43 protein-coding genes, 1 tRNA gene and 8 pseudogenes (1 of these 52 running past the window's edge) are annotated in these 57671 nt (G+C 59.9%); 23 read left to right on the top strand and 29 right to left on the bottom strand.

The window, feature by feature from the left end; translation table 11 throughout:
• Positions 1-97 (top strand): annotated as a pseudogene (locus tag IVB42_RS19145) (IS110 family transposase) (it extends 940 nt beyond the left edge of the window).
• A 378-nt stretch (positions 98-475) separates the two neighbouring features.
• Here the strand turns inward: IVB42_RS19145 and IVB42_RS19140 are convergent.
• Entirely contained in the window at positions 476-2035 is a 1560-nt protein-coding gene (locus tag IVB42_RS19140) for a winged helix-turn-helix domain-containing tetratricopeptide repeat protein (RefSeq protein ID WP_247470959.1), read from the bottom strand.
• A gap of 162 nt (positions 2036-2197) precedes the next feature.
• On the opposite strand from IVB42_RS19140, the gene IVB42_RS19135 reads away from it, so the two are divergent.
• The 3 genes from IVB42_RS19135 (at position 2198) to IVB42_RS19125 (ending at position 5732) form a co-directional block, all read left to right on the top strand.
• Positions 2198-3112 (top strand): hypothetical protein, encoded by a 915-nt coding sequence (locus IVB42_RS19135; RefSeq protein ID WP_247470956.1) that lies wholly within the window; start codon positions 2198-2200, stop codon positions 3110-3112.
• Between the two features lie 96 nt (positions 3113-3208).
• Complete coding sequence (locus IVB42_RS19130) at positions 3209-3556, top strand: hypothetical protein (protein ID WP_247470951.1); 348 nt, start codon at positions 3209-3211, stop codon at positions 3554-3556.
• Between the two features lie 238 nt (positions 3557-3794).
• Positions 3795-5732, top strand: coding sequence for a hypothetical protein (locus IVB42_RS19125; RefSeq protein ID WP_247470949.1), 1938 nt, complete (start codon positions 3795-3797; stop codon positions 5730-5732).
• A gap of 27 nt (positions 5733-5759) precedes the next feature.
• Here the strand turns inward: IVB42_RS19125 and IVB42_RS19120 are convergent.
• A pseudogene (locus tag IVB42_RS19120) lies at positions 5760-6124 on the bottom strand (IS21 family transposase); the annotation flags it as partial.
• 1484 nt (positions 6125-7608) lie between these two features.
• Positions 7609-7812 carry a cold-shock protein gene (locus tag IVB42_RS19115; protein ID WP_247453493.1) on the bottom strand — a complete coding sequence of 68 codons (204 nt, stop codon included), beginning with the start codon at positions 7810-7812 and terminating at the stop codon, positions 7609-7611.
• Positions 7813-8639: 827 nt separating this feature from the next.
• On the opposite strand from IVB42_RS19115, the gene IVB42_RS19110 reads away from it, so the two are divergent.
• Together IVB42_RS19110 and IVB42_RS19105 are read left to right on the top strand one after the other, a co-directional pair.
• Positions 8640-8942 (top strand): hypothetical protein, encoded by a 303-nt coding sequence (locus IVB42_RS19110; protein ID WP_247470945.1) that lies wholly within the window; start codon positions 8640-8642, stop codon positions 8940-8942.
• A gap of 348 nt (positions 8943-9290) precedes the next feature.
• Positions 9291-9466, top strand: a pseudogene (locus tag IVB42_RS19105) (IS481 family transposase); the annotation flags it as partial.
• On the opposite strand, the gene IVB42_RS19100 reads toward IVB42_RS19105, so the two are convergent.
• The 3 genes from IVB42_RS19100 to IVB42_RS19090 are packed head-to-tail and all read right to left on the bottom strand — an operon-like array spanning position 9435 to position 13100.
• Positions 9435-10763, bottom strand: coding sequence for an SCO family protein (locus IVB42_RS19100; RefSeq protein WP_247470943.1), 1329 nt, complete (start codon positions 10761-10763; stop codon positions 9435-9437). The pseudogene IVB42_RS19105 and the gene IVB42_RS19100 sit on opposite strands and share 32 nt — an antisense overlap.
• 13 nt (positions 10764-10776) lie before the next feature.
• Positions 10777-11628: a hypothetical protein gene (locus IVB42_RS19095; protein WP_247470939.1), complete on the bottom strand. Its 852-nt coding sequence runs from the start codon at positions 11626-11628 to the stop codon at positions 10777-10779.
• A gap of 35 nt (positions 11629-11663) precedes the next feature.
• Positions 11664-13100, bottom strand: a complete 1437-nt coding sequence (locus tag IVB42_RS19090) for a tyrosinase family protein (protein ID WP_247470936.1) — start codon at positions 13098-13100, stop codon at positions 11664-11666.
• Between the two features lie 797 nt (positions 13101-13897).
• Here IVB42_RS19090 and IVB42_RS19085 point away from each other — a divergent pair.
• Together IVB42_RS19085 and IVB42_RS19080 are read left to right on the top strand one after the other, a co-directional pair.
• Positions 13898-13984 (top strand): annotated as a pseudogene (locus IVB42_RS19085) (hypothetical protein); the annotation flags it as partial.
• A 38-nt stretch (positions 13985-14022) separates the two neighbouring features.
• A pseudogene (locus tag IVB42_RS19080) lies at positions 14023-14137 on the top strand (transposase domain-containing protein); the annotation flags it as partial.
• A 382-nt stretch (positions 14138-14519) separates the two neighbouring features.
• Here IVB42_RS19080 and IVB42_RS19075 read toward each other — a convergent pair.
• Positions 14520-14592 (bottom strand) — tRNA-Ser (locus IVB42_RS19075).
• 29 nt (positions 14593-14621) lie between these two features.
• On the opposite strand from IVB42_RS19075, the gene IVB42_RS19070 reads away from it, so the two are divergent.
• Positions 14622-15401 (top strand): FRG domain-containing protein, encoded by a 780-nt coding sequence (locus IVB42_RS19070; RefSeq protein ID WP_247470933.1) that lies wholly within the window; start codon positions 14622-14624, stop codon positions 15399-15401.
• 189 nt (positions 15402-15590) lie between these two features.
• Here IVB42_RS19070 and IVB42_RS19065 read toward each other — a convergent pair whose 3' ends face one another.
• The 5 genes from IVB42_RS19065 to IVB42_RS19045 all read right to left on the bottom strand — a co-directional run bounded on the left by IVB42_RS19065 (position 15591) and on the right by IVB42_RS19045 (position 21773).
• Positions 15591-16505 (bottom strand): ferritin-like protein, encoded by a 915-nt coding sequence (locus IVB42_RS19065; protein WP_247470930.1) that lies wholly within the window; start codon positions 16503-16505, stop codon positions 15591-15593.
• Between the two features lie 89 nt (positions 16506-16594).
• Positions 16595-16981 (bottom strand): hypothetical protein, encoded by a 387-nt coding sequence (locus IVB42_RS19060; RefSeq protein ID WP_247470926.1) that lies wholly within the window; start codon positions 16979-16981, stop codon positions 16595-16597.
• Between the two features lie 21 nt (positions 16982-17002).
• Positions 17003-18823 (bottom strand): vanadium-dependent haloperoxidase, encoded by a 1821-nt coding sequence (locus IVB42_RS19055; RefSeq protein WP_247470923.1) that lies wholly within the window; start codon positions 18821-18823, stop codon positions 17003-17005.
• Between the two features lie 1278 nt (positions 18824-20101).
• A complete protein-coding gene (locus IVB42_RS19050) occupies positions 20102-20776 on the bottom strand; it encodes an EboA domain-containing protein (protein WP_247470920.1) in 675 nt (224 codons plus the stop codon).
• Positions 20777-20780: 4 nt separating this feature from the next.
• Positions 20781-21773, bottom strand: a complete 993-nt coding sequence (locus tag IVB42_RS19045; RefSeq protein ID WP_247470918.1) for a UbiA family prenyltransferase — start codon at positions 21771-21773, stop codon at positions 20781-20783.
• Here IVB42_RS19045 and IVB42_RS19040 point away from each other — a divergent pair.
• The 3 genes from IVB42_RS19040 (at position 21754) to IVB42_RS19030 (ending at position 27810) form a co-directional block, all read left to right on the top strand.
• Positions 21754-23139, top strand: a complete 1386-nt coding sequence (locus tag IVB42_RS19040) for a nucleotide pyrophosphatase/phosphodiesterase family protein (protein ID WP_247470915.1) — start codon at positions 21754-21756, stop codon at positions 23137-23139. The two genes, IVB42_RS19045 and IVB42_RS19040, sit on opposite strands and share 20 nt — an antisense overlap.
• Positions 23140-23277: 138 nt before the next feature.
• The gene (locus IVB42_RS19035) at positions 23278-24393 is read left to right on the top strand and encodes a TatD family hydrolase (RefSeq protein WP_247470912.1); all 1116 of its coding nucleotides are present in this window, start codon (positions 23278-23280) and stop codon (positions 24391-24393) included.
• A 36-nt stretch (positions 24394-24429) separates the two neighbouring features.
• Entirely contained in the window at positions 24430-27810 is a 3381-nt protein-coding gene (locus IVB42_RS19030) for a ferritin-like protein (RefSeq protein WP_247470910.1), read from the top strand.
• A gap of 467 nt (positions 27811-28277) precedes the next feature.
• Here IVB42_RS19030 and IVB42_RS19025 read toward each other — a convergent pair whose 3' ends face one another.
• From IVB42_RS19025 to IVB42_RS18995, 7 genes are all read right to left on the bottom strand, one after another.
• The gene (locus tag IVB42_RS19025) at positions 28278-29855 is read right to left on the bottom strand and encodes a LodA/GoxA family CTQ-dependent oxidase (RefSeq protein WP_247470908.1); all 1578 of its coding nucleotides are present in this window, start codon (positions 29853-29855) and stop codon (positions 28278-28280) included.
• Between the two features lie 70 nt (positions 29856-29925).
• Complete coding sequence (locus IVB42_RS19020) at positions 29926-30351, bottom strand: hypothetical protein (protein WP_247470906.1); 426 nt, start codon at positions 30349-30351, stop codon at positions 29926-29928.
• Positions 30352-30448: 97 nt separating this feature from the next.
• Positions 30449-31579: a hypothetical protein gene (locus IVB42_RS19015; protein WP_247470902.1), complete on the bottom strand. Its 1131-nt coding sequence runs from the start codon at positions 31577-31579 to the stop codon at positions 30449-30451.
• Positions 31580-32044: 465 nt separating this feature from the next.
• Positions 32045-33049, bottom strand: coding sequence for a ferritin-like protein (locus IVB42_RS19010; protein ID WP_247470899.1), 1005 nt, complete (start codon positions 33047-33049; stop codon positions 32045-32047).
• 1 nt (position 33050) lies between these two features.
• Positions 33051-34730: a YCF48-related protein gene (locus tag IVB42_RS19005; RefSeq protein ID WP_247470896.1), complete on the bottom strand. Its 1680-nt coding sequence runs from the start codon at positions 34728-34730 to the stop codon at positions 33051-33053.
• Between the two features lie 112 nt (positions 34731-34842).
• Positions 34843-36819: a vanadium-dependent haloperoxidase gene (locus IVB42_RS19000; protein ID WP_247470893.1), complete on the bottom strand. Its 1977-nt coding sequence runs from the start codon at positions 36817-36819 to the stop codon at positions 34843-34845.
• Between the two features lie 48 nt (positions 36820-36867).
• Positions 36868-37053 (bottom strand): hypothetical protein, encoded by a 186-nt coding sequence (locus IVB42_RS18995; protein WP_247470890.1) that lies wholly within the window; start codon positions 37051-37053, stop codon positions 36868-36870.
• A gap of 18 nt (positions 37054-37071) precedes the next feature.
• Between IVB42_RS18995 and IVB42_RS18990 the strand changes: the two genes are divergently transcribed.
• Together IVB42_RS18990 and IVB42_RS18985 are read left to right on the top strand one after the other, a co-directional pair.
• Positions 37072-37287, top strand: a complete 216-nt coding sequence (locus IVB42_RS18990) for a hypothetical protein (RefSeq protein WP_247470887.1) — start codon at positions 37072-37074, stop codon at positions 37285-37287.
• Between the two features lie 33 nt (positions 37288-37320).
• Positions 37321-37812, top strand: a complete 492-nt coding sequence (locus IVB42_RS18985; RefSeq protein WP_247470884.1) for a hypothetical protein — start codon at positions 37321-37323, stop codon at positions 37810-37812.
• A 61-nt stretch (positions 37813-37873) separates the two neighbouring features.
• Here IVB42_RS18985 and IVB42_RS18980 read toward each other — a convergent pair whose 3' ends face one another.
• The 3 genes and pseudogenes from IVB42_RS18980 to IVB42_RS18970 all read right to left on the bottom strand — a co-directional run.
• Positions 37874-39031, bottom strand: coding sequence for a hypothetical protein (locus IVB42_RS18980; RefSeq protein WP_247470881.1), 1158 nt, complete (start codon positions 39029-39031; stop codon positions 37874-37876).
• A gap of 199 nt (positions 39032-39230) precedes the next feature.
• Positions 39231-39353 (bottom strand): annotated as a pseudogene (locus IVB42_RS18975) (ribonuclease BN); the annotation flags it as partial.
• Between the two features lie 853 nt (positions 39354-40206).
• Positions 40207-41385: pseudogene (locus IVB42_RS18970) on the bottom strand (AI-2E family transporter); the annotation flags it as partial.
• Positions 41386-41696: 311 nt separating this feature from the next.
• On the opposite strand from IVB42_RS18970, the gene IVB42_RS18965 reads away from it, so the two are divergent.
• The 3 genes from IVB42_RS18965 to IVB42_RS18955 all read left to right on the top strand — a co-directional run bounded on the left by IVB42_RS18965 (position 41697) and on the right by IVB42_RS18955 (position 43439).
• Positions 41697-41990 (top strand): hypothetical protein, encoded by a 294-nt coding sequence (locus IVB42_RS18965; RefSeq protein ID WP_247470878.1) that lies wholly within the window; start codon positions 41697-41699, stop codon positions 41988-41990.
• 46 nt (positions 41991-42036) lie between these two features.
• Positions 42037-42375 carry a hypothetical protein gene (locus IVB42_RS18960; protein ID WP_247470875.1) on the top strand — a complete coding sequence of 113 codons (339 nt, stop codon included), beginning with the start codon at positions 42037-42039 and terminating at the stop codon, positions 42373-42375.
• Positions 42376-43229: 854 nt separating this feature from the next.
• On the top strand, positions 43230-43439 hold the full coding sequence (locus IVB42_RS18955; RefSeq protein WP_247470871.1) for a hypothetical protein: 210 nt from the start codon (positions 43230-43232) through the stop codon (positions 43437-43439).
• A gap of 493 nt (positions 43440-43932) precedes the next feature.
• Here the strand turns inward: IVB42_RS18955 and IVB42_RS18950 are convergent, their stop codons facing one another.
• A complete protein-coding gene (locus tag IVB42_RS18950) occupies positions 43933-44844 on the bottom strand; it encodes a LysR family transcriptional regulator (RefSeq protein ID WP_018459865.1) in 912 nt (303 codons plus the stop codon).
• Positions 44845-44957: 113 nt separating this feature from the next.
• On the opposite strand from IVB42_RS18950, the gene IVB42_RS18945 reads away from it, so the two are divergent.
• The 3 genes from IVB42_RS18945 (at position 44958) to IVB42_RS18935 (ending at position 48788) form a co-directional block, all read left to right on the top strand.
• Entirely contained in the window at positions 44958-46598 is a 1641-nt protein-coding gene (locus IVB42_RS18945; RefSeq protein ID WP_247372308.1) for an FAD-dependent oxidoreductase, read from the top strand.
• Between the two features lie 100 nt (positions 46599-46698).
• Entirely contained in the window at positions 46699-47679 is a 981-nt protein-coding gene (locus IVB42_RS18940; protein WP_247295759.1) for a tripartite tricarboxylate transporter substrate binding protein, read from the top strand.
• Positions 47680-47927: 248 nt separating this feature from the next.
• Positions 47928-48788, top strand: coding sequence for a DMT family transporter (locus tag IVB42_RS18935; protein WP_026233895.1), 861 nt, complete (start codon positions 47928-47930; stop codon positions 48786-48788).
• A gap of 18 nt (positions 48789-48806) precedes the next feature.
• Here IVB42_RS18935 and IVB42_RS18930 read toward each other — a convergent pair whose 3' ends face one another.
• Entirely contained in the window at positions 48807-49742 is a 936-nt protein-coding gene (locus tag IVB42_RS18930; RefSeq protein WP_018459869.1) for a LysR family transcriptional regulator, read from the bottom strand.
• A gap of 92 nt (positions 49743-49834) precedes the next feature.
• Here IVB42_RS18930 and IVB42_RS18925 point away from each other — a divergent pair, with 92 nt between their 5' ends.
• Positions 49835-50689 carry an NAD(P)H-dependent oxidoreductase gene (locus IVB42_RS18925; protein WP_039801040.1) on the top strand — a complete coding sequence of 285 codons (855 nt, stop codon included), beginning with the start codon at positions 49835-49837 and terminating at the stop codon, positions 50687-50689.
• A gap of 20 nt (positions 50690-50709) precedes the next feature.
• Here IVB42_RS18925 and IVB42_RS18920 read toward each other — a convergent pair whose 3' ends face one another.
• Both IVB42_RS18920 and IVB42_RS18915 read right to left on the bottom strand, forming a co-directional pair.
• Positions 50710-51918, bottom strand: coding sequence for an EAL domain-containing response regulator (locus tag IVB42_RS18920; protein ID WP_026233896.1), 1209 nt, complete (start codon positions 51916-51918; stop codon positions 50710-50712).
• 545 nt (positions 51919-52463) lie between these two features.
• Entirely contained in the window at positions 52464-53627 is a 1164-nt protein-coding gene (locus IVB42_RS18915; RefSeq protein ID WP_018459873.1) for a hypothetical protein, read from the bottom strand.
• 340 nt (positions 53628-53967) lie between these two features.
• Here IVB42_RS18915 and IVB42_RS18910 point away from each other — a divergent pair, with 340 nt between their 5' ends.
• Positions 53968-54591 (top strand): helix-turn-helix transcriptional regulator, encoded by a 624-nt coding sequence (locus IVB42_RS18910; protein WP_018459874.1) that lies wholly within the window; start codon positions 53968-53970, stop codon positions 54589-54591.
• A gap of 84 nt (positions 54592-54675) precedes the next feature.
• On the opposite strand, the gene IVB42_RS18905 is transcribed toward IVB42_RS18910, so the two are convergent.
• From IVB42_RS18905 to IVB42_RS18895, 3 genes are all read right to left on the bottom strand, one after another.
• Positions 54676-54924, bottom strand: coding sequence for a hypothetical protein (locus IVB42_RS18905; RefSeq protein WP_018459875.1), 249 nt, complete (start codon positions 54922-54924; stop codon positions 54676-54678).
• 122 nt (positions 54925-55046) lie between these two features.
• Entirely contained in the window at positions 55047-55424 is a 378-nt protein-coding gene (locus IVB42_RS18900; RefSeq protein ID WP_018459876.1) for an Hpt domain-containing protein, read from the bottom strand.
• A 153-nt stretch (positions 55425-55577) separates the two neighbouring features.
• A complete protein-coding gene (locus IVB42_RS18895; protein WP_018459877.1) occupies positions 55578-56276 on the bottom strand; it encodes a Crp/Fnr family transcriptional regulator in 699 nt (232 codons plus the stop codon).
• 453 nt (positions 56277-56729) lie between these two features.
• Here IVB42_RS18895 and IVB42_RS18890 point away from each other — a divergent pair.
• Positions 56730-57151 (top strand): annotated as a pseudogene (locus IVB42_RS18890) (response regulator).
• Positions 57152-57671: the final 520 nt, after the last annotated feature.

Here is a 57671-nt window from a genome sequence, read left to right as displayed (position 1 = left end):
GGTTGCCCGAAAACTTGCTGTCATTCTGCATCGGATGTGGATCGATGGTACCGAATTTAAATGGTCATCAAGGGATGCTGCTGATCAGCCTGTATAAAGGATAAGGAGTTCCCGCCGAACAGCGGGAGCGAACGTCCCTGCCGGGACGCTGGCGTTGGTGAGATCGCCTCTGGCTTTGCGGTGCTCGAAAGGGCAAAGCGCGCTTCACACATTGATCCGCTAACGTCATCTTACGCCATCATGCGGAGGGCGCGCCCCTACCGCGGAGAGAACCATGGACCCGGCAAGGATGTTCAAGGAGAGCTTGACCTCACTCCCGGAATTAGAGAACAGCCAGGGTCACATGCGGTCGTAGCGGCCGTATACGTCCTTGGTCCGCTCGCACCCCCGGAGCAGACTTCAAGGCGTAGCAACAGAAAGGCAGCTGAGGGCAGAAGCGGTCATTCGATCACATCGTCCGCACGGCGCTGGAACCTTATTCGGGCAACCCCGCTTTCCGAAGACCTTCAACAAACAGCTTTGAGTGTTTGGGGACTTGGGCGATCCACGCCGATATTGTAAAGGCGGGATCGATCTCAAGCACACGCGCCGCCGCCTCGTGCGCCTCAGCGTCGCGTCCGAGATGGGCGAAGCCGGACGCGAGGCCGCGGTAAGCGGGCACGAAAAAGGGATTGTGACGAAGGGCTTTCTTAAATACGACGATCGCCTCGTCAAAGCGGCGAAGCCTCATAAGGGCATTCCCAATGCCAAAAAACGTCATGTGTAGCAGCGGGTCTACGGGGCTCATGCGAATGGCGCGTTCAAAGCTTCGCATCGCTTCCTCTGGAAGCTCCGCCAATATGTAGACCCAGCCTCTGTTGTTCCAAGTGCGCCATGAGTTTGGATTGAGCGCGACGGCCCGGTCGGCCATTTCGATCTCGGCATCGCTATCACCGACCATGCCCGCCAAGGTTACGGCAACCCTTGACAGCGTGTCCGGATCACCATCATCGATGCTCAATGCCAAACGGGCAAGCCGAACTGCTTCCTTGCAGTCGAATTGCGGATCCTTGGAATAGCCTAGAGCGACGTTGCTCGCATGACAGTCACCTGCCAGAGCCGCCGCAGAGCCGAATCTCGGGTCTAGCTCCAGAGCGTGATGGGCCTGCTTGATCGCCTCGGCCAAACTTTCGCGGGTCGTCTGGTGATACTGGTGCATGGCTCGGAGAAAAACGTCATAGGCAGTGAGGTTCTCTGATCGCCGTCGCGTCGCCATTGCAATTTCTGTTTGAAGCATCTTTGGCTGAACAGCCGAGACAACGGCGAGTGTTACTTCGTCCTGGAGAGCGAAAATGTCCGTCAGATCACGCTCGAATCTGTCCGCCCACAGATGCCCGCCTGTCACCGCATCGATCAACTGCCCTGAGATGCGAACCCTGGCCGAGACCTTGCGCACAGACCCCTCGAGGACATAGCGCACGCCGAGCCTTCGCCCGACCTCCTTGATATCGAAGGCTTTGCCCTTGAAGGTGAAACTCGAGTGACGTGCTATGACGAACAGAGACTTAAAGCGCGACAGCGCAGTGATGATTTCTTCCACCATGCCGTCGGCGAAATATTCCTGCTCGGGATCGCGGCTCATGTTCTCAAACGGCAGCACTGCGATGGAGGGTTTGTCGGGGAGCGCAAGGTCGGATTTTTGAAGTTCTACCTGGTTGTCTGCAACTGCTGCGCCTGCCGATTGCTGCGCCTCCCGCACCTGTCCGACGAAACGGAATCCCTTGCGCGGCAACGTCTTGATCAGGCGCTGCTCCTCCCCGGTGTCGCCAATTGCGCTCCGCGCGGCATTCAGGCGAGTCGTCAGCGCCGCGTCGGATACGCTGCGGCCATTCCAAATGGCTTTGATGAGGTCATCCTTGGTGACAACTCGCTCCCTGTTGCGGATCAGGTAATCGATCAGGTCAAATACCTGGGGCGCGATGGAAACGACGTCTGCCTCGCGATGCAGTTCGCGCCGGTCGGTGTCGAATGCGAAATTCTCGAAGAGATAGCGCAAGATGCCGACCCCTCACGAACCTCCCACCCAGTTCGCGGGCGAACGTTGTTGGACCGCATGGGCGGCAAAGAATAAGCCGCCGATAAGGAAAATGTAAGCCGCATGTAGAGCATCGCCGGCGCTGCCGTGACACCCTACAAGGGGAACCAAAGGGAGCTGCCGATGGGCGTAATCCACGGCATTTCGGGGTTGTGGCAGGCCGCCACATCCAGTCGGCGCGTCGCCAGTCTTTTCGACCGATTTATGGGCGAATGGTGGGAGCGCCGCAGACGGAGCGGCGCGCAAGCTACTCTCTTCGGCCTCAGCGACAGGGAGCTCATGGATATCGGCACGACGCGCTACGAGATCGACTACCTCTCTTTGCAGCGAACCATAGTGAGGCCCCATCGCTCGCCAGACCGGTACAGCGGCATCAGGCTTGTCCTCCTCTTGTTCTGTTGCTTTACAATCGCACCAACTTACGAGACCAAGGCTCAATGCACGGCGCAGGATGTCCTCCGCAATCACCTGGCACTCAAGACGGCTCCGCCGCCCGGCCCCTGGACTTCATTCAGGTCGCCCGCGGAGATTCCGGTATGGAAAACGATTGCTATAGGGACTTTCAAGGATTTATTCGCTCTCCGCAGCGCCATGGCTGCAATGAGTTGCAGCGCTGGAGGCTTGGCGGACGAGGCCCTCTCGCGGCCAGCCTTTACCCTGAGCGGCAAGAAAGGCGAGCTTGAGCTTGTTGTTGTATCGGCGGCCGAACTGGGCCTCCAAGGCGAAACGGCAACGCTGCAGAACATCTATGCGCACGCTCAACGGCTGGGTCTCCAACTTGCACCTGCCGAAGTCGCGCCGCAGCTAAGGCTTCAGTATTTGGACCAGCCTATCGGTGAGTTTCTCACCGTCGCCATGGAGCCGATCAGGACATGGATGGATGAAGCAGTCATCTTCACGGTCGCCAATGGCGGAGCGGGCCTCATTCTCATTGGCCAGGACGGCCACGAGAATATGGAAGCACCGACGACGTCCCGTTTTGTCTTCGTTCGGCCCAAAACACCCCATTCCGCAGAGTCCGCTGCATTCGCCCGATAGTCAGCGCCAATCAGTTCTGTGGCGCTTCGATTCTGCCTCTGACGCGGGAGTGAGGCGCGCACACTATTCCGCCTGCAAGATCGGGGAGAGAAAGGAATGTTCACGAGAATAATAGCGCCGCTGCTCGGTCTGGCGGTGCTGGCTACGCCGGTGCTCGCCCGTGATGATGGGCGCTACGCCAATTCGCCGCTGAAGGCATGGTTCGAAAGCCTGCAGAGTGAGTTTGGGCAGTGCTGTACCAACGCGGATGGATACATCGTCTTCGAGGCGGACTGGGAATCCGACCGCGGGCACTACCGCGTCCGGATTGAAGGCGAGTGGGTCGTGGTTCCTGAGGGCGCGGTTTTGAGGCAGCCGAACCGCGCCGGCCCGACTATGGTATGGAAGCACTACATTGATGGTCACCCGCACGTCCGCTGCTTCTTGCCCGGCAGTATGACCTGATACGCTGTGTATCGGCGCCGAACTGAGCTCCCTGAAGTAACGCCGTCAATTCCTTGCGGCGAATAAGGGAATCGGCATTGGGTGGGGTCTCGATCGGCGCCGATGGTGGCCCATCCAGAATGGACTTTCTTAGTTGTCTTCAGAGCGTTATGGCCGATATCTGCAACGGCGTGACCCCAGCGCCGATTCACATCCAATCGAGCTGACAGCGGTCCGAACGCCAAGCGAATGTCTCCGCGTGGAAGAAAACTCGCCGCTCATTGATCGATTCGAGACCTTCGCTCAAATGGCGCAGCTTGAGTTTGTTCGATGCGCCAATAACGATCACTCGCATCTAGATGTATGCTCCACGCTTTTGCGAGATGTTAGCGACGACAGACTCGTCAACATCCGCAATCTGCTGACCCGTGACGCGCGCCCACTCGAAAACAATGCTGCGGAGATGGGCTTCTTCGACGAATACACGCGCGGAAAGTATGAGCAGGTCAGCCGCGAGCTCGAACTGTTTCTTGCACAGCATCCTGGCGAGATTACTCTCTACGAGCTCGCAGCGCGGTCTAAAGCTCACGCAGCTTTGCAAGTACAAAGAGAAGAAGTGGACTCCAGGCCAATTTACGAGCTGATTATCGCACAGATGAGAATTCTGTTCGAGCTTCAGGGGGATATGATACGGGCCCGATTCGAGCTGCAGCGCCTTGCTATTCTTTGTCGATCTCACGGGGCAGCTCGCATGATTGCTGCTTTCTTGCAACCGAACCGTCATGCTGCCGTTGGTCTGACTAACTCGGAAGAGAGCCTGATTCTAGCCCTAAATTCCAATTTGGCGAATCCGTGGAGCTATGAGCCCGTCACTCAACTTTCAGGCGGGGATTGGCTCGCCAGCCAGTCCAGAATCGTCTTTCCAGCCTCAATAAGCTTAGAGCTTCATGAATGCCTTAGGCTTGAACTCATCGACGCAAGCGCAAAGTTGGCGCAACTGGACATCCCCGACGGAAGGCGGCAGGCATATCTAGGGCACTGCTTTTTTCGAGCCAACAGAGTAGATTCCGCAATACTCAGTTACAATCTGGCGATTCAGCTTGAGCCGGTTTTCGGAGTTGTCGCGTGCGGCTTGCCTCTCTTCAGCGCCTTGTTCGCGAAAGGGGATATCGCGGCGTGTCTCGATTTGGTTGTAGGTCAGTATCTCACCAATCAGAATACGCAGGTTATTTTTCCGCTAAAGCGACTTCTCGAAGCTGCTAGTGACGCGACTGGGGGCAATCAATTCCACCTGGACCTCGCGTTGGCAGCCCAAATTTACGCAGATGATCATGGGGCGACATTCAACGGGCTTCGTTCGGATGCATTCGAAAATTTTCTCGACAGCTTTGGGGTTGGAAGACCGTCAGAGCTGCCGCTCGATTCGGATGGAATCGCTACGGAGCGACTAATCTCTTTCCTCTACAAGGTCTGCACCGTTGAGACACTTGAAGACTCGACGATCTTTGCAACGTACGAAGACGTCGAAACCGAACGCATAACAATCTTGCAACGTCTCATTGAATATGACTCCGACAACGAGGAGTTGTACTCCGGCGAAATACGACAATTGACGGAGGATGCAGAGGTTGCCCGTCTACTGCAAGAGTTTGAGGGTAGCCGCATATATGTGAATGAGCAGGGGGTTCTTCGGTCTCTCGAAGGCGAGCTTCGAGACGCATTTAGCCGCTACAAACAGCTGCTTGCGGAGCCCTCACTGGAGTATCAAGCTGGCGACATCAGAAGGCGTATCAAAGAGTTGATAGACCGGTCTGATCCCAAAGTTGATATGAGCAACTTCCATTTGCCGGCAACAGAGAGAGAGGGACTCTTTCGCCGCATGTACGGGGGTCTAGTAAACTCCTTCGTTCTGGACCCGCATTACGGGCTCAAGACTTACCTAAGCACCAACATTCTACACGGAGCGCTTGAGGGCGAACTGCGGCACTCGCTCGGAAAGCGGGGTCTGCTACTGGTCGGAGACAATGACACTGTTGAAAAGTGTGAATCGGCGCAGGGTCAGGCCGTTGCAGGTATCGGCAGTAACGTTTTGAAGGCAATTAACAAACGCCAGTCGAGATGGGGTCACCGTCGGCGCCGATCGGGACCCCACCCCAACATAGATCCCTTATTCGCCACAAAGAATTATCGGCGTTAGTTCAAGGGGCTCAGTTCGACGCCGATCCACACCCAAACGGCCGGGCTCGTGCTCTTGGCGGAAGATCACGTCTGTTCGGGGCCGTTGAGCGCGCGCCAGGCATTGATGCGTCGCTCCAGCGTGCGTCGGATGTTGGGGTTAAGGTCGGGATGCCGTCGGCGCAGCTCGTCCAACACGCCGATCACGCGGATGCCGGGCGCAACCTTCAGGATCGGGATGATCTCGGCGTCCCAATAGGGCACGATCTAACCGTCGCCGGCCCCTCGGCACCTTCTTCTGCGATGGCAGGCGCAAATCGTCCTCAACCGATACGCGCTCGCTTTCGAGAATCCCGCTTTGGCCGCAGCGGCCTCGGGGGACAATGTCAGTCGGTAGTTCATGTATAGCCTCATCTGGTGGTCGGTGATGTGAAGGCCAGGCAAGGCGTCGATTCCCTCTTGCCGAGACGAATCAACAGCTTGCACCAGCCGCACCCGGCCGCCAGACGGGTTCGAAAAACGTGACGCCGATGGGACGGTCCTTCGGTCGGGCTACGCCCTCCCTTCGGTCCGCCCCCACCGGGGCAGTCTCATCCTGATTGTCGCTAAGGTCTCACCTTGATCGCCGCCGCCCACCAAATGGGATGATGTGACCCCCACGCCGATCATGGTCGAGACCCGCCGCCGAAACACAAGGATCACTCAACGTCGGTCGAGTTGCACGCGCAGCACGGCGGATGTTGGAGGCTTCGCGCGAAACGTCAGCGGATACGTCTCTCACCATCGCCACTTGGCGGTTGATCGACAGAGGGCGTCACATCAGGCAAGAGATTGCGCAACGCGTGCGCCAAACCATTCAAGCGATTAAGAACCGTATAGTTTCAGAACCAAAGAGCGCACGGTCGCTCGCGAACGAGACCAGGAGCGCCAAGATGGGCGTCCGGGCGCCAGCCGGCGACCATGCGCAACAACACGGGATGCATCCATGCCGCATGTGCTCCTCAAGATACTGTCGCGCTGCAGGACTTCATCGCCGTCAGACTTCACCAGGCGCTTTGATGTGCAACTCGCGCCGCCGCTGCAGGGCGCGGCATGACATTCCGAGGGCAAGCCGCGACCCCTAACGGGGCGAAGCCACTCGCAAAAATGTTGACGTTTGGGACCCCGCAGATGCTTGTCACGGTGTGGAGTTAGCCACCGGACAACTACTCCCAGCGACCACTCGGTTTCGTTCGCGCGGCGATCGTCGTCTCGATTTCCTGAACCATCTCTCGCACCCGTTCGGCCAGCCGTTCGAACAGCGCTCGCGTCTGCCTATCGGGGGCCGTTCTCGCCAACCGAGCACAATAGCCGGCCTCCGCTCGAAACTTCTCAAGTTGAGCAATGAGTTCTTCCATTTTCACCCTTATACTCTCCGCATGTTCCAAGGCTCTTTAACGGCCGACCTACCGGCCGGACACCTGGGAAATTTCCCAGGGTCCCAGGGCCCGCAAATGGCAGTTGCGCTCCGGGGAGGAATGGCGCTTCGACGAGGCGGGAGCTAGAGCTTGTAGCGCGAGCTTCACAAATGGAGGCGGGAGCCTTGCCCGCAACCCAGAGCGGCTTTGTCAGCCGTCATCTGCTTGATCGGGTCCGCAATCTGCGCCAGCTACAGCTGACCATGCGTACGACCACGCTGGCCGACTGCCGCGCGCCCGGCCGGATTCTTTCGAGGCCGGCGCCATCGGGCCGGAGCTGTTCGGCGCCGCCTGCCGCATGGGGGTTGACGCTCTGATCTCGAAACCACGCGACGGGCGCTATAGTGCGTCGACGGACTGGACGGGTGAAGAAAACGGACGCGTCCGTGGGTGATGGACGCCAGGCAATCTAGTAAGGCTCTCCACCCCGGCTCGGCTAGGTCAACCGACCCTTAGATTTTCAGCCGATGTTTTGCCTTTGTTGCTCATTTCTTCGTAGCTGACCTTAGCACCCTCGTTGAGGCTGCTTAGGCCTGCCTTCTCAACGGCTGAGATATGGACAAATACGTCCTTGCCGCCATTGTCAGGTTGAATAAATCCATAGCCTTTTGTCGGGTTAAACCACTTCACAATACCGGTCGCCACGTCCGCCTCCTGCTTGAGCAATGAACCGAGCTTAAATCGAGCACGCAGGTCACGGCAAGAAAAACCCTCAGCTCGAACCGGCGGGGTTGCCGCTTCATCACCGACACCAAGCCAGTTTGCCCCGCGAGGAATCTTCTCGAAACACGGCAGGTTGAAAGTAGCGGCATCAGATAGGTGGGGATGCCAAGAGGTTAGTCCTGATGAACCTGATCTAGCGAGGGCTTGCTGCACAATGCTCATCGGCATGCGTTCGGCTCGTCCGCCACTGAGGGGCAAAGGCGGCTTTGCGGTGGCCACCACTATGCGCAAAAGCTCCATAGCGCTCTGGTCCTGCCAGCTGCCTGCGTGGTCGCATTCAGCATGGCAGCTTTGATTGCGCCTCTTAGCGAGAGGAAGACCCGCAAGCGTGAATCTCGGCAGAAGGATCGCCGTCCGGGGCCGCTCACTGTCGATCTCGGTCCGCCTTGTCCCACAACAGTTTGCTGCAGCCGGAGCACCGAACGATAGCAATCGGTCCGTCCGACGAACCAACTGCCTCCATAACGATCGTGGGCTTGTTGCACGCTGCACAGATCGGCAGCTGCTTGGCTTCCTGTTTCGCCATTCCGCTCAAGGCGGGAACAGCGGACGAGGTTCCTATTGTTCAGGAAGCTCAGGGTGGCAGGTATTCGGACCTTTCGCTGAAGCAGTGCTTACGTCGCAGCGATCTGCTCGAACGGCGGAGCATCTCTCGCGTCATTTGGCTTGCGTCGTTAACACCGCCTGTGCACTGCTATTCCGAGTGCACCGAAAGGCTTGCGAGTTAGGAGCCGAATTTAGTGGGTTGGATGGCGAATTTGCTCCGCCGGCCGGATGTAGGCCTGCGGCCTCGGAACGGCGCACAGGTAGACCTAGAACCGCTATCGGAGCGCGGCGGCCGATGGCTGAAGCACAACCTGTTTCGCTTCCCGGGCGCGGTGTGGTCTCGCAAGCGCCGTTGCGTCGAGCTGGCAGAGGGCGACGTGATCGCACTGCATCTCGTGGTCGAGCGGCTGAAAGACGCCGGGGTTCGGGTGCGGTTCTACGGGCGGCTCCGGCGCTGGGATGGCACGTCACCGGTCTGGACGTTGCTGGCACGCGGGAAGCAATAATACGCCCCCGGTCGAAGCCACACCCAATGCGACGCCGGCGAGTAACGTGACGCCCATTGCCTTCTGACGCCCGTGCTGGCTAATGGCTACTGAAGGAAGACGCTCCTATCGGTCTCCCCTGGCCGCACGCGCGGGCAGCCTTGGTCGATTTCGGAATGACCGAGCGTCCCTTCTGTAGATGCCATCGCAACATCACCTGGCGGCGAGGCGTGTTGGAAGGATATCGACGAAGCCATTGACGTGGCCCTCGCGCTGCACCCAACCGAGACCGGCGACCGGGGACGATCAAGCTCCCGCTGCCGTCCCTTACAAAATTCACACCGTTATGACCGACAACGGCGTGCAGTTCAGCTTAGAGGTCACCTCACCGCCTTCCTGGACCTTACAACTTCGCAAAGCGGCTTAAGACCCTCCGCGGCCTCGCTCCCTACGAACACATCTGCAAAGCCTGGGCTGACCACCCCCACCGGTTCAGGTACGATCCAACCCACCTCACTTCGGGACTGAACAATCTCGCGCAGTAAAGCTGCCAATATCGGCAGCATCCGGAAGCAAATGATCATCACCAGGAATTGCCGCCTGCTCCGCTCGGCACCGTAGTGCTTTAGCATGTGAGGCGTCACTCGTTGTTGCAGGCCCGTTTGAGCGGCGAAGCTCTCGCACTCGAGCCAACTCGGTAATCACGCGTTCGGGATCAGCCTGGAGTCGCAAGAAAGTGTGAGTAATTTTGCCGTCGCAATCGAGCGAGTAGAGTTCAACGCGGTGGTCATTGACTTGGTTACCGATATAATTGACTCCCAGCTCGAAAGCCTCAATGACGCGGTCGAATTGGTTCGACACGCGCATCATCTTGCAGTCCGCGCCAAAGCGCACGCCTTTGGACTCGCCGTACTGGCGCAGGACGGCGGGCGTATCCCGCTGCGGGTCGTATGTGATCGCCGCAATCCTGACCTGATCATCGAGGCCGGCATCTGACAGGCGCTGGTGAATGCTCACGAGGTTATAGACGGTCAGAGCGCACTTTCGCGGGTTCATGCACGTCGTATAGAAGAACGCCAAAATGCTCGGCTTGCCCTTGAAGAACTGGTACCACGCTAACCTGCGACCGTCCTGGTCCTCGAGTTCAATGGATTCAATATCCAGATCCTTGCCGCTTGTCACAGCGCCGGAATCGATAAGCGGCGCTGAACCACAGCAACACGCTTTGGGAGAATCCGCAGCAGATGACCGCAACGTTTCGATGCAGCGCTCGATCCCGGCACGGACACGCGGACTGAACCGCTTGCTGAAGGTGGACAATAGGGTATCGAGCTCAGGAATCACGTGACGGGCCTGAGGACCCAACCAAGCGAGGGTGTCCAACACCTCCAGCAGTGCCGTGGAGAAGCCGGTGAGCGGCCACTTCACGTCGTATGTCTCGAAGGTCACCGGCTGGTCGTTCTGCCAAACGTTGTAGATGGAACGGATGAGGTAATCGGCCAGTCGCGCATCGGGGGTCGCCATGCCCCGAACCGCCCGCGCTGCCGCCGCCACCAGATCCGAATGAAAGGAGGTCTCCAGGACTTCCACGATGTAGGGTACCGCTTGATCCGGCAGGCCGGTGTCATGCAATGCTGCCATGGCGTAGGCGCGCATCCGCACCACGGAGCTGGCGGACCGGCCGCGAAAAACCGCATGGCTGACCGACAACAAAGACACCAGATCTGGCGCGGACTCGCGACCGCGTGGCCGTAGCTGGTCGACCAGCGCGGCGAACGTTTGCTCCGTCAGCGAACCGTCAAGCCGGGGCGCGTCAGCCTGGATCACGGGATCAGCACGCATCAAGGCATTGTCCTTACTTGTCGGGCAAGATCGTGTTGCTCAGTTGACTGACGGCCTGCCGGAACGCGTCCGAGCCGTCTGCCGCCAGCGAACGTACGACCGCCTTGGTGTCATCGACCAATGGCTCGTTGTGATCCGGCCGAATGCCGGCGAGGCCGAGTGCGAGGTAAGGCGCAATTTTGCTCGCAGCGCCGTGTTCCTCGAGCATCTGCTTCGCCTGCGCGGCGAAGCCGCCTGGATCGACGTTGTTGACGATGTTGGGAACGAGCGCACGCGCGGCCATTGGCTTCGACTCGTCCCGCAGGATATCCATCAATAGGCTTGCGGTATCCTTGTCGGCCGGCAGGTGCCGGACCGCTTCAACCAGGCTCGCTTCGTCAGGCGGATTTCGGGCAATGTTCAGGAGCAGCGACTTGTCGAGGGCCTTCCCGTCGACGCCCAACATGGCGATGGCCTGATGGGTAGGGATGGACTTCTCCGCCTCTGGCTTGTCCGATTGCAGCTCCGTGCGCAGGTAGTCTTGGGCAACCGCGTCCCCTCTGAGGGACAGACTGGACAGCGCCTGACGCCGCACCTCAGCATCGGGGGAGTGGATCAACCCACGTAACGCGTTGATCAGGTCGGCCGTTTGGGTTGGCAGCACCTTGGAAAAGTTACTGATGATGCCAAGGGTGTTGAGGGCGCTGAGTTGCTCGGCGACCGGCGTAGCGGGGTCGGTGAGACGCTCGATGAGCTCAGCGATCTGCCCTTCGCTTCTCGCCACGTCCAGAATTTTCCTTGCGTCTGGATCGAGTGGATCGCTTGCCTTATGGGCCTCTTGGACCTGTTGCAAGATCTGAGCCTTGTAGTCTGAAATCGAGGTCATGCGGTTTCTCCTATCAAGTTGCCGAAACGGCAGCTTCAGGAAGTGGCTGCATCGACGTGGTCGTACGGAACGTCGTCATAGCCGAAGCCGAGATAGTGGCTCGGGTTGTTGTACCCATATGGGTCGATTGCATGCAAAAGTTGCGGACTGTTACTGGGAAAATTGGTGACGAGACCAGACCTTGTAAAGTTCTCTTGTCGCGTCCCCGGAGGCAGCAGGTTTCCCGGGTGCGATCTACTGCCATCCCAAGGCCACAGCCCGGCGTTGATGATTTCCCATGGATCTGCGTCGCCTGCGTGCTGGTAGGGGTAGGTTTTAACGTCACTCTGTTTAAAGCGATCGTACGCGGTTTGAAAGACGGCCCATAATCGATCGACATTACAATGCAACAGGAAGAACAGCGGATCTTGCGGCGCAACCGGGACCTGGTTGATCCGGCCGTTGAAGCTGACATGGGCCGCGCCGTGCGGGGTTCCTTCCATTCGAGCGAACCCCGTGCCTAAGTTGGAACTCCCGAGGAAGGCCTGTTTGGGATCAGGGACGCCGCCCCCCAAAGCAAGCGTGGCGTCCTGGTCAAGGACCCCAAAATCTCCATTCGGTCCCGGTTGAAACAAGCCGTTTGCCGGGTCGTTCCGGGGCGCGAACCGCGCCGCCCTCGCAATGCCTTGAAGATCGTTGATCTGCCAACGCGAAAGCGGGTTGTTCAAGGCAAACCGCGCAAGAGGCGTATTGAATCCACCCGGATCGAACCCCCCGCCTGGAGCCGTGACGTCTCGGGGGATCTGATCCATGGCGCCCATGAAGTCTTCCGTAAACACATTGGGGGCCGCCTGGTCGAAGCGCCAATACGGCAGTGTCACCGTGGGCCTGACCCCCTGCAGGAGCCTTTCCAGATCCAGCAGGTAGATACGATGCCAGGCTAGGAAGTGTGAGTCGCCATGTTCCGAAGTGTTCGCGCCCGAGACATGCGCTGCGACGAAATCGGAGACGTAGATACCGCGCCCAGGACCTGGTGTGGCGTCGGCATCCACCCGGATTCCATTCAGTTTTGCCAGCGCGAACAAGAAGTCTTCGCGGGCCTTTGCGCTCAACTCGTTCGCGTTGCGCCGCACCCGGATCATGATGTCGACGGACGCTACGACGGTCGCGGAATCTTCGGCCCATCGGGCCTCAATCGTTACGTCCTTTGAGTCCGCGCTCGCACCTTTGTGCCGTTCGTTGGGCTGGAATGCCCCGGCAATGAAAATCGTTTTCTTTTGACCTGCTTGCAATTGAACATCGATTTGCGGTTGCGGTGGCTGGTCGCGCGCTTGCAGAAAAACGACTTTGGCGACCGAGCCGGCAGCGGAACGAGAGGTCAACCGAAGAATTCCGGCCGTACCGCCGGTGTCGATAACCAGCGGCACGGGGGTCCAGGCGATATAGCCGCTGTGAGGAGACGCAGAGCCGTAGGGTTGTAACGAAACTGACATCTTTTCTTCTCCCAGCGGTGACGCGGCGCCGAAGCGCCCATCTCACGTACCAAATCAGGAGCCACGAAAAACTCGTGGTTTGTTAGCGATGTAAAAACTGCAGACGCCCGCAATTAAGGTCGTGTATGGTAGCCTAGACACGAATAACAATCCAAGAGCCGAGGAAGCCGGCGACGCTTGGCCGCTTGAGTGCGGTTCGGTCCGGCAGCCGTACCGACGATTGCGTGCTTCTGATCGAGCCGATTCACACTCTCATCGATCGGTGTTCGTGACTACATGCAGAGTTTCGTCTACCTTTACTACTGCAGCGACAGACGGAGTTAGAGGCCAACAGAGTCAGAATCTTTTCACGCCAGTGCGTTCGCGCATTCGGCGCGCCTTGGCCGGCCGCGCGGAAGCGAACGCCTGCAGCGGGTGGCGAACAAGGGGCGCCCCGAGAAAGTTTAGGCTAATTATCAGCACGGACAATTTTTAGGCCTTGACGACCGTCCGCACGCCTTTTGATTGTATTCCATTCCAGGGAATTCAGCAAGCAGAGTTGCGCGCGAATATCCGAGAGGCATCAAAGCAGACCGCATGAAAGGCGGCAGCAATTCCGCTGCAATCTTGAGTAGATCACGCAAGTTATCGAACGTTGGCCTGCCCTAGCTCTGGGCCCTCGACAACAGTATTGCTGTTTGGCAAGCGTCATTCCGCTCCCACCTTCTCGGCGCACATGAGATAGGCGAGTTTCACGATCTCTTTGAAGGGATCGACTTGTGTCCGCAAGGGAATGGAGGGCTTTGGTACGCGAGCACATGAAGGCCGATCCGTTCTCGGGTGCTGTTATGTGTTCCGTGCCAAGCGGGCGGACCAAGCTGATCTTCTGGGATGGTACGGGTATGTGCCTGTTCACCAAGCGGCTCGAGGAAGGCGTCTTCCGCTGGTCGAGACCTGCAAGATCAACGAGTCGATCCGCTCGCTATCTCACCGATGTCCTGACCAGGATCGTCAACGGGCATCCAAACTGCGACATCGACCAGCGACTATCTTGGGCCGCCGCGCTCAAGCTCTCAAAGCCGTGGCCTGAGAACGACGCTTACCATGAGTTCAGTGGGTGTTCTTCAAGCAGCTGGACGCCGGGCATATCTATCGCCGCAAAGGCATGGCGAACTAGCGCCTTGGCTACAGATTCAATGCATACTATTCGAGCGCAAGGTAATCATCCCTGTAGTCCTGAAAGCAGTCTGTAACCCGTCGATCGCGTTGTTTTGTCGAGGAACTCGGCGGAGGGGTCGAAAACGACCGGACAGTCCCTCCCTCGTCACCGTGGGCGAGCGCCCAGCGTGGCGTTGCGCCAGTGCTCGGCGGGTCGATGTCTCGGCTCCCACTCCATCGAAATTGAGAGCTGCTCGAAATCTAAGAGAAGCTCCAGTAAGGTCGGGGATTGTGGACTCGAACCACAGACCCCTCGGGTTCTGCCCGAGTGCTCTACCAACTGAGCTAATCCCCCAGGTTCAATGAGAGAAAGAGCGCGCGAATATGTCAAGTGCTAATTCACCTTTTCGAAGGGTGCAATCTGCCGAGGAGTTCGATCGCGCGATCGTCGATGCAAAAGCAAAGATCTCGGCAGTTCGCTCGGGAGCCTGGTTCAGAGGCCAGCGGGTAGGAGCTTGGTCGCTCACGCCCGGTTTATTTCGGCGTGGCAATGACTCTGGGAGAGAGCATGCCTTGTTCGAAGAGTTCAGAATCAAAAGTGGATTGATATTGCCGGAGAAATCGACCAGTTGGCGCATGTTGTACCTCATGCAGCACTTCGGCGTCCCGACTCGATTGCTCGATTGGACCGAGACCTTGCATGTTGCGCTTTATTTCGCTCTTCATGGAGAACTCGACAAGCCCCGGCTCTGGCTACTTAACCCCTACATACTGACTGCAATAACGACGAAAGGTTCGATGAACCCAGGCTACGCGACTAGAAAAGAAAAATTCATCCATGATCTGACGGATGATCCAGATCTGGACTACTATACGAGGTTTCTGGAATTCCGCGATTGGCCTTTCGCCCTTCCGCTTCCCATTTATTGTAAGAGAGACTTTACGAGAATCGATAGGCAGAACGGCTACTTCACCATTCACGGAAGCCTCGCCTTCGGACACGATGAACGTCTATCACGTTGTTTACAGGCAATTCAGATAGAAGGCCCGGCGATCGATCAGCTGAAGCAGCGTCTTAAAGACAACAGCATCGACGCGTTTGCCATTTTCAATGACCTTGCGGGACTAGCTCAATCTCTCAAAGATAAATACAAGCTTACTTGATCTGGCATGGTTGTCCTTTGGAACCCGGGCCCAGAAGACCGGTTTATTGAGATAGGAACGTAAGCCGTGCCAGGCCAGAGCCATCCGTCTTCGCATACTACTGACGCGCAACGGCGTCTGGAAAATGACGCTGCAACGCGCGGCCTCCCCCAATACGTGAGGATCAACAGTCAAGGGCATCGTTAGCCGCTAGGGTGCCCAGGCGAACTCTGGGCGGATTCCTTGCCTTATGAGGTCTTCGCCCAATGTTTTAAGGCGGAACATGGCGCCTATGTTTGGTCTGGCACCGGCCGTCCAACAGGTTTGAAGGCTGTTCAAAAGCTTCGTTAGCTCTTGATTAAACGCAAGCGATGGACTCGGAGAAGCGGCTGATCTCTTAAAATCGAATGAGGTTGGAAGAGGGATGGCAGGGCCGGAGAAGCTCCAATGTCCTGCCGTGTCCTGGACAAGCGCTCTTTGCTCATGCATTTGCTTGAATATGTAGTAATGGGCCAGTGCGTTTCCTGAGGCGGGTTGGTCGGGAGAGCCCTCAGTCCCCTCACCCTCGCCCTTTATTAGAGAGATCGCAGCGAGAGCGTCTGCAAGGTTTCTAATCGGTTTCGCTTCGCCCGAAGCCACAGCGAATGCGTTAGGGTCTATCGGAGGGGCGATTGTCGTGAATGCCTCTGCTATTGTTGTGTAAAACGCGCCTATGCTCGCTGCGGTTGGTGCAAATGCAATCGGCGTAAACTCTGGATATTCGATCTGCATGAATACCCGTACTTGCTCCAGTGTGAGAGGCTTCAAATCGACGGGCAGAGCCTGAGGGATCCCACCGGGTAGGACGTTGGTGGGATAGGTTGGAATGAAAGAAGGGTTGGCTACGTTGGGTAGCCCACCAATCGCCGTTAGTAGATTGCCGGCCAACGCAAAGTGATACATTTCTTGGACCACTATGTTGCCGATCATGTCCTCAATACCTGCCGGATCGGAATTGATCGACCACTGCGCACACAAGTATGGCGGAATGGTTGAGAACTCCAACTGCATTGCGGTCTGCAGCGCGTCGCGCAGCTCTGAGACAGTTGAAATGCGATCGCTGACAAACTCGGCAATGGTCTTCATCGGTTTCTCCTGACTAAGAGAGAAGCTGACGATAGTTGCGACGACATCGCGTGCTGCTTGGCCGCGCGCCGGAGTAGATATGCTAAGCGTTAGGACGGAACCTCTGTCGCGTCGAATATCCAGCCCTTAGGGGCACCGTTGCGGTCAAACCCTGCAGCCCGGAGACGTCGTTTTGATCCGTCCATAAAAACAACGGCCGTTCCCATTGCAGGGAACGCGAGTGGAGACCTTGCGAGATTGTCTTCCACGATTACGAACGAGGCCATTTCTGGATTGGTGAAGTCGAGGCTTCTACGTGCAGAAATTACCGCCTCGGCCTGCGAGGACATGTCCTTAAGGCCTTCAATCAGCAGTGTGTTGCCGGTCAAAGTGACCCGCAGCTTTTCCGTGAGCTGATTACCCGCAGGCTTATTGAAAGTCTCATAGGCAGTAATGTACCACTTATTCTCCATCGTGACTTTGAAGTCGCCAATCATGTCCATCTCCCTCGCCCAGAATCATGCATTCGCTTTAAGATAAGTCGTGTTGAAAACGTGCTTGGCGATGTTGTTGCCTTGCCGAATTCCTTGAACCTTATCGAATTGCCAATGAATTCCCATCCAAATGCGGCTCTGACCATTCTCTTCTTCTGGTTCAGAAAGATTCTGGAATGTGACTTCAACAAGGGGGCGGCCCTTTGGACTTCCAGGGCTATGATTATTTCCGTTGTATTCATCGGAGACGAACGTAAACCCTGAATCGGCAACGCCGATGGCCGCGGCATGTAACCGAAGCAATTCGAATATAGCTCCGCCGAAAACGGCATGTCCCGACGGATAGGAAGGGAACGGAGGAGTTAAATTTCGTCCGTTATCCCCAGCGTTCGAGATCGCTGCTCCAAGAGGGGTCCATTTATCGTCACCCTCCCCCTCGGGGGTACTGTCCGCATTGCGGTTGCGCAAGTAGGTGATCGGCCTCGGTGTAAGGTAATAAAATTTTGCTTCCCAAGCGCTGATTCCGGCATCTCCCAATGCGATGTTCACAAGCGCAAGGTAGCGGCAAAGTTCGACGCCGTCTTTGATGAGCAACTTCTGCCGCGCATAGGTCGTGGCAATCATGTTGTACAAACGAGGGGGCGCGCACAAGAACGCAGTACCGTCGTACCCCCAGAAAATCGCTTTGAAACTCTCGTTCTCTTTTGGGTGATATTTTCCCATGGCGTCCGGCTGGATATCGACCTCGCCCTTGCGTGTAGTCGGCGTGTTGTATCGAGTATTGCCCGGATCCTCTGCGTGATTATCGCCCCAGGCTCCCGCTGTTTTTGCTTCTTTGTATGCAGCGATAAACTCTGGAGAGTCATACGATGGCGGAGGAGAACAACGAAAGGCCTCGGCTGTTGCCATAGTGAACGGCCGCACGTGGTTCCACAGCCCTCCAAGTGCGGTGCCGATCTTCGATATCGGATCCACCTGCCATTTTCCGACGTCAGGCGACGTAAAGATCGATGCCTTGGGTTCTGGGAACTCGGAGCCGTCCGTAAAACCGAAAGCGTCGGACCAACCGCGAGATTCAAGGACAATAGTCGCCGTCGCCTCGCCAACCTTCCTACCAGCTACAAATCCTGCCAATCCCGGAAGATCCCTCAGGAAGAGATCATCCGTTCTGGCCTGCAGGTGCCCCTTCTTCTTGGGATACAGTTGCCGAATGACGTTGCGCGACGCAAAGCTAAGTGCGGTGATCAGCGAGCCATCTTGGGGAACGTGCTCGGAATTATCGAGCTTCGCCTTTTGAAGGATAAGAGATCTCAGGTCGGTGCTATAGCCGCTCGGCGTCAAGCTGACATATTTGCCCTCGAACGCATTGAGCGCTTCAAACATGGCAATGTGATAGATAGCAAATGCCCAGCTACTGCGGTGCGGTCCAAGCTGCTCCGCGTAAATCTCCTGTAACTGACCCGGCTGACCTGGATTAACAACGTGATCTAGACTTGTGAATTCCAGAATTAGATTGTGCCAAAACTCAACTAGCGAATAGAGCTTGTCTTTTACCTGCGCTTGCTCGCGAAAGATTTTCAACATGGGCTCTTTGGCGAAAGCCCGCGGGGAGAATGGGATCGCTCTCTGCGTGTCCTGGAAAGCCTGAAACTGCGCTTGAAGGTTGTTGTTCAGGCCAAAGTTCTTCGCAAAGTCGGTTTTTTGTTCTGCCGTCAAGTGCTCTTGCGCAAAAGCGGCCTTTGACGCCACTGCGAGGGATATGATTGCGGTTGAAGATTGCAGAAAAGCACGCCGATTCATGCTGCCCCCCATTATTTTGGCCGGGACCGAAAAGATTGTATTCATAAAAAAAATCGTCGTTACGTTGATTAACATAGGGGTTGTTTCGCGGCAGGGTCAAGCGCAAAGAGCTAAACTTGCGTGAGCCAAGCTTCCATAAACCGCGCGACGGTTGACGCGCTTAGTTTCGAGCGAGGGAGCAGAATCTTATCGAGATGTCCGCGCCAACGCGCTAGTTCTCGCCGTCACGATAACCGCGGCTTCGGCCTGTCCAGAATTGCTTCGATCGGCCCCCTAGCGGACGCGGTCGGTCCAAGTGAGCTTTTCGCGAAACTCGAGCCGGTGAAAGCCTAGGCTCGGGAGCACACCCGCAAGCGAGCAGACGTGTCGCTGCGGCTGAACGTTGAAGGGGGCCGGACGGCGGCCGGAGAGTTGTGGATGCGGGCTAACGCGGTTTCTGCTCGCTCCGATGTTCATGTCGGGACGATTGGCGGCAGTTCCGGCAATCCGGCGGAATGTTCCTTGGCAGTGGGCGTTGGGGCTTCTATCCGGGATCACGACCGAATGCACCGCTGGCACGGCTTTCGATGAAGCGAAAGCCCGATTCTGGGCCGCCTGGGCTGTATTTCTGTCCAAGCGGAACGAGGCTTGCGTTGCGTCGCACGATTGTCCGTCGGGTGTGAGGCTCGAACGGAAGAAGCTACAGAGCAGTCTGGGCCTGCAACACCGCATCAACTCTAAATCCAAATTCCCAAGCTAGCCGACGCTACGCACGTTGACGGCGGCGGACAACCGCGCGATTCTGGGGTGCTGATCGCTGCAGTAGTCCACAGTGTAGTCATCAGCGTAGTCCCTAACCCGCCGGTTCGCGTTGTTTTATCGAGGTAATTGGCGGATAGGCCGTTAATGACCGGAGAGTCCCTCCCTCTGCCATAATAAAACGGCTTCGAGAAAGCCCCGTGAAATCAGGCCTTACTGCACGCCAGAGAACCCTGGTGTAGCCCTTGGGGGTAGCCCCTTGGGTAGCCTCAACCTGCCACGACAGGTTGAAATTTTCAATCCGCCTCAATTCGTTCGGCTAACGCCGACCGTTACCGGCGACAATGGAGCGAAGGTCTATTCTCGCTCCTCGCGTCTTCTCGTCCCCGCGTCCGTGATCTCGGAGGGTGCTCGTGGACATGGCGGAAAATACAGGCCGTCGTCCCCGGCTCAATGCCGAGAGATCGAAGACGAGCCAGAAAGCCGGACCCGCGGCAACCGTTGAGGCGAGCATCGCCGCGGCCCCTCGTCATCGCGGAAGCCCGCGACCGATCGATGTGCGTCGATTCCTAGCGACCCGACCTGTCATACGCTGGCTATATAGCGATGTACCGAGTCCGGCACCGACCGGCCGGCGGTCTTCCGCTCCGACACCAGATCGATCAACATGCGAACGAGTTCGGGATTGCTTCGCTCCTGCAGTCCGACGACGGTCTCGATCGCCACGCCGGAGAATACGCATTTGACGACCATCTGATTGAACGCCGCGCTGTCGAACTGCGCCGCCGGGTAGGGATTACGGCAGGCAATGGCTTCGAATTGCGGCTGAAGCGACGATCTCGCCGCGTCGCGGGCGCAGCCGAGCAGCAGCCCGGGTATGGGAAAAACCGCAAAACCCTTGAGGCAGGCGATACGTTCGTTGAGCTCACCGGTCCGGCACAGCCGTTCGACTCGGACGACGAATGTGCGTTCGTCGTTGTGCCAGGCGGCGAGCAGCAGTGCCACGCGCGCCGCCTCGTCCGTGGACCATGCTTCCGGCTGCCAGCCGGGATAATTTTGCAGGGCCGCGGCGGCCTCGGCGGGGACGACCATAGCCGCGCGTCCGATCCGGCGTCCGACCAGTCCCAGCGCTATCCCGAGCCGCCGCTCATCGATTGTTTTGGACTGGCGGCTGATTTCCGTCTCGAGCCACTGCGATGCCGCCTCTGGCAGCGTGCGCTTCAGCCATTGCCGCAGCAGTTCGATCGGGGCCAGCGGCATCGGGCTAAGTTCCCGGGATGTATTTTTGCGCCAGCAATGTCGCTAGAAAGCACGCCACGGCAGTCACCGCCGCTGCAACGGCGCCGATGCTCGCCATCATCGCCGCATCGCATAGCGAGATGCCGGCGATCAGCCACCCGACCGCGAGCGGCACCGCACCTGCGACCGGTCGCCGGGCCAGCAGATAGACCGCGGCGCCCGACCACACGACCATCAGCAGCCAGACGACAATCGCGGCAAGACCCTGCTGCCGGGCGGAGAACGAGACCACCGCCGGCGCGGCGAGCAACAGCAGCGGCCACAGGTTGGTGATCTTGTCGAGGCCCTCCTGCCGCGCCGCGTAGCTCAGCCCCGCGACATAGGCGCCGATCGCCATGGCAGGCACCGCGACGGCGGCAGGGGTTGCGGCACCCAGCGCCGCTGCGGCCACGGCGTAGACCAGCGCGCGACATCCGCCCATCATCGTCGGGCCGAACGGATTGCCCTTGTGGAAGAGATCATAGGTCACGATTGCCGCTGCCAGCAGCAGCGCGAAGACGGACGCAGTTGCACCTGTCGTCGCGCTGGTGAGCACGCCGGCTGCAAGCAGGCCGAATCCGATTACCGCAACGGCTGTGGCTGACATAGCGCCGGATGGGATCGGCCGGCCAGGGCGCTCCCGCGCATCGATGGCGCGATCGAAGTAATCGTTTAGATACATGCCGCCGACATAAAACAGGATCATGGCCACGAGCACGGTGACGAAGCGCCAATCGGACGGGTTGCCGCCGGCCAGCACGGTGCCCGCGAGCACGTTGCTGCACACCGTCGGCAGGTTTGAAACTCGGCCGAGCCGCAGCAGCGTAATCAACTGCAGCGGCCTGCGCGTGATTTCAGTCATGGCGTCGCCCGGCGGCTGTTTGTGCGTGCCCAATAGGCCGTTTTCCTGATATTCGATTTGTGGTTGCTGTTTGTCAACCGCACAAGGAAAGACGGACATGCGTCCGACGATCGTCATTCTCGTGGTTGGTCTGTCGCCGCGCCACATCGGTCCGGATACGCCGCATATCAGCGCGCTCGCACGTGCCGGCGCGATGCGGCCGCTCTCCGCCGTCACGCCGGCTGTCACCTGCACGGCGCAGGCAACCTTCATGACCGGCAGCCTGCCGCGCGAGCACGGCATCGTCGCCAACGGCTGGCTGTTCCGCGACCAGATGGAAGTATGGCTGTGGCGGCAGTCGAACCGGCTCGTCGGCGGTGAAAAGATCTGGGAAGCCGGCAAGCGCCGCGACGCGGCCTTCACGTGCGCCAATATGTTCTGGTGGTACAATATGGCGGCGACGCACGATGTCGGCGTGACGCCACGGCCGATCTATCGCGCGGACGGGCGCAAGCTTCCGGATTGCTATACCAAGCCGCTGGAGCTGCGCGACGAATTGACCGATCGCCTGGGCACATTCCCGCTGTTCAATTTCTGGGGCCCGGCGACCTCAATCAAGTCATCGCGCTGGATCGCCGATGCGGCGCTGCACGTACGGCATACGCGCGTGCCGACGCTGACGCTGGTGTACCTGCCGCATCTCGATTACGACCTTCAGCGCCTCGGACCGTACGATCCGCGCCTGGCGAGCAGCCTGCGCGAGGTCGATGCGGTCGCCGGTGTGCTCATTGCCGACGCTGAACGCGACGGTGCACGCGTCATCGTGCTGTCCGAATACGGCATCACACCGGTCTCCAGGCCGGTGCACATCAATCGCGTATTGCGCGAGGCCGGGTTGCTGAAGGTCCGGCGCGAAGGCGACGGCGAGTTGCTCGATCCCGTCCAGTCCGAGGCGTTTGCGGTCAGCGATCACCAGATCGCCCATATCTACGTCGCAAATCCGCGCCTGATCGTGGAGGTCAATCGCATCGTCAGCGAAATCCCCGGCGTCGACTGTGTGCTCGATCGCGGCGGGCAGGAACGTTTCGGGATTGACCATCCCCGCTCCGGTGAGCTCGTCGCGCTGGCGCGGGCCGATGCATGGTTCACCTACTATTACTGGCTCGACGACGTTCGGGCGCCGGACTTTGCGCGGCTGGTCGAGATCCATCGGAAGCCCGGTTACGATCCTGTCGAGCTCTTCATCGATCCGGCGATCAACTTTCCGAAGGTGGCGGTCGGGTGGCGGCTGGCCAGGCGGGCGCTTGGCTTCACGACCTTGATGGACGTCATTCCGCTCGATGCCAGCCTCGTCAAGGGATCGCACGGCCGGGTTACCGTCGATGCCGACGACGGTCCGGTTTTCGTGTCGAGTGAAAAGCGGTTGACGCCCGACGGCCCGGTCGCCGCCACCGCCGTGAAGTCACTCATCCTTAGTCACGTCTTCGACGAACCTCAGGTGTGAAGCCGGTCATTGCAATGCTACCGGAAGTATACAATACTCGACGAGACACTTAAGAAGCCCGGGAATTGCACGAAGCCGGAAAGCGGCCGTGCCCAGGGCAGTCCCGATATTTCGCGCAAGTGCTGGCGGAGGCGACGAATGGCGGATCGGCGCGGCAATAGTAGCGTGGACAGCAGCACCTCAAGCGGCAACACGGTCGACAGCCGCGGGGATTTGGATCGGGCGGGCGACCGGCTGACCTGTCCCTGTTGCGGTTCCGGGCTCGCTTTCAAGGCGAGCGGCTCGAGCGGGCGGCTCGAGAGCCTCGGCGGCGCGATACCGGCAACGGCCGGCACGATGTTCATCGATCCGCATGCGCACATGATCTCGCGCACCACCGACGACTACGAAGCAATGGCACGCGCGGGCGTGGTTGCCGTCGTCGAGCCGTCGTTCTGGCAGGGCCAGGCGCGCACCAGTCTCGGCAGCTATGTCGACTATCTCTCGAGCATTCTGGGCTTCGAGAAATTCCGCGCCGGGCAGTTCGGCATTCGGCACTATTGCTGTATAGGACTCAATCCGAAGGAAGCAAACAACGAAGCGTTGGCAGAAGAGGTGCTCGCGGTACTGCCGGAGTTTGCGGCCAAGGACGGCGTCGTGGCCCTCGGCGAGCTTGGATATGACGAACAGACGCCGCAGGAGGATCGATGCCTGCGGCTGCAGATCGACCTCGCCAGGGAGCTCGACCTGCCCATCATGGTTCACACGCCGCATCGCGACAAGCATCGCGGCACGTTGCGAACGATGGATGTGTTGACAGAACACCAGTTCGATCCCGCACGCTGCGTCATAGACCACAATACCGAGGAAACGGTGCGCGAGGTACTCGAGCGCGGCTACTTCGCGGGGTTTTCCATTTATCCTCACACCAAGATGGGCAACGAGCGCCTGACGGAGATCGTGCGCCAATACGGTCCGGAGCGCATCATCGCGGATTCGGCGTGCGATTGGGGCGTATCCGACCCGTTGGCCGTGCCGAAGACGGCAGCCTTGATGGCCGAGCGCGGCATTGCCGCTGCCAGCATAAGGCAGGTGACCTACAGCAATGCGCTCGCCGTGTATGGCCTCTCTGGCGTCATGCGGGAAGCGGACTGGCTCGATCCACCGCCGCTAGATCAGCGAACCCTGTTTCGGGGAAACAGCGTGTTGCGTGGCGGACAGACGCCGAGGATCGAAGTGGCAACGCCCACGATGCACGATTTGAGGATCCGCTAGGGTCGCAAACCGTCGATCAGAGAACTCGGGGGGAACATGGAAAGGACCGAGAATTCGGCGGCGCGCCGGCTGCTCGTCGACATGTTGCAGGAGGCCGCGAAGCTCGAACACTGTCTCCTCAACAGCTACCTGTATGCCGCATGTTCGCTGAAATCGACACCTCAGGAGTTCGAGACCATCGACGACATACCCAATCGGCGGCGTGCCATCCAGTTCGAGCGGGTGCGTGGCTGGAAGCAGACGATCCTGGGCGTCGCGCACGAGGAAATGCGCCACTTGCACTATGTCCAGTGCATGATCCGTGCGCTGGGAGAGCGACCCTGCCTCGATCTGCCGGCGAGGGACGGCAGCGGCGTCTGGGTGATTCCGAATTGGCGCGTTCGCATTGGGCAACATCCGGTCAGCGACAGCGGGATGTCCGTCCCGGTTGGTGGTCTCGACGAAGCCGCGGTGCGCGGCTTTGTCATGTTTGAATCGACGGACTCGCTGCAGGACCAGGACCCTTTCGGCGCGGAGATCACCGCGCTCTTCAAGGAACTCTACGAATTCGAACTTGACCTTCGCTTTGAGAGCATGCTGGTCAACATGGCGGCCGGACCCGCGCGCGACGCCATCAAGGCCAAGCTCAAGACCCTCTATACGCAGCTTACGCCCGTCGAGCGCAAGGCCGAAGCGGAGATGATGGCGCTTCTCCACGTCGAACTGCCTTCGCTCGAGCAGATTCACTTCCAATCGATTGGTGATTTCTATCGGTTGGGAATTCTACCGCTGTACCAGCAGGCCTTCGATGAGGGCTGGGTCGCCAACAATGATCGTGATCTCGTCGACGAACAACTTAATCCGGACTATGCCGCCGAGGGTTTTCTCCCTGTAGGGCCCGTCGGGCGCACGGCGCGCTTCAGCCGTTTTTCAACCCAGAACGTCAGCGATCCCCTGGCTAATTACAAGCGGCTGGAGGACATCATCGATGAGATCGTCGACGAAGGGGAAGGCGCACCGCTGTTCGCGCAGCGGGCAAAAGCACTGCTTTCCAAGGTCGCCGAGATCGGTACCGCGGGCTTCCTGAAGGCGCTCGCTGCAGACAAGCAGCCCGATTCGACTCCCGATTGGCTGAACGAAGCTCAACTGGTTCGCAAATCGCATCTTTATGCCTTTGCGATGATCCTGGAGGAGCTTCGACAGGAAAACGCGCTCGCCAAGGCGGCGGGTGTTTCGTTCCGGCCGTCTCGCGCGCCGATCGAGGTGTCGGCGCCGGGGCTTGCCAAGCTGGCCGAACAACTGCCCGCGCAGTTCAACGCCTGCTATCTCGCGATGCTGGCGTGGCTTGCGCGGATGTACGAGCCGCGGCATTGGTCCGCCGACACGCCACGGCGAATGGCGATCGAAATGGTGGCCACTTGGCCGCTGATGTCGCTCGCCATTCGTCCGTTCCTCGAACTGGCCTCGTTCTTTCCCATCGATCATTCACGGCTGTTTCGGTTCGGCGCCGATGATCTGCCGATGCTTCCGATTTGGGCGCAGGAATTGGCACAGCTCTACAATTCGGCCGATCGGTCTGAAGCGATCAACGTACAAATGGACACGCTGGTGACGCGAACGCTGACGGGCGCTGCGAACTGGGCTTCGGAGCAGCTCTCGGCGGTGAACGCGTCGGGACTACCCGTGCATGAGCGCGAGATGATCGCGACGCGATTGAAGGCGCTTGCCGGACTTGTCGAGTTCGAGCGCCAGTTTCCTTATCGTGTCGCCGGCGGCTATTCGAACCGCGCGCCCAATCTGACGTACCAAAACCTGCACACGGACAGCGGTCGGTTCGAAGAGAATCCGGCCACCGTCAACCCGCTGTTTTCGGACAGCTTGGTCCTGCGGCTGCGATTCCGCGGCTGGGGCCTGGTCCAGCTCGCGACCGATCCGGATCCGCCGACCGACGAAAGCGGCTGTAGTGGCACCATCATGCTCCATCCTGCCGACGGCGACCGGAGGCTCGATCGGGCGCTGGTATGGCAGGATTTTGAGCCTGACCGGAATATCCGGCGCGTCGTGGCTGACGCAGCGCCGCCGCTTGGCGTGAACTGCGTTGAAGTCGCGGTCCTGGTGCCCGCGCGCCAGGTGGGAGCACAGGCTGGCTATTTGCCGCTGCAGGCCCTGTCCTCGACAGGCGCCGTGCAGACCTCCGGAATCCAGCAGATCCTGAAGGTGAACGGCCTCAACATGGTCGTGCGATTCCCGGCTGCCGATGTTCTGGACGGCGGTCGCAGCTTGCGCATGTATCTGGAGTCAAAGAACGCGGTTCGTCCGATTCTTTATGGCGACAATCATCTGGTCTGGCAGGATGGTGAACCGATCGATCCGTTCATCATCAGCCTGTATGCCGACAGCGGTTCGGCCGGTGGCGCGCCGACGCGCGTACTATCGCGCGAGGTGTTTAACGAGAACAGGACCATGAGCCAGATGGAGCCGTACCAGCGGCTCGTGTCATCGCGCGGGCCCGTCGGCTTCGACAGCATACGGAACCTGCCAAACTGGGCCATGACTTCCGAAACCCGGGCCGCCCTCGCGCCAGGCTTTCCAGGATCGTTTCTGGTCAAGCGCAGTGGCGTGCTCGCCGGCCAATTGGAAGGCGCTCTCGGCTCCCCGCGGCTCGCGGACGGAACGGTGGATCAGGGTGAGGTCGATCAGATCGTCTCGCTGGCCGAACGGCTTCTGCTGGTTGCTCAACCGCGAGGTACCACGGTCGCATGGTTGCGGTTTTTGCTGCACTACGGCCACACCGTCAGCGGTACGATGAGCCAATCGACAGAAAATCCGGTGCTGGACGCGGTGACGGCGGCGCTGGGCATGAAGGTCGAGGTTGCGGCCGCCGGAATGGACCGTACCGCGGCCAATTCACGCTGGTTGATCGACTACACCAAGGGAATGATGGACGTCGATGCGGTCTCCGACTTCGTCTATGGCGACCTCTATGTGCCGCTGTCGGCCGCTGGCGGCGCGGCCACATTTAAGCGCGTCTGGAGCTTTCCCGTCGCCATGAAGGATGCGGTGCTGGCCTTTGCCTGTGACTTCGAACAGCCTTTCTGGGCACCCTACAAGGTCGATGGCCCAAGCCGCACCGTCGATGTGCCCGGGCTCGATCCTGATCATCCGCAAGATGTTTCGGCGCTGAAGGAAACGCTGATCGAGAAATCGCCGGACGGATATCGCTATGACCAGACCGGATTTCGGCAACTCGCGTCGTTTGCGGCGGCGTTCGAGAGCAGCAGCAGCGGCAGCAATGCGCTCTTGACGTGGAGCTGCGCCTTCAGTTCTTCCGATCCGCAGGCACTTGTCCGTTGCTATGCATTGTTGGCTGAGACAGCGGGCCGGATCGAAGCCACTCTCAGAAGCCAATTCGCGATCAGCACGGTCGGCGAGTCTTGACGACCGAACTCTGGTCTGAAGGATCACGAAAGCTCCGGACCGACCGTTTAAAGGGATGGAGAGGCGGCGAACCTTTGACCTTGGCCGGCGGTTCGATCGAGGTTCGGCCTTGATGCGTTCCGCTAGATCCGATTTCCGCGCGTTCCTCGTCGTCAGGTGCTGTCAGCCGAGCGGCCGAGCCGAACGGGCTTTGTTAGCCACACGCACATCCGGTCGGACACCCGGCTGACCTATTCGTCGGGCACAATTGAATTGACCGTCGCCAATGAGCGCCGGCGAACTGGAGTCCCTCGCGCGTCCGGCGATTGAGGGCGCCGGTGGCGGGACGCTGCGCGGCGCACCGGCGGCTTCCCCATTCGCAACTCGTCGAATAGACAGCCTGAAATCAGATGTGCGTCAACGATGCTCGGACGACGTACGAACCAGGCCCAATGCAGTACGGGCAGGGTTGGCACAAGCGCGACACGTTACCAATTGCGTGGGTCTGACGGCGGCAGAGAAAGCATCGCGCGGATCGCCTTCTTGTAGCTCGCGAGCGCTTTCTTGCCTGCCGCACTGGTAATATCGCCGGCTGACATCTCGGCATGGTTGATGCGAAATGCCTCGGAGTAGAGACGTGGCGATTTTGCGATCGAAGTGATCTCGATGCCGGGATAGAAGGCGCCACCTGTGCACGATTCCAGGGCTGCCTGCGTCAACTCGAGGGGAGTCGGTTCGCCTCCATGCAGCTCGGGCTTTCCATGGGGTTCTCTCCGACCTTCTACGAAATCCCCGCTGGCCCATGCTTTTAGGATTGCATATTGGCGCGGGGTGACCGTAAGCCATGTCTTGGGATGACCGTCGATGGTGTCGCCTTCATCTCCGGATAGAGGCGGCATGTAACGGTGGTCAGCTTGTTCAAGCGCGATCCGTTCCTCCTTCGCACTTGGCTTATCTTCCAGGTACCAGGCGAATGGCCTTCTAACGATTTGCCCGATCGTCCGTCGAACGGAGGCTCCCTCCTCGTCGTCGGGATTAGCAAGCTTTGCCAGCCGGTCGCCGGTCATTGCTCCTGGCTTCGAATAGCCGTGGCCTCTCAAACCGATGTCGCTAACCCACGAGTAGCCATCGAGGCGCCTGATTATCGGATAGACGTCCCGCCAAAACTCTACGTGCTCCATATCGCGGGGAGGCAGCTCGTGCGGTCTCGGGATCTTGTAGTGATCGCTGGTCTCATCGATGATGTCGTATGCAGTGACGAGGTTAACCGTTTCGGGCGCGAAGTCCGGCGGCGCTACGATGACCCACGCACCCTGCTTTACCTGTATCTCGCCTCCATTGTGCAACCTTACCGTCGCGGTGACAAGACCATCGCTGACGTCGTCATGCCATCCGTCGTTGTTCGCGTAATGCCGTATCCAGGTGTCGGCGCCATTAAGCCCCGTCGCGCGTGACTTGCCGAGGCCGCCCAGTGCGATCAATCTTCCTGAAGCGTCGCTGCCAATTTGGCCAAGGAAGACTTCGTCGCCGTCGAAACTGCCGGAAAGTTTACAGAACGATCCGAAATCGAGGTCTCTGTCTACGCCTCTTATCGACGCTCTTGCGGTGATCTCAAGTCGTCGGCGGTCGTCCGGCGACCATCCAAGTTGGCCTTGCTGATGGTTCGACATTCCGACCGAGGGATTACGCGGCGCCGGAAGGCCTAGCTTCTTCGGTGCGCCTAAGACTTCTTCGGCAGGCTTTCCGACCGTGGCGTTGAACCAATCAAGAGCAGTCGTTCCCGAGGCGAATGGAAACCAGGCAGCCTTCTTGTTTGCGAGCGCCACCGTCCATTCTATGTCCGCCTCGCGAGATGTGATTTCTTGAACTACTCGATCATCCTCGTCGAAAGCGAAAATGCGAAAGCGGGCCGCTTGCCGTTTCAGTCCACCTTCCGCATCTCTGAAATGTTCCGGTCGCGAGTCTTTCGGGTTGGGCGATTCCGGAGCGAGAAACCAGTCAGTCTCACTATCGCCAACACGGGCTATTCCGATGGGTGGAAAAATCTTGGCATACGCAATTGCCATTGAAAGCCCCAATACATGTTAAGCAACGTGCTATTCGACTCGAAAATCCGTCAATTGCCTTTCAGAGCTTTCACCGTCTGGCCGCGGACAACAATCGGAGTTCAGCGGGCTCACCGCCTTGTTCGTCGCTGTGATATTGCAACGTGACCACATTTGCCGGTCTGCCGCCCGCCCGCTGGTACAAGTCGATGTCGAACAGCAAGGTCAAATATTCCCCCGGCTTAATGACGCCAATACTAAAGATTGGCCTTCCCTCCACAATCAGAGTGCTCACCACCGTGTGCGGTTGTTTGTCCTTGTTCTCCCAGCGAACTGTCTCTCCGACGACGATCGTGATCGGCTCTGCATTGTCCTTGCCATGCTCAATGAACGTGAGCTTGCCGTCTCGTCTAGTCAATTCAATGGTTTTTTCCACTTTGGAATCATTGTGCTGGGCGTCGAGTCCAGATGCGAGCGTCACTGCCATGACAAGAGCGGCACAAATCGCACGGCACATCTACGGCTCCTGAATTGCGGACGCCACCCGATCATAACCAAAATTGTCGACTGGGAAAACCACGTCAGCTGATCGGGCGGCAGTGAGTGTGCATCACCTATTTTTGAACCTGGTTGAGTTCTTCGCGGAAATGTTGCAGAGCGGCCGGCGAGAGATTCTTGATATTGACGGCCGCCTCAAGCGCCTGCGCGCGCAACGATGATACCGTCCGGATGCTTTCCGGTGTTCGAGGATAGACCTTCGCTGCTCCTTCCTTGTCGCCATCCGAGAGCACCAGATTCTCAGCGCTGGTGTAGCAAGGGCTGTTCGTACCGGTGACGAACATCCAATCTTTGAAAAAGTACTTCATGATGGAGGTCTTATTGAAAAGACCGACCTCATAAGCATGCGAATCGGCTAACGACTTCAAGTTGAAATCCACGACCGTCGCGGGCCAGTTGTTGGGTGGCCCTCCGAGGAGCGTGTACAGCCCGGGCCTTCTGTTCCGCCCATCGGGTATGTATTGCCCGAATGAATCGGTGGTTGGCACATAACCTGCGTCGTCATCAAACCGGAAGTCACAAGGAGCCAGCGGACTTTGATGCTCGTGCTCAAATCCGATGGCGTGGCCGAACTCATGCAAAGCTACGGCTTTCCAATCATCCGGCCGTTCTTGATCAAATCCTTGCAGATTAAGCGATTCCTCCCCGGGCTTAGTAACCGTCCGGTTGATGCTGTCATTACCTACGAGTGAATAGTAACCGCGTTGATCGAAGCTTACGCGAATGTCGGCAGCGAAATTCGAATCCGATGTGTTCCAGCTTCGGTACTTCCCCGTGGCCGGATCGAGACCGAAGTCAAACTTCAGATTAGCGTACTGAGTCCATTCCGTGACGACCGTCGCAATGTCCTGATGAAGCGAAGTGTCGCCTCCCCGGAACGCAATCTTTAAGGTTTGTGCAGGTTGCCATCGCTTGGTCAGGTTGAGAATGAAATGCGGGGAGAGGCCGCTTGCCGTTGCTCCGAGCGTGCTCAACGTCCGCCGACGAAGTTCTATGCGAGCTTCGAGGCGATCGGGATAGCGCTCCAAGGTCGGTAATTTGGCTCCAGACCCCGTGCGCGTTCCCGCAGCGGTATCACTTGCAACTGGAGATGGTTGCGTGTTCTGGGATCGGGCCGGTGGCGCACTCAGGATAATCGCACCAAGCAATAACAGTACCTCACCAATTCTTGATGCCAGTCTGTTCATTCGCCTACTCCTCCTAGTTAAGGCTCGCCACGCTGATGCACAGCGCAACTGAGTTGTTCTTCCATCACGGCCTTTTTGCTAAGCGTTGGTAGCGCCTAAACACATTCGCGAGCGGGAACAGATCAGACGACCGGTTTGGCGATCGCGCCTGTAACGCCATGATCGCTGCGCCCTGCGGTTGCTTACGGCCGGAAAACCCCCGCCAAAATTGCTCTGCAGGATTTGCAGCATCGGTCGCTCGCCGCTGCGATGGTACCAATACGCAATCGGAATGCCGAAGCTGTTCGGCTGTCGCATTCCCACCCCTCCCTGAGCGCTGGCGACCAGAAGCGGAGCCTGCCGCCTGACATTTTTTATCGGACTGTCAGAAGAACAATGGATTTCGCGCAAGCTTTGCCTCCATCAATAACTCCCTCGCTAGGGCGGACAGGCCGTTGCAATCAAAGCGCTTGGCTTTCGCCACCATCAAACAAATCTGAATCGCGGTCCCGCGTACTGACCGGAAGACAGTTTGATATTGAGTACTTGCGTGATGGCAGGTTCAAGGACGGTGCTCATATGATCAATAGCGTCGCTAATCTTCCCTGGGGCACCATTGAATGAATCGTGCAACAGTCTCAGCAAGTCGGAATAAGCAGTGTCACATGCGTCTGCCAGGGTTGCCGCTTCCCCGGCAAATATGACGGTTTGAGGATCCTCGACCATTTGCGTGACATCGGTCGCGTCATCAATCGTGATCGGCTGTTTGGGATCAAAGCTGAACCCGAGCGGGGAGCCGGCATCCACCACGATTTTCATGCCCTTGGCGAGCTCCTGAAACCGGTAATAGTGCGCCACGACCTTGTTCATCCCGGCGGGAGATGTCGGCGTTCCCTCGCCTTGTTCAACAATTGTATTGATGGCTGTGATCGCCGTGCTGACGCTCGTGACCGCGGTGGCGCCGAGCACGCCGATCACTTGCTTATCAGGCGATCCGGTAAAGATCGCCTCGCCCTGACGAGCGATCTCCGAACGGATTGATGCATAAAACTGGCCAATGGTCGTAATCTCTGACGTCGCTGCGAGCGCTGATTTTACCGGGATATGCAAAGGGACTTCCGGCTCTTCAATCGTCATGAACGTTTGTTCGACAAGATACCGCGAGTACCGTTTCAGGTGCACCTCGACACTTGACTCAATCCCCATCGGCAAGTGTCCCGGGTAGGTCGGAACGAACGAAGCAGATGCGATAGCCGGTGCGCCACCTATTGCGTTGAGAATGTTGCACGCGAGAGCCATATGCAGCATTTCCTGGTTCACAATTCCGCGAATGAGTCTCTTGGCGTAACTAACCGAGGAAGATGCGCCAGTTAACGTGTAGTATGCGAGCAGATAGGGGGGGATCGTCGCGTGCTCTAGCTTGATCGCGTTCTGTAGCGCAGAACGCAGTTGGTCAATGTCATTGATCGGGGTTGCGCGGATCTCGATCATGCTAAGCCTCCCCGGTTAGCAAAATGAGACGGCTCTCTGAGACATCATCGATTGTCAGGCGCAGCACATGCGACCACCGCGGCAGGGCGAGCCCAGCATCATCGACGCCGTGCCATAGCACGGTGCGCCGACCTGCCGCGGGGTGTTTCTCGTCTAGGAGCACGCGTGTGAACGGACCATCCGGGTCAAAAGCGCGAACGGTAAGGCGTGACGCGCCTGGGGGCACTGAAAACGCTATTTCTGCGCTGCCGGAGGCCTCAAGAAATTCACTTGATTCAAGCAGTCGATTCGTCTGCTCGGTTAATGACGATGATATCGTTGCACTAGCCATTGGCCTCTCCCCTGAGGAGTACCTGTAGATTGTCTCTCCGGCCGCGTAGCCAACGTTGATCGGTTCACCAATGAAGCGAAACCGGTTTATGGTTCGGCCAATATCATTAGCGTCCCACCAGGTTGCGCCCCCATCGGTCGTGGCGCTGCTCGTACGTTTCTGCTTCGGGCGATCACCCCACCCACCGACCCACCCTTGATCCGTGTCAATGAATCCAATTCCTTCCAAGTTTGCATTCATCTGAGGATCATTGATTGGCCTGCGAGTCCAGGAGGCTCCCCCATCGATCGTCGTCAAGATGGCACCAGCTTCGTAGTTTTGGAGCGAGATGAAGCCTACCTGCTCGTTGAGAAATTGGATCTTCCATCCCCACTCTCCGAGCGGAAACTGGCCTCGGATACTTGCGACTTGATCGGTCCAGGTAATGCCGCCATCCTCGGTATGGAGGACGACGGGCCTTAGCTTCGGTTTCGATGGGGTCGCCTCGCGCGGATTGTCGGTGATGCCACCGACAACCCAGCCTCTTCGCTCAGTCGGAAAATAGACATCGATCAGGTTATCTGCCCAAGGACGCATGTCCCAGGCGGACCACGACGTTCCGCCGTCGATGGTTTTCATCATTCGCACGGGCATTTCAGGATAGTTAGCGCCAGCGGCGTAAACGACCATCTCATTGACAGCCCAGATTCCGCAAACAGCAATCGGAGCGTCGATCGGCAGATCTCTCACGAGAGTCCAGTTCGCGCCCCCATCAATTGTGCTGTACAGTGTCTTTCCTTCGGTAATCGATCCGACCCATCCTTTGGACAACGATGGAAATGCGATGCAACGCAAGTACACTGAACCGTCGTGCAACTGCTCGCGCCAGGTCCGTCCACCATCTCGCGTGTGGAGGATTTGACCATTACTGTTCACCGCCCACCCGATTGTTGGGTCACGAAACCAAACGTCGTCGTAGCGTGAGCTTGCGGTTGGAGCTCCGGTCTTCGTCCACGTGAATTCTGTCGCCGGCCGAATTTCGTTCTCGGGACAGCCGTCATTGATCCATTCTTCGATAAACGAAATATCCGGATTCGACACAGGGGGAAATCCGTCGGGCATTCGGGGCCATCTCGCTCCCGCGGGGGGATTAGGCAGGTCGGCTCCGAAGGGCGCCTCACCTTTGAGAGCTTTGATGAGATTGGACTGCGCACCTCTGCCCGGCTCGACTACGGCTAAAGAGTAAATTTTCATTGCAACGAATTGGTTTCGCGTCAGACCTCGCCAAAACGCTCCGTGAGCGCCAATGTTTGCTTGCGCGCCACCGATTGAATTATTAAGAACAGCAATCACCTTTTGATAAGAGCTCATGGAAGAATCCAAAAATGCGATCGTTTCAAGATCAATGAAACTCGCGTCGCTTGAGGCCATTGCGTAAGAGCCGTGGCGGCAGGCGCCGCCGCCGACCCGATACCTACAAAGTCTAGTTCACGACCATGAACTTCTTCAGCGGCCCGAACCCCTTGTCCGCACTATCCCAGCCGTCGGGATAATTGACGTTCTTGCACTTCAACGCGGCCCGTGTCGTGATCTTGGAGTAGTCGATCGAATAGGTGCGCGTGTTGGAAGCGCCCTGCAGCGGCTTCATGACGTTCTGATGCACCTGTCGTGCGACCAGATTTCCCATGTTTATCCCGTCGTCGGCGTCGAACACCCAATGGACGCCCATGAACAGCCTGCTGTCGGCGTTCTCCCGTTCCGCGCAATCGAGCGTAAAGGTCCTCTGAATGCAGAACCTGTCCTTCGGCGTGAACTTGTCTTCGTCCGAGCAACGGATGTAGTTGTAGACGTCCTTGTTCTTCTTGTTGAACTCGTCCGACATGAAGCTGAATTCGGTATCTGGCTTGATGAACTGCCGGAGAACCCCGAACAACGCGCCGCCGAACACCGCGTGTCCCGAGGGATACGACGGGAACGGCGGGGTGATGTTGAAGGGCTGGTCTGAGTTCGTGTTCTGTGCACCAAGGGGAAACCATTTTAACGCCGTCGGATTTCCGTTGTCCTGGGCGGCGCGGATGTAAGTCACCGGGCGCGGGAACTGAAAGTAAAATTTGGCGTCCCAGGCTGAGACCGCGGCGTCGGCCATCGCGATGTTGATCAACGCGTAGAAGCGCGCCACGTCGACCGTCGACTTGACGTCGATGGCACCATCATAGCCCGAGCCCGGCTGCCGCAAGCGGTCGAGCACGGCGCCGGCGATCTGATTGTATAGCCGCGCCGGAGCGCAGACGTTGATAGTCCCGTCGTACGCCCAGAACTGAGCGACGAAAATACTGTCGCCCTTCATGGCCGGAGAGGGGGCGACGCCGCTCTCGCTCAGCCGCCTTTCGCGACCCAGCTCCGCAATCGCGGCGTAGCCGGCCAGGCTCTTGTAGTCCAGCTTTCCGTTCACCTGCGTCAGCTTCTGAGAGGCCGCGGCGTCCGCATCGGAAGGCCTGAACTGGAAGCCGGAGGTAAGAGCAAAGGGCTTGACGCCGCCCCAATATCCGCCGAGCGCGGTCGTCAACTTCGACACCGGGTCGATCTGCCACTGGGCGTAGGGATAATCCGCCGCCGAAGTGTCGGTGCGCCTAGGCGTGAAATTAACCGCCCAGAGAGACTCCTGCTTTTCCGAGCTGTCGTGATCTCGTTGCGCGATGATCCGGCCGGCGATGGCCCTTCCGATAGCGATTCCGGTAACCTTCTTGTCGCCGTCGGAAATCTTCGAAAGCGCGCACGCGTAGTAGGCCGATATGCTGAAAGTGGGATTCAGGCAGATCGTGCTCGAGCTGGAATTGACGGACACGTCGATCAACCCGGGATAAAGCCATGCGATCGTCTGGTAGGCAGCTTCCGTGATGGCAGCTTCGGACGAGGCTCCGTCCGTCGCGATCGAATCCAGACCGGTCAGCGTGGATGCATACTTGTGCTCGAAGATGTTCGCCCCCTCGAAAAGCGCTTGATGTATCAGAGCAAGGGCGCGGGCGGTACGTGCGGGACCCAACTGTTCGTGGAAAGTCGACGGTGACGAAGAAACCAATGCGCGATGGTCGATCGCGGTGATGTCGAGCGACACGAGATGCCAAAGCGTGAAGAAACGGAGCGGGTCGTTCGTTTCCAACGCGGTGGTCAACAACGTCGAGTCGATTGTGAGGGGGGAGGTCACGCCCTGCAACTGCGCGGTGCCCGACAAAGCGCCGGCGCCGAAGACCCTGCGGAATTCGTCGATCGACTGGGTCGAAAGACCTTGCCGCGGCTGGGTCGTGCCGGACTGGACGGGCGCGCCCTGCGGGCCGCTTGCCCCGAATACCCGCAGGAATTCCTGCTGACTTTGCGGCTGAAGATTGCCCTGAGCCGTCGCATGAATGGGAATCGAAAGGAAAAGCGCGGAAGCCAAAGCGGCAGGAAGCCTGCGCATCATGAAACCTCCTATGAGAAATAAATTACACAATGACCGCCGTCGAATTTGTCAAAAATAGACCATGAATTGATTCATCTGACAACCGTAGAGCGAGCAGTTTTTTTTAATCGCGTCAATGATCGTGACGTTATTCGCCCTCGCCAAGGAAGGGCAAATCTTGGCCGGATAGGTCCATGAGGCGGAATTGGCAGCAGGAAGCGGAGATCGATCAACCGCTTGAAGCTGGTTGGTCATGGAGAGCGCGAGCGGGAAATGGTGTCCATCGCCCGCAGCCTGAACGATCAGGCCGACGCGGCCGGTCTGCGTCGTTCAATCGCCGCCTACGAGTTTCTCGAGCATCTGAAGTCGGAACAGCCGACCGAATACGAAGCGCTGCGGTTCGCACCGCTGGCCGTCGTCGCGGCAGTCGGGAAATGGCACGCCGCCGATCCGGTCAAAGCGCTGTCGGTCGCGCGCGACTACGGATAGGGTATCGGTACGGCGAAGAGTATTCGGGAGTACATGAACGAAGCCCGCCAGGGTTTCGTCGGAAAAACGGGAGGTGCCTTCGAGCGCGCCTTCACGATCGCGGCCAAGTGGTCCATCGCCGCGGAATTGGAGAACCTCGTAGGCGCACCGATGGGCGGAGCCGAACAGTCGGTGAAGGATCCCCCGACCGGCACCGTCGTCGATTTCGTTTTCACGCTCAACGACTCCGGGGAACGCATTGCCGTCCTCGTCGTCGGCCCCTACACGAATCGAAAGCTTTACGCCCACCGCTGTGCCGACTGGGTGACTAATGCTTTTGGCTTGTGTTGGTTCTATGATCGCGTGGTGTTGGCCCTGCCGGATCGGGACTCGATGAAGGAGTATGGGCGGCGCGCAACCATCGTGCCGGTGGTCCCGGACACGGCGCCGGCCAAACCGCGACTCGATGTACTCCACATTTCCGTCTCCTATCTCACGGACGAGGAGGATGAAGCACTCGGAAAGATGTCTGACATCACGCGATAACGCGAGCTACTCCAACGGGACGGCGCCGAAGGTAAGTTCGAGAGGATATTGGTGAACGAGGTCACGAGTCGTGAAGCAGGTGACTGACGAAGACGGGCAGGACCTTCAGAAGCAACAGTAGCGTAACCACTCCGATCCCTCGCTCGAATACTTCCTTGATCGCCACGACGACGCCGTTGTCGGTGAACTGAGCGAAGACCGTGAACAACGCGATGGCGTATCCGACCGCGTAGAGGTCGAACAGATCGTAGTGCAGAAGATCCATCGTATCGGTCAGCTTTCGGTATGCCCCCGGATGATCGTCGACACTCCGCTTCTTGCGACCGCCGGCGGCACTTCCACGAAGGGCCGAGCGCAGGGCCGGGGCCGCCGCCAAGAGAGGCGACAGCCAGAGACAATAGTGAGGTAGCTTCTCGACGCCGAAACCGGGATGGTTGATCGCGACATGAGCCGCCAGAAAGGCCGGATAGATGCACACGAACACCACAGGCGAGAAAATCGGATGCAAGGACGGCTTTCTTCCCGCCAGGCGCCACTCGGCATAGCCGGATTTCCGGGCAATGCAGATGGCGATGTAGAACGCAAGACTAGCGCTGAAGACCTTGTCCGGAATGGTCATCACGAGGTGCATCGGCAATGTGAGAAGATCCGACATCCGCGACCGTGCGGTGTCGATCAAGCCATACTCCGCGAGACCGACTTTCTCGAAGTAATCGTAGAATATCCGCAGCATGAGGACGGCAGGATGCTCCTTGGCCGCGGTGTCCGCAGGGGGCAAGGTTACCGAACCGGAAAAGTCGTCGAGGATCACCATCACCAGAAGCATGCAGACGACGCCGACCACGAGCCCGTTCACGAGGATCCTGATAGTCAGTTGTCGATAGAGATTGGGCTTGTGTTCCGGCGGAATGAAGGGGCCGAGCCCCCAGCGATGGGCAAGTGCACCCCAGATGATGGCTCCCCACACGCTGACTGGCGCGTAGTTCAGATACTGGCCTCCGAAAAAGACGTCTCCCGTCAGGTTCGTGAGACAGCCGATGATCGCTCCATACCAAGGGCCGCCCAAAATGCTGGCCGTCGCGGTGGCCCACATGTCGAGAAAGAGGAATTGGTTCAGTACCGGAAGTGTTCGCGCGACTATCAGATTTCCGACGACAAAGGGAATGGCAAGCAGGAAAAATTTCCTGGCATCGGGTGGCATCAGGAGTTTCATATTCATCAGCAAGCGACCGCGATTTGATGCCGCCAAAACCAACGTAGCAGATCCACCGCCTTTTCCGGTGTGCAGAACGACGACCGAAGTGTGACGACCTGCGCCGCGGTCGTTTTTCCGGCAAACGCCTTGATCATCGAATGAAGTGCTAGTCCGCCGACGAAAGCAATCAATTCGTCGAGATTGGGGTGGGATAGGCACCGCACTTCATGGCCGCATTGGCGCTCCAGAGCGAAGTACCAAGGCCGATGGCGAAGGTAATGCCGAGCGCCTGCGAGCCCTTGGACGCGACTCGGGTGAGTTGCTCGCGCGCGATATCGATCGCGCCCCGCAATGCTGGAGGCTTCCATCTCTTTACGAGCTTCCGATACACACACGTTCACCGCATCGCGGAGCGAGGTAACGTAGTAATCCGCGCCGATCACAGCTTGAATCTGCCGGTCTTTCAGAACGTCATCTTCAGTCGGCCACAATCCGACGAGAATGGGCACGCCCTGAGCTCTTCGCTTCAATCGTTGCAGAAGGTAGCGCAGGTGCGAAGGGCTGCCACGGATGTCGAGGTAGGAAATGCAGATCATGACGGTACCTGCCACGTCCAGCGCGCTGATCGCTTCGCGCGAGGCGGCGTTGTACCTCGTGACCCGCGCTCCTAGACCATGCTTGCCAAGAAGTAGTGCCAACATCGCAGACGCTGCCTCATCGAGCGGCCCTTTGCTGGCAACGCATAGAACGGGTGCCGCTCCCTGCCACCGGGGCGACGGTGCGCATCTCTGGGGACCATGTTCGGGCGGCGAATCGTTTGGGATGTCCCGTTGATCTCTGGGCGTGCCGGCCGGCTGAGTGTCCAGTGAGGACGGGTCACGATCGTCGTGCTCGGCCAGTTCGCCGATGAGTTCGTTTATTGTATTCCGCACACGTTCCAAATGTCTTTGGCCAATGACGCCTCGTTCGGCGTAGTTGGCGGCCAACTGCAGGCCTTTGAGAGCAACTTCATCGTAGTAGGAAGACAATGATCTTTCCTTCAGCAACAGCTCGGCATGATCCTGGGCCTCGTCCGCATCTCCTGCCAGTATGCGCTGATAAAAGCTCTCGACGGGCGTGAGCGGCGGGCGATCTCCAAGAAGGATGTCCAGGAACTCGAGCCGATCAACATACCGGCCGAGCACGACCAGGCACAGCGTAAGCGGCATCGAGAGCACCAATCCGATCGACCCCCAGAGCCAACTCCAGAAGATCGCGGATACAACGACCGCCAGTGGCGAAAGGCCGGTGCTATGGCCGTAAAGGATTGGTTCGATGCCTTGGCTTACACCGAGTTCGACCACCACGTAGAAAACCGCAGTCCAGATCGCCATGGACCAGCCCGGATCGACGGCCGTCGCGAGTGTAATGGGCAGGCCGGCCGAGATGAATGAGCCGATGTAAGGCACAAAGCGCAGCAGCCCCGAAAGGATGCCCCACAGGACAGGATTGGGCACGCCAATGAAATACAATTCCGTTCCGATGATCACTCCGAACGCGGAATTTAATCCGAGTTGAGCCAGGAAGTATCGGCTCAGCCGCTGTGCGGCGTCGTCCAGGGCCACAGTTGTTCGATGGAGGTCCGTGGCACCGAACAGCCGGATCATTCGATCGCGCAGATCCTCTTTCTGCAGCAGCACGAAGATTGAGATCACGAGGACAATTCCGAGTGTTGCGAACGGCGACAAGATCGGGGACAGATACTTCTGAAGCAACTCGAGCGGGCTCGATGTCGCTGGCTTTGAGCCGGGCTGCTCACCTTTGACCGCGGTCCCGGCTCCAGCCGAGCCTTCCGGTGTCGTCTGCACCGGCTTAGCATTGTACCCCACGCGGTCGAGTAGGCCAGAAGCCTTATCGGTCACGTAGATGCGGGCGGCGTCGATCTTTTTTTTGATCGTGCCTGCGTATTCGGGCGCGCGGGGTGCCAATTGTGCGACCTGCGATCCGATCACCGTCCCAATCGCACCAATGAGGGCCATCGCAGCAAAAACAGCGACTAGTACAGAAGGTATTCGTCCCAGTCGCCACCGTCGGAGTAGATCGACCAGCGGGGCCAGCACGAATGAAAGAAGTATTGCGGCCGTGATCGGCACGAGCACTTCGCGCGCCAAATACAGCGCCGCTATTACGACGGCCCCTATTTGAAACGACAGAAGTGAAGTGACGGCAGGCGCATCCGCGGCCGTAACGCTTTCCTGCAATGGACTTTCGGACTCTGCCACGGAAAGCACCTTAGCCACCGACTCAAACCAGCTTGAGGCTATGGCGAACGGTTCGGCGCAACGAATGTTCCCGGAGCGGCGGACGCGCGTCCCCGCCGCCTCTGTGGAAGCCACCATGGCTCAGCCAGCACTCGAAGCGAACCTCTCCGACGCTCTGTGGAAATGGGCTTTTCGACCAGAGGCTACCACTTGCCCACGTGTTCCGTGGGCCTGTGCAGAACCCTACTAAGCGGCGGGCGCCGGGTCTTCCTTGACGCCGCGGGGGACGATTCTGAGCGCCCCGTTCGATCTGCACGGGTGTGAGCTGGTCACGGAGCTTCTGGTTTCGTGCTACCTAATAGTCGTTCCACTCCCGGTCGGGGCTCCGCAGGAAGAGATTGGATTGTGCAGGTTATCGTCTAAAGTGTAACCCGTCCTCGGAGGTACCGATGCAAGAAGGCACAGTCCAAGTCGCCTTGACCATGCTGGTTCTCGGCCTGGCAGGCTTCGTCTACGTCGTGGGGTACGATGTCTCGCTGAACCACTACATCAAGCGAGTGAAGCGCAAGGACGGGCAATTCTGGAACCACCATTACTTAGTCGATCACCTCAATCGCGAAATCATTGCTGAACTGAAGGCCGACACCGAGTCGAGCGCTGAGGTTTACGACGCTCCGGTGCATCCGCCCAAATCGCTATGGAGGCGCGCACGTAGCCAAGGCGAGGAAGGGTATGCCCAATAGAAGGGTTGCCAACCATCAAGGCCAACTCGACCGCATCGCAGACGACATGTCCAGGAACGACGACGAGGCCTGGATCTTCGGGCGCATGTCGATCTTCAAGTACATTCTGTATTTTCTGGAAATCGTCTCCTTGGGTTTGGGTATCTTCCACCTGACGCATGGCCTCGCACTGCAAGCCGCCGCGTCGTTCGGTATCGAATTGATGCTGATCATCATCCACTTCTTTGCATCGGCTCACGAGAAGCAGCTGCACAACAATCATGAAGAGCGTGTGCGAGAGCTGCGCGACGAACTCTGGAGCAAAGAGGAGGACATGTACGGCACCATCGAGGCGTTCGATTTACGCGTTCGTCGTTGGTACTGGCGAGTACGGCGCGGTCACTGAACACATCCCGGACGTAAGCACGGGCGCTCGCAGAAGCGAGCGTGTGGCATCTGCCGCATATGCCACCGAATTTCGATCGAGGCAGCGCTCAGCGAGCGTACGTTGCGAGCGTCGTCGCGAAGGACGCGAGCGACCGCGTCCTGAAGGCAAGCGCTTCAGAAAGCAGTGAAATCCAGGGCGTAGACTGTACATCGGCGCCGAACACTGACCCCACACAAGCGAAGTCAATCAAGCACTTGAGACGCTAATCGGCGTCTGGACCCCATGGCCGATTAACATTTTGCGTGAGGCCGTGAGGTCCCTCGCATCCTGTACGCGAAGGTCGCGCCCACGGCCCGCAGAATTTTGGTCATCAGCGAAAAACGGCTTTGCAAAAAGATCGGTCCTCAGCTGTCCTCCAAGTTCAAAGCCGATATGTCGGCTTCAGGGACTGAGAGCGGACCGATTGTTACTTATACGCGGCCAAAGACAGCAAAGGAGCTCGCGTCGCGCGACCGAACGATATTCGGCATCTATCTGTCGCGATTTGTCATCAGCCTGAAGGTGGCCGCACGTGAGGACAGACGCGCTCGTTTGGTGAGATCTGGAAGAAAGCCGTACTCCGTATGGGCGGCGTGTTGGCCAGAATACATATCGAACTCAACCGAAGTCCGCCACTAAGGCTAACCTCTTGATGGCCGTTTCTGTCGCGGCGCGTCTTGCCGTAAAAGCCGTTCGCTTCCGTGCTTTGCGTGTGCAGCTCGCGCCCCTGGGGGACCTACGGTCCGCTTTGACAGCTCCGCTTGATCGCCGCGATCGAGAGCGGCCATCGAGGTCGCCATTGGGGCGGGCTCGGAATCGATAAGGAGCTTTCCATGACCAATCAAGCCGCTTCATCCCGGCCGACGCACCGCATCTATGCCGTCACCAAGAACGGCGATACAAAGATCTGGCGATCGATCGGCGCCTTGTGGCCGCACAGCGACGGGAAGGGTTTTAACCACAAGCTCGACTGCCTTCCCCTCAACGGCGCCGAAATCGTGATCCGCCAAATTGACGATGAGACGGAGGAGGGCGCCCGTTAGCGCTCAACTTGAGGTAGGCGTATCGTTGATGGTCGATCCTCCCCAACGGGCGGCGTCGGCAAGAGGCATCCTCTGCCATTCTTCGCCATTTGGCGACAAGAACCGCTTGGTCGCGTTGGAGAACAACGACCAAGAAACAGATGTGGCACGGCTTTTAAGGCAGGTTAGTTGATAAGCATGCCGGCGTGCTCGCTTGCCGCGTCTATCACGTGGTGACCGTCTAGATTGCCCGGCAACACCGCGTCAACTCTGAATCAAGTTCATAGGCTGGCCGCCGCCTTTAGGACGTTGACGGCGGCGGACAAACGCGCGATTCTGGGGTGCTGATCGCTGCAGTAGTCCACAGTGTAGTCGTCAGTGTAGTCCATAACCCGCCGGCTCGCGTTGTTTTATCGAGGAAATTGGCGGATGGGCGGAAATTGGTCCAGGAGTCCCTCCCTCTCCGCCAACATCATCCGCCACAATAAAACGGCTTTCCAGAAAGCTCGGCAGATCAGTCTGATCTTGCCGGCTCTCGCTCCGCCAGCACCGTCCGCGCCGTCGCCACGAACGCCTGCGCGGCCGGCGACAGCGTCCGACCCTGGCGCTGCAGCAGCGACACCGGGCGGGTGATGGCAGGGCGTATCAGCGGCTTTGCGATCAGAGTTGGAAATTGATCGGCCGGCAGCATCGTCGCAGGAAGGATAGCAAGGCCGAGGCCCTGCGCCGTCATGGCGAGCGCGGTGTTGATCAGCGTCACTTCATAGGTCGGGTTGAGGTGCTTGCCCTGGCTCCCCAGCGCCTGATCGATCTGCATGCGTATCCGCGTCTCGCGCCGCATCGCGATCGTCGGCATCTGATCCAATTCGTCCCATGTCAGTGAGCGCCGTGCCGCGAAGTCGGGGGTGCGCCGGCCGATGGCGCTCAGGCGGCCGCGGGTCAGCGTCTCGATCGTCAGCTCCGCGAATTCTCCCTCGACGCTGCCGATCGCGAACTCCGCATCCGTCGCGATCAGACGTGGAACGAGATCGTCGGCGGCGACGTCGCGCATGTCGATTTCGATGTCGGGATAGCCTGCCCGGAATTTTGCCAGCACCGAGGGCAGCAGTGCCGATGCGGTACCGGCTGAGGCGAGAAACGCGACTCGGCCGGCGCGCGCCTGCGCGAGGTCACGCATGCGCCGCGACAGGCCCAGCGCATCGCCCAGCATCCGTTCGGCGGCATGAACTGCCTCGTCAGCGGCCCGCGTCGGCTGCACCGAACGAGTGGAGCGATCGAACAGTTTGACGCCGAGCTGCGCTTCGAGCTGTTGGATCAACAGGCTCGCCGCCGATTGCGTGATCCCCAGCTCGCGCGCAGCCCGCGTGATGCTGCGCGTACGGTACACGCCGGTGAAGGCCTGCAATTGCCGTAAGGTGACGTTCATAGGCAAAGCTCATGAATTGATGAGTTCTTTCCGGCTTATCACATAAGCGAGCATGCAATAAAATGCATGCCGTGGTCGGTGAAGCGGCGATCGCCAAGGGATTGGAAACGAACATGAGGACACAGGTGCTGGTGGTGGGCGCCGGGCCCGTCGGATTGACCGCGGCGATGGATCTGGCTTCCCGTGGGATCGACGTCGTGGTCGCGGAGATCCGCCATGCCGGCGATCCGCCCAGCGTCAAATGCAATCACGTCTCGGCGCGTTCGATGGAGATCTTCCGCCGGCTCGGCGTCGCCGCAAAGCTGCGCGACGCAGGCCTGCCCGCAGATTTCCCGAACGACTGCTCCTACCGGACCACGGCGACCGGCATCGAGCTGTGCCGCATCGACATTCCCTCGCGCGCACGCCGCTACAGCGCCACCGGCGGCCCCGACACCTGGTGGCCGACGCCGGAGCCGCCGCACCGGATCAACCAAGTCTATCTCGAGCCGATCCTGTTCAGCCATGCCGCCGCTCAGTCGCGCATCACCATTCTGGCGCGCACGGAAATCACGGACATCGAGCAGAATGACGACCATGTGGTCGCATTGGCGCGCGACCTCGACAGCGGAAGCTCGCTCCGCATCGAGGCTTCCTTTGTGATCGGTTGCGATGGCAGCCGTTCCCTGGCTCGCAGATCGATCGGCGCCAACCTGTCCGGCACGCCGGTGATCCAGCGCGTGCAATCGACCTTCATCGAAGCGCCGCAGCTCAAGGAGCTGATGGGCGCGCACAAGCCGGCCTGGATGGTGCTCTCGCTCAACCCGCGACGCTCAGGCACGACGGTGGCGATCGACGGTCAGGACCGCTGGCTGATCCATAATCACCTGAAGCCAGACGAGCCCGAATTTGATTCGGTCGATCGGGACTGGGCGATCCGCGCCATTCTCGGCGTCGACGAGCGCTTCGAATACCGCGTCCTCAGCAAGGAGGACTGGGTCGGCCGCCGGCTTGTCGCCGATCGCTTCCGCGATCGCAGAGTCTTCATCTGCGGCGACGCCGCGCATCTGTGGATGCCGTATGCGGGCTACGGCATGAATGCGGGGATTGCGGACGCCGTCGACCTGTGCTGGCAGGTGGCGGCGCATCTGAACGGGTGGGCGCCGGCTTCGATCCTGGATGCCTACGAGGCGGAGCGTCAGCCCATCACCGAACAGGTGTCGCGCTTTGCCATGGACCATGCGATGAAGATGATGGCGCAGCGTGGTGGAGTCTCCGCGGAGATCGAGGACGACACGCCGCGCGGCCACGCCGCGCGCGCAGCGCTGGCCAGGGCGGCCTACGATCTCAACGTGCAGCAATATTGCTGTGCCGGATTGAACTTCGGCTACTATTACGATGCCTCGCCGATCATCGCCTATGACGGCGAGACGCCGCCCGCTTACGCGATGGGCAGCTTCACCCCCTCCACCGTGCCGGGCGCTCGCGCGCCGCACCTGTTTCTGCGGGACGGGCGATCGCTCTACGATGCCTTCGGCGTCGGCTACACTTTGCTGCGGTTCGATCCGGCGATCGATGTAGCGCCATTGAAGTCTGCCGCAGAGCAGCGCGGCATTCCGCTCGCGCTGCTCGACATTGCGCCGGACGAAGCGAACGGCGCGTATGCCGAGAAGCTGGTGCTGGCGCGGCCCGATCAGCACATCGCCTGGCGCGGGCAGGCCGCGCCAGCGGACCCACAAGGCTTGCTGACGCGCATCACCGGCGCTTCGGCGTAAGGCGATTTGAAGCGGACGGTCTCGCGGCGAAGTCCGCCGGCAGGTGATTTACAAAGTCGTGGTTCACAAAACAAAAAAAGACTCGCACCAGGAGGGAAACGTGTTTCACGTTGCAAGCCGCCGCATTTTGGCCGTGCTGACGGCCGCGAGTTTCGCCGTGCTGCCGCTGGAGGCGGTCCGAGCGGTCTATCCCGAGCAATTGATCAAGATCATCGTGACCTTTCCGCCCGGCGGCAGCGCCGATACCGTCATCCGCGCGCTCGAACCGCTGGTCACTGCCGAGCTCAAACAGGGTCTCGTGATCGAGAACCGCGCGGGTGCTGGAGGCAACATCGGCATGGCCGCGGTCGCGCAGGGCAAGCCTGACGGCTATACGCTCGGCATTGCGCCGGCAGGCAGCCTGACGGTCAATCCGCATCTCAATTCGTCGATGCCGTTCGATCCGAAGGATCTTGCGCCGATCACCCTGCTCGCGAAAATTCCCTTCGTGCTGGTTGCGTCAGCGAACGTGCCGGCGCATACGGTCGCGGAATCGATCGCGCTCGCCAAGGCCAAGCCGGGCGCGTTGTCGATCGGGCATGGCGGCAATTCGACCGCCATGCACTTGACCGCGGCACTGTTCACGCAGAAGACCGGGATCGCCATGGAGCTGGTCCCCTATCGCGGGACCGCGCCGGCGACGGTCGATGTTCTCGCAGGCCATGTCCCCTTCGCGGTACTGGATATCCCCGCATCGAGGCAACTGATCCTCGAAGGTAAGCTCAACGCCATCGGTGTGTCGTCTGCGCAGCGTCTGTCGTCCTTGCCTGATGTGCCGACACTCGCCGAGAGCGGTATTGCGGGTTTCGAATCCGTTGGCTGGTTCGGGCTGGTTGCTCCGGCCGGCACGCCAGCCGATATCGTCGGCCGGTTGAACGAAGCCTTCGGAAAGGCCCTGAAGGATCCATCGGTGGTCGAGAAGATCCGGACGCTTGGCGCAGAGCCTGCACCGACCTCGCCGGAGGAGTTCAGCCGCTTCATCCAAAGCGAAAGCTCGAAATGGGGCAAGCTGATCAGTGAAGCGGGCATCAAGGCGAATTAAGTGTCCCACGCAGCCCTGCTGCTCGTCGGCAATCATCCCCGGCTCGCCTTCAGCGCCCGCCGCATCACGATCGCGGTCTAGAAACACGATTCCGCCCCGGCGTAAGTCATTGATCTTGCAGCTCCGGCTACTGTGCATGGGGTTGTTTTCGCGCTTTTTGTTGTTGGGCCTTGGGAGGCTTACAGGTAATCGTCGCGACACCGGCTGGCCTCGCCAGTTCGGATCACCACCGACAAGGCGAGATGGGCATGCACTCTTCCGGCAGCGGCTTGGGCAACGGGCTTCTTGGCGTCATCATCTTCAGCGCATCGCTGCCGGCGACCCGCGTGGCGGTCGGCGGGTTTTCCGCGCTGTTCCTGACCTCGGCGCGCGCGGTCATCGCGGCGCTGATCGGTGTGGCCGTGCTCGGCCTGCTCCGTCAGGCGCGGCCGCAGCGCAAGGATCTCGTCTCGCTCGCGATCGTCGCCATCGGCGTCGTGGTCGGCTTTCCCTTGCTGACGGCGCTTGCGCTCCAGCACATCACCTCGGCGCATTCGATCGTCTTCATCGGGCTCTTGCCGCTGTCGACCGCGATCTTCGGCGTGCTGCGCGGCGGCGAGCGGCCGCAGCCGATGTTCTGGCTCTTTGCAATTCTGGGCAGCGCCACTGTCGCCGGCTTTGCGCTGTCCAACGACGGCACCGCATCGCTCACCGGCGATCTCCTGATGGTCGCGGCGATCGTGCTGTGCGGGCTCGGCTATGCCGAAGGCGCCGCGCTGTCGCGCCGGCTCGGCGGCTGGCAGGTGATCTCCTGGGCGCTGCTGCTGTCGCTGCCGCTGATGGTGCCGGTCGCGATTCTAACCTGGCCGTCGACATGGAGCGGCGTCGGTGTGCCCGCCTGGATCGGGCTCGCCTACGTCTCGGTCTTCAGCATGTTCGTCGGTTTCATCTTCTGGTACCGCGGGCTTGCGATCGGCGGCATCGCCCGCGTCGGCCAGTTGCAGCAGCTCCAGCCGTTCTTCGGCCTTGCGCTTGCAGGCCTGCTCCTGCACGAACCTGTGGCCTGGAGCATGATCGTCGCGACCGCGCTGGTGGTCGCCTGCGTCTTCTTCGCACGGCGGTTTGCCTGAGGCCGAATTGATGCGGCCTTACCTCTTGCCCGGTTGCGGCTTTTCAATCCCCGGCAGCTGTGCGATTCCCTCGGCAAGAAAATCGACCAGCAGCCGTACCCGCGCGATGCCGGACCGCTCCGGCACGATCAGCATGTTGAGCGGAACGGACGGCGGCGCGTAGTCTTCAAGCACGCGCTCGAGTTGGCCGGAGGCAAGCAGGTCGTCGACGAGCCAAAGATGCGCCGGCGCAATGCCACGACCGGCCGCGAGCGCCTCGCGTGCGGCAAGCCCGTGATCCACCCGCAGCCGCCCTGCGAAGGGGACCACATGACGGCCGCCGCGGCGCCCGTGCAGCACGAGCACGTCGCTGCCGGCGATGTTCGACATCCTGACACCCTCGTGGCTGGCGAGGTCTTGCGGGCGCGCGGGCCTGCCGCGCGACGCCAGATAGTCCGGTGCGGCCACAAGCACCCGCCGCGACTGACCAAGCAGCCTGAGCTTCATCGAGCTGTCGGGGAGCGGCCCCAGACGCAAAGCGATATCGACACCTTCCCGCACGAGGTCGATCCGCTCGTCGGTCAGGCTGAGATCCACCGCCACGTCCGGATAGCGGTCCTGGAACGCGAAAACCAGACGGCTGACGTGGAGCACGCCGAAGGCGGCGGTGCAGGAGACGCGCACCGTTCCGGCAGGCGCGCCGCGCGTGCTGCGCGCCTCGTCGCCGGCGAGTTCGACCAGGCGCAGGATCTGCACGCAGTCGGCGTAATAGCGGCGCCCCTCCTCGGTCATCGTCACGCTGCGCGTGGTCCGCGTGAGCAGCGGCACGCCGACGGCCTGCTCCAGTTCCCGAAGGTGCCGCGTCACTGTCGATTGGCCGAGACCAAGCTCGCGCGCGACCGCGGACAGGCTTCCGCGCTCGGCGACCCGCACGAAGCTGCGCATGCGTTCGAGCGTCACGTCCGATTTATCCATATTTCGGCATGATCCTATCCATCGGCGACAACTACCGGATTGCAGTCGGAGGCGCTACCTGCTGCTCGCAATCGTCAACCAAGGTGCTGATCATGAAAGTGTTGATCCTCTTCGCTCACCCCGAGCCGCGCTCCCTCAATGGCTCGCTCCGCGACGTTGCCGTCAGAGAACTCGAGGCTGAGGGACACGAGGTGCGGGTGTCAGACCTTTACGCGCAGGGATGGACATCCGAGGTCGGCCGCGCCGATTTTCCGCTGCTGCCGCCGGACGGGCGGCTGGCGCCGGCCGCCGCCTCCAAGCAGGCGTTCGAGTCGGGTACACTCACCGCGGACGTCAAGGCCGAGATCGAGAAGCTGCTGTGGGCGGACGTCCTGATCCTGCAATTCCCGCTATGGTGGTTCAGCATGCCGGCCATCCTCAAGGGCTGGGTCGACCGCGTGTTCGCCTACGGTTTCGCCTATGGCGTCGGCGAGCACAGCGACAAGCGGTGGGGCGACCGTTACGGCGAAGGCAGGCTGGCGGGCAAACGCGCGATGCTGATCGTGACCGCCGGCGGCTGGCAGGAGCATTATTCGGCGCGCGGGATCAACGGGCCGATCGACGACCTGCTGTTCCCGATCAATCACGGCATCCTCTATTATCCCGGCTATGACGTGCTTCCGCCGTTCGTCGTCTACAAGGCCGACAAACTGGACGAAGCGGGTTTCCAAGCGACTGCCGAACGTTTGCGCGAGAGGATGCGAACGCTTGCGACGACATCCCCGATTCCCTACCGGCGCCAGAATGGCGGCGATTACCTGATTCCGAGCATGCGGCTCCGCGCAGGACTCGAGCATTCCGGCGCGACCAGCTTCGCGCTTCACGTCGAACAGGTCGAGGCACGCAGCCCAATGGGTGAAACGAGCTCCGTGCACTCGACGGCTGAGGGGTGCGCGGCAACAGCGTAATCCGCCGCTCGCGCAAGGACTCACCCCATCACCGTCCGCGTCAGCGTGCTCCGCGCAAACTTCTTCAGCGGCATCGGCTTGCCGAACAGAAAACCCTGCACGAGGTCGAAGCCGAGCTCGTTGGCGGCGACGAGGTCGGCGCGGCTCTCGACGCCCTCGGCGATGGCGCGCACGCCATAGCCATGCGAAAGCTCGACGATGTGGCGGCACACCGTGCGCTTGAGGCGATCAGTGCCGCTGCCGGTGACGAAGTGCCGGTCGGCCTTCAGCTTGATGAAGGGAATTTTTCCAAGGTCCATCAGCGACGGCCAGTTGGCGCCGAGATTGTCGACCGACAGGCCGATATTGTGCAGACGCAGTTCGCGGGCGACCTCGGCCAGGAGATCGAGATCGCGGATCGCCTCCTCGCTGTCGATTTCGATCGTCAGCCCGCCGAACGCCGGATGCGTCGGCATGCGCCGGCAGAGATCACGCACGGCTTGCGGCTCCTTCAGATAGGACGCCGGCAAATTGATCGCGAGATCGACCGGGCTCTGCTGCTCCAGTAGATAGTGCCAGTCCTGCATGGCGCGCTCGATCACGAATTCGGAGAGGTCGCGCATATTCGGGTCGTGCTCTTCGGGGATGAAATAGGCGGGCGGCACCACGCCCCAGGTCGGATGCCGCATCCGCACCAGCGCCTCGGCGCTATTGCGAATCAGCGTGCGCGCGTCGATCTTGGGTTGGTACCAGAGCTCGAGCCAGCCGGCGTGCAGGGCCTCGCCGACGTGCACGGCGGGGCTCGGCGCCGGCTCCTCGGGCAACAGCATCGCGACACGGTCGCGCAGCGTCTCCGCGGCAAACGGCGTCGTCAGCGGCGGCAGCATCTTGAGGCCGTATTCCTCGCCGACCTGCTGCACGGCCCTGACGATGATCGACTCGCGGGCGCCCACAGTCAGAACCCTGCCGTCGAAGGCCTCGCGCACCAGCGTCTCCAAAAATTTGCCGGGCTCGATGCCGTCGGCGGCGATGCCGAGCAGGATCAGGTCGGGCAATTCGCTTGTCAGCACGCTCTGCAGCTCCTCGGCACTGGCGCATTCGGTGGTGACGAAGCCGAGATCCTCCAGCACTTCCGCGAGAAACGCGCGAAGATGGCGCTTGCCGTCGGCCACGCAGGCGCGCGGCTTCACCTTTCGCCGTCCGAAGGTTTTCGGCCTTCGTTCGGCGAGTTCTACAATTTCGTCGTTCATCGCAAGCACTCCCGTTCCGTGCCGGTGTGTTAGCGACGTGAGCAGTTTCAAATATGGAAGGCTTCAGTCGATTGTCGAATTATCTGAGTAACGTTAAAGCGCCCATCACGTCTAAAATTATCTGGATCTCGGTCGGGAAGTTTTTACGTCTACCCGCGCGCCGGGCGCAGGGTTGCGACAATCACTGGAGATCTCGCGACGTGCAGTGCGGCTGCATGTACGCGCGCTGTCCTGCAATTGGACCAAGCCACGCGCGCCTCGCCCAATTGAATAATGGAGCGCCTCAATTGCGCGCGACGCGCGCATTTTTCCCGGTTCGCTCGTGACGGTTCTGCGACAATGCGTCGGTGCGCGCTGGCGCCAATGTGAAGCACATCACAAGCGGATTGCTGCACGTGCGCTATTGCTCTGGGCAGCCGGTGGTGGGCTGTCGAGGATCGCAGCAATGACGTCGCGGCGAATAATGTATTGGTGGTTCAGGTTCGTGCTGTCAGGGCGATTTCTCGATCGTTTCCTGTGCCTGCCGCGCGCGCATTAGCGCGGGATCAGGTTTGGCCGATCAGCTTGCGCAACGCGGCCGCGCCGTCCTCAATCGCATCGCGTCCCTTCCAGGCCAGATAGGACAGCTTGCCACCGAGCGTGTCGTGGCTGCGCAGCCGGCGCGAACCGAGAATGTGGCCGACATTGGAGGGGAAGCGGCTCACCTCGGCGGACACCAGCGCCGCGATCGCGTCCATCAATTGCTGGAGCCGAATGCCCCATTCGCAATGCTCGATGCCGTCGATCCGCACCTTGAGCGCATATTCGGTCTCGTAGATCTCGGCGAGCAGGTCGCGCGCAATCAGCACCCGGTTGTGCCGGAGCGCGATGCGCAAGGCGAGGCGCCTGTCGTCGAGCTGGTCGAGCACCATGTGAACGACGCAGGCATAGGGCGCGGCGGCGACATCGGCGGCGCCCTTGCTCGCTGCGGCCTTGGTGGCAAGACGCACCAATTGCCAGAACGTCTTCAGCCGCCTCGCCACCAGCGTCAGCGCGAACGGCAGCGCCTCGGGATGGGCCTTCTTGAAGGCGTCCAATCGGGCGGTGATCTGATCAACCGTGCCGTCGTCGAACTTCGCGATCTTCTCGGGCAGCCTGTCGTTGAACTTCGGCAGCGCGGCGCCGGCGCGCAGCACATGTTGGATCTTCTTCACGTCCTCGAAGGCGGTGTGCGATGCCGTGTATTGCGCGAGCTTGCCGCGCGCGAACTCGGTGCTCTCCGCTGATGCGAGGGTGCTTTCGAGAACCTTGACGACCTTGGTCTGGAAGGTCGATGCGATCTTCAGCACTTCCTTCTGGTTGTTGGCGGCGACCTGGTCGTTGATCGCCTTGATGTAGTCGCGTGCCATGGTCGGCAGCAGGTCGCGGCAGATCCACTCCCAGATCGGGGTGAGGGTGTTGCGCGAGATCCGCCCCATGTTGGCATGCTCGGGCGCGCCGTCGATCAGAAGCAGCTCGAGCGGCGCAAAGAAATGGCGCGAGGGACTGGTGGCGCGCGCCTGGTTCGATCCGTCCTTGCGAAATTCGGCGCGCAACCGGGACTGCAGGTCGGACGAGCCCGGCATGTCGATGCCGCACAGCTCAAGCCGTTCGAGCTCGCTGAGCAGGCAGCTGCGCGACAGCGGCGTCAGCTTCTGCAGGAAGTTCGATAGCTGGTCGATCTCGTTCATGGCACGCAATCTTCCGCAACGTTTCCAGCAGGCCTACCGACCCCATGCATGGAGGCATTTGCGCGCTCTCAATTGCGACATAGAGAAGCAAGCCGCCGTTAATATATCCGTAAAATCCAAGGCCGCAGGTAATCGGCGCGGATCTGATCGTTAAGAAGGCGTCGAGCGACCCGTCTATCAATTGGGCAGGTTCAGCAACCTAAGAATGTTGAGGGACGTTGCCACTCAAGCATAAAGTGTGCCTGTGCCGGGGTTTCAGCACAAAACTGCCAAATTCACCGTAGTCTTACGGAGCAAAAAGTTAACTACAGACCGCGTTGGGTTCCGCTAAACGAGTGACATGGGGTCACAGAATGATACGGCCACTGATTCGCGGCCGTCGGAATGGTACGAAAGCAACGCCGCTCCAACTGAAGAGCTCGATGCCGTCCGTCTGAACGCCGCCCGTGCCAAGGCGGCCGACGAAATGGCAGCCGCCATCGCCCGCGAGCTCAACGGTCCCCTCACGGCGCTCCTGCTCTACATGGGCGAGATCAAGCATCACAGCGATCAGCTCGCGCCGGTGACGGGCGACCGTGCCTATTTGCAGCGGGTCGTGGAGAATGCGCTAGTGCAGACCGAGCGGGTTTGTGGCCTCGTCAAACAGCTTGCCGGTTCTCACACGGGTGGCCTGCCGATCGCGTCCAGGGCCGAGGGCGCCGAATCGAAGTTCGCGCGCGCGCCACAGCTGCAGCGCGTGCCGAGCGCCGAAATCCTCGGCCTGTCAGGCCAGAAGCGGCTGACCAAGCGCGAGCGCGAGGTGCTGAGGCTGATCAGCGAGGGTTATTCGAACAAGCAGGGTGCGCTTCGGATGCAGATCAGCCCGCGCACCTTCGAGAGCCATCGCGCCGAGGCGATGCGGAAGCTCGGTGCGCGCAACACGGCGGACCTCGTCCGTGCGGCGCTGCTGCATTCGATCGACTGAAGGGCCTTGCGTCGGGCCGCCCGGCAGCGGGCGAGGGCCAAGCGTGAGGCATTTCTCGAAAAAGACCCGCGGCTCCGACCGTGCTCAGAAATAATCTTCGGCGAAGGGACGCGCGCGCGACGAGGGCCGCAGCGGCTTGAGCTCGTCCTTCGGCACGTTGGGAATGATCGTGATGGTCCAGCGGGGCGGCATGCTCGATTCCTGCTCCAGCACCGAACGTACGAAGCCGGTCACCGTCGCCTCGCCAGCGGCCACCGTCGCCATCCGGCCGTTGAACTGTGCGATGCGGAAGCGGCGAACTTCTTTCTGGTCCGCGGTCTCGTAGGTGAACATGGAAACCCTCCTGGTTTCCGGCGACTATCGCTGCCTATGATTAGCCATCTGTGAAAATCCCAAGCCGTAGAAGTACGGCGGGCATGCACGCGTGAGTGGTTGGAGCGTTTCGAGCGAGCGCGTCAGCCCTCCGGCTCCTGCGCGCGCGCGGCAGCGTAGGCGGCGTCCATCAGGTCCAGGAGGTCGCAAAATCCGGCGTCGCCGAGCCTCTCCGCGGTCTTCTCCAGCCGCAGCGCCAGCACCGCGAGCCTGACATAGCCGAACGTTCCGGCCGCGCCCTTCAGCGAATGCGCTTCGCGGGCGATCCTGCCGTGGTGCTGCGCGAGCGAGAGCGTGCGGAACGATTGCAGACGCGCGCAGGTTTCGCTCCAGAACACGTCGCGCACTTCGCAAGCACCATCCTCGCCGATCTCGCGCACCAGCGCCTGGTACGCGCCCGGCTCGCGCGCGGGTTCGGCATCAAGCACTGTTTGCGCAGGCGCGACGGTGACTTCGAACATGGTTTGGCCTGCCTTGATCACGGTTTGCCGCCGGCCCGTACAGGCGCGCGCGGCACATCCGTGTCTACGGCATCTGGATTTCAGTTCCGGTAGCAGGACATTCCGTGTTTGCGGGCCGGAATTAGCGGCCGGTTTACCACGCCGCAGCGCCAGTCAGCGCGGGCCGAGCAGCCGGTCATACTGCGCCTTCACGGTGGCGTAGCATTCGCACGCCGTCTGGCGCAGGCCGTCCAGGTTGAGGATCTGGATGTGTCCGCGGCTGTAGTTAATGAAATTCGCCTGCTGCAAGGTGTTGGCGACCAGCGACACGCTGTTGCGCCGAGCGCCGATCATCTGCGCCATCGCCTCCTGGGTCAGCAGCAGCCGGTAGTCGCCGGAGAGGTCATGGGTGTGGAGCAGGCAGCGCGACAGCCGTGACTCCACCGGATGAGCGGCGTTGCAGCCCGCGGTCTGCTGCACCTGCGCGTAGACCGCCAGTCCGTGACGCGTGAGCAGCGTCCGCAGGGTGCAGCTCTGGTCGGCCGCGACGCGCAGCCGGTCGAGGTCCATCATCGAGGCGGAGCCTGGAACCAGCACGATGGCCGTGTTCAGCGCGCAGGCATCGCCCATGATCGAGAGCGTTCCGAGCAGGCTGTCGCGGCCGATCATGGCGACTTGCACGTGCTCGCCCCTGGCGAGCTCCACCACCAGCGAGATGACGCCGCGATGGGGAAAGTAGGCGCGCTTGAGCGTTTCGCCGGTCGCGACCAGCACCGCGTCGTGCGGCAGATCGCCCGTCCGCAGGTGGGGGCGGATCAATTCATAATCGTCCGCCGACAGCGCGGACAGGAAACCGTTGGAGGAACGTACCATTGTTTCCAAAGTAGCCTCCCGTCTCCCGGACCAGCACGGGAAACTGCTTGTCGTTCGGCCACGTTCCATCATGTTCCCGTCGGGATATATTGGCAATTGGGACAAGACGTCCGATCGCAGTCAGTGCCGCTGCACGTCGGCCTCGCCAAGACAGATTCCCTGACCCAATTCCTACCGAGCTGGGAACCAGCAGATCCAGATGGTGCGGCTGGAGAATCGGTTTGGAGCTTGTTCGCGGTCATGGTTGATCCGGCGCGTTTCAAGGTCATCCGCGCCGCGTCGTCGTCATGGAGTTGCCTTGGCGCCGCGTGGCCGCAGATTCCGCGTCAATCGTCTTTCCGGCTCCGCCAAGGACGCTCTCAACAGTCCATTTCTCGAGCAAAGGAGCATGGCGTGCGCCACGGTTCAATTATTGAATCGCCAAATCGGGAAGCTCAAACGGGGACAGAAGATCTGCGCGATATTCTCGTCGTCGATGACGACCCGATGGTCTGCATGGCCATCGAGGTCTATCTCCAGCGCAACAATTTTCGGGTGACGATCGCCGAAGGAGGGGAAGCCGGACTTCGTGCGCTCGAACACGAACAGTTCGATCTGATGATCATCGATATCTTCATGCCGCACATGCGCGGGTTCGAATCGGTCAGAATCTTTCACGAGCGCGCGCCGGCCGTTCCGCTGATAGCGATGTCCGGCTACGCGTTCGCAATCTGAATTCGCCGGCCCCGGATTTCCTCCGGATGGCGCTGGAGCTCGGTGCGGCGCGCTGTCTGCGCAAGCCGTTCACGCCGCACGCGCTGCTCGCCGCCATCAACGATTGCCTGGCGGAGCACCGTCCCCAGGGCGAGCTTGCCCCGGCCGCGCGCCTGGGTTAGCGCGGCACCGGCCGCAGCGGACGCGGGTAACGGTTCGTTTACCGCAAATGCGGGTGATGCATATCCCGGCAAAGCACCAGGCGACGTGGCGAGACCGGCCCGGGCTGCAGGCAGCTCGATACAATTTGCGCGAAGACCGCGCATATCTCCTTCACAAGCAGGGCTTTCCCGCGCGCCGGGTCTCGCTGTTATCGGCACGTTCACCTAACGCGTCTCGCCGCTGCGGCGTGGGGCCGGTCTTGCCGAAAAACGCTGTCCCATGCAGTCGAACGGCAAACTTGTCTTCAATATCCGTATTAGCACGGAGGATGAAATTAACGGGACCGTGAAAGGGGATGTCTAACGATCCAAGGTGGGGGCTTCCGTTCATGCCAGCGCGGCTCGGGCGTCGAGGTCCAGATCCAGGTCTGTAAGGCGTAGCTCATGGATGATCTGTTGCGGGAGTTTTTGACGGAAACCAGCGAGAGCCTGGACACCGTGGACAATCAGCTGGTGAAGTTCGAGCAGGAGCCGAACAACG

The organism is Bradyrhizobium sp. 45 (assembly GCF_023073155.1).
GTDB lineage: Bacteria > Pseudomonadota > Alphaproteobacteria > Rhizobiales > Xanthobacteraceae > Bradyrhizobium > Bradyrhizobium canariense_D.
The sequence above is the reverse complement of the archived record's forward strand: the minus strand, read 5'-3'. Positions and strand labels throughout refer to the sequence as shown.

Coding starts and splice junctions, on each gene's coding strand:
- IVB42_RS19015 (WP_247470902.1), bottom strand. CDS start 31,579: ATGAACAGACTGGCATCAAGAATTGGTGAGGTACTGTTATTGCTTGGT.
- IVB42_RS19025 (WP_247470908.1), bottom strand. CDS start 29,855: ATGGCAATTGCGTATGCCAAGATTTTTCCACCCATCGGAATAGCCCGT.
- IVB42_RS18900 (WP_018459876.1), bottom strand. CDS start 55,424: ATGTTCGAAGTCACCGTCGCGCCTGCGCAAACAGTGCTTGATGCCGAA.
- IVB42_RS18945 (WP_247372308.1), top strand. CDS start 44,958: ATGAGGACACAGGTGCTGGTGGTGGGCGCCGGGCCCGTCGGATTGACC.
- IVB42_RS18915 (WP_018459873.1), bottom strand. CDS start 53,627: ATGAACGAGATCGACCAGCTATCGAACTTCCTGCAGAAGCTGACGCCG.
- IVB42_RS19090 (WP_247470936.1), bottom strand. CDS start 13,100: ATGTCAGTTTCGTTACAACCCTACGGCTCTGCGTCTCCTCACAGCGGC.
- IVB42_RS19070 (WP_247470933.1), top strand. CDS start 14,622: ATGTCAAGTGCTAATTCACCTTTTCGAAGGGTGCAATCTGCCGAGGAG.
- IVB42_RS19045 (WP_247470918.1), bottom strand. CDS start 21,773: ATGACGATCGTCGGACGCATGTCCGTCTTTCCTTGTGCGGTTGACAAA.
- IVB42_RS18985 (WP_247470884.1), top strand. CDS start 37,321: ATGAACGAAGCCCGCCAGGGTTTCGTCGGAAAAACGGGAGGTGCCTTC.
- IVB42_RS19095 (WP_247470939.1), bottom strand. CDS start 11,628: ATGACCTCGATTTCAGACTACAAGGCTCAGATCTTGCAACAGGTCCAA.
- IVB42_RS19035 (WP_247470912.1), top strand. CDS start 23,278: ATGGCGGATCGGCGCGGCAATAGTAGCGTGGACAGCAGCACCTCAAGC.
- IVB42_RS19135 (WP_247470956.1), top strand. CDS start 2,198: ATGGGCGTAATCCACGGCATTTCGGGGTTGTGGCAGGCCGCCACATCC.
- IVB42_RS18980 (WP_247470881.1), bottom strand. CDS start 39,031: ATGAATATGAAACTCCTGATGCCACCCGATGCCAGGAAATTTTTCCTG.
- IVB42_RS19130 (WP_247470951.1), top strand. CDS start 3,209: ATGTTCACGAGAATAATAGCGCCGCTGCTCGGTCTGGCGGTGCTGGCT.
- IVB42_RS18925 (WP_039801040.1), top strand. CDS start 49,835: ATGAAAGTGTTGATCCTCTTCGCTCACCCCGAGCCGCGCTCCCTCAAT.
- IVB42_RS19110 (WP_247470945.1), top strand. CDS start 8,640: ATGGCGAATTTGCTCCGCCGGCCGGATGTAGGCCTGCGGCCTCGGAAC.
- IVB42_RS18920 (WP_026233896.1), bottom strand. CDS start 51,918: ATGAACGACGAAATTGTAGAACTCGCCGAACGAAGGCCGAAAACCTTC.
- IVB42_RS19055 (WP_247470923.1), bottom strand. CDS start 18,823: ATGAATACAATCTTTTCGGTCCCGGCCAAAATAATGGGGGGCAGCATG.
- IVB42_RS19100 (WP_247470943.1), bottom strand. CDS start 10,763: ATGCGTGCTGATCCCGTGATCCAGGCTGACGCGCCCCGGCTTGACGGT.
- IVB42_RS18935 (WP_026233895.1), top strand. CDS start 47,928: ATGCACTCTTCCGGCAGCGGCTTGGGCAACGGGCTTCTTGGCGTCATC.
- IVB42_RS18960 (WP_247470875.1), top strand. CDS start 42,037: ATGTCCAGGAACGACGACGAGGCCTGGATCTTCGGGCGCATGTCGATC.
- IVB42_RS19020 (WP_247470906.1), bottom strand. CDS start 30,351: ATGTGCCGTGCGATTTGTGCCGCTCTTGTCATGGCAGTGACGCTCGCA.
- IVB42_RS19005 (WP_247470896.1), bottom strand. CDS start 34,730: ATGAGCTCTTATCAAAAGGTGATTGCTGTTCTTAATAATTCAATCGGT.
- IVB42_RS18990 (WP_247470887.1), top strand. CDS start 37,072: ATGGTGTCCATCGCCCGCAGCCTGAACGATCAGGCCGACGCGGCCGGT.
- IVB42_RS18950 (WP_018459865.1), bottom strand. CDS start 44,844: ATGAACGTCACCTTACGGCAATTGCAGGCCTTCACCGGCGTGTACCGT.
- IVB42_RS19010 (WP_247470899.1), bottom strand. CDS start 33,049: ATGATCGAGATCCGCGCAACCCCGATCAATGACATTGACCAACTGCGT.
- IVB42_RS18955 (WP_247470871.1), top strand. CDS start 43,230: ATGACCAATCAAGCCGCTTCATCCCGGCCGACGCACCGCATCTATGCC.
- IVB42_RS19000 (WP_247470893.1), bottom strand. CDS start 36,819: ATGATGCGCAGGCTTCCTGCCGCTTTGGCTTCCGCGCTTTTCCTTTCG.
- IVB42_RS19030 (WP_247470910.1), top strand. CDS start 24,430: ATGGAAAGGACCGAGAATTCGGCGGCGCGCCGGCTGCTCGTCGACATG.
- IVB42_RS19040 (WP_247470915.1), top strand. CDS start 21,754: ATGCGTCCGACGATCGTCATTCTCGTGGTTGGTCTGTCGCCGCGCCAC.
- IVB42_RS18930 (WP_018459869.1), bottom strand. CDS start 49,742: ATGGATAAATCGGACGTGACGCTCGAACGCATGCGCAGCTTCGTGCGG.
- IVB42_RS18905 (WP_018459875.1), bottom strand. CDS start 54,924: ATGTTCACCTACGAGACCGCGGACCAGAAAGAAGTTCGCCGCTTCCGC.
- IVB42_RS18995 (WP_247470890.1), bottom strand. CDS start 37,053: ATGACCAACCAGCTTCAAGCGGTTGATCGATCTCCGCTTCCTGCTGCC.
- IVB42_RS19065 (WP_247470930.1), bottom strand. CDS start 16,505: ATGAAGACCATTGCCGAGTTTGTCAGCGATCGCATTTCAACTGTCTCA.
- IVB42_RS18965 (WP_247470878.1), top strand. CDS start 41,697: ATGCAAGAAGGCACAGTCCAAGTCGCCTTGACCATGCTGGTTCTCGGC.
- IVB42_RS18910 (WP_018459874.1), top strand. CDS start 53,968: ATGGGGTCACAGAATGATACGGCCACTGATTCGCGGCCGTCGGAATGG.
- IVB42_RS19060 (WP_247470926.1), bottom strand. CDS start 16,981: ATGATTGGCGACTTCAAAGTCACGATGGAGAATAAGTGGTACATTACT.
- IVB42_RS19050 (WP_247470920.1), bottom strand. CDS start 20,776: ATGCCGCTGGCCCCGATCGAACTGCTGCGGCAATGGCTGAAGCGCACG.
- IVB42_RS18895 (WP_018459877.1), bottom strand. CDS start 56,276: ATGGTACGTTCCTCCAACGGTTTCCTGTCCGCGCTGTCGGCGGACGAT.